36 protein-coding genes, 5 tRNA genes and 5 pseudogenes (1 of these 46 running past the window's edge) are annotated in these 45394 nt (G+C 70.9%); 19 read left to right on the top strand and 27 right to left on the bottom strand.

Going from position 1 to position 45394, the window contains the following annotated elements:
- The 5 genes and pseudogenes from BM536_RS10115 to BM536_RS10135 form a co-directional block, all read right to left on the bottom strand.
- Window positions 1–203, bottom strand: the beginning of a protein-coding gene (locus tag BM536_RS10115; protein ID WP_073491178.1) for a YceD family protein. Its footprint begins 451 nt before the window's first position; only the first 203 of its 654 coding nucleotides appear in the window; its start codon is at window positions 201–203; its stop codon lies off the left edge, out of view.
- 214 nt (window positions 204–417) lie between these two features.
- A pseudogene (locus tag BM536_RS10120) lies at window positions 418–1517 on the bottom strand (ATP synthase F0 subunit B).
- A 99-nt stretch (window positions 1518–1616) separates the two neighbouring features.
- A complete protein-coding gene (gene coaD / locus BM536_RS10125) occupies window positions 1617–2096 on the bottom strand; it encodes a pantetheine-phosphate adenylyltransferase (RefSeq protein ID WP_211362855.1) in 480 nt (159 codons plus the stop codon).
- 26 nt (window positions 2097–2122) lie between these two features.
- On the bottom strand, window positions 2123–2710 hold the full coding sequence (rsmD, locus tag BM536_RS10130; RefSeq protein WP_073491180.1) for a 16S rRNA (guanine(966)-N(2))-methyltransferase RsmD: 588 nt from the start codon (window positions 2708–2710) through the stop codon (window positions 2123–2125).
- A gap of 106 nt (window positions 2711–2816) precedes the next feature.
- Window positions 2817–5929 (bottom strand): annotated as a pseudogene (locus BM536_RS10135) (helicase-related protein).
- A gap of 167 nt (window positions 5930–6096) precedes the next feature.
- Between BM536_RS10135 and BM536_RS10140 the strand changes: the two are divergent.
- Window positions 6097–7941, top strand: a complete 1845-nt coding sequence (locus tag BM536_RS10140; RefSeq protein WP_073491181.1) for an HSP90 family protein — start codon at window positions 6097–6099, stop codon at window positions 7939–7941.
- Window positions 7938–10897 (top strand): annotated as a pseudogene (locus BM536_RS10145) (tetratricopeptide repeat protein). The gene BM536_RS10140 and the pseudogene BM536_RS10145 overlap by 4 nt, the downstream one beginning before the upstream one ends.
- 51 nt (window positions 10898–10948) lie before the next feature.
- Here BM536_RS10145 and BM536_RS10150 read toward each other — a convergent pair.
- Window positions 10949–12656, bottom strand: a pseudogene (locus BM536_RS10150) (DAK2 domain-containing protein).
- 257 nt (window positions 12657–12913) lie between these two features.
- On the opposite strand from BM536_RS10150, the gene rpmB reads away from it, so the two are divergent.
- The gene (gene rpmB / locus BM536_RS10155) at window positions 12914–13099 is read left to right on the top strand and encodes a 50S ribosomal protein L28 (RefSeq protein WP_073491182.1); all 186 of its coding nucleotides are present in this window, start codon (window positions 12914–12916) and stop codon (window positions 13097–13099) included.
- Between the two features lie 233 nt (window positions 13100–13332).
- On the opposite strand, the gene thiD is transcribed toward rpmB, so the two are convergent.
- On the bottom strand, window positions 13333–14139 hold the full coding sequence (gene thiD / locus BM536_RS10160) for a bifunctional hydroxymethylpyrimidine kinase/phosphomethylpyrimidine kinase (RefSeq protein ID WP_107439574.1): 807 nt from the start codon (window positions 14137–14139) through the stop codon (window positions 13333–13335).
- Complete coding sequence (locus BM536_RS10165; protein WP_073491183.1) at window positions 14136–15101, bottom strand: thiamine-phosphate kinase; 966 nt, start codon at window positions 15099–15101, stop codon at window positions 14136–14138. Before BM536_RS10165 ends, thiD begins: the two co-directional genes overlap by 4 nt.
- A 206-nt stretch (window positions 15102–15307) precedes the next feature.
- Between BM536_RS10165 and BM536_RS10170 the strand changes: the two genes are divergently transcribed.
- Window positions 15308–15541 (top strand): Lrp/AsnC family transcriptional regulator, encoded by a 234-nt coding sequence (locus tag BM536_RS10170; protein ID WP_073491184.1) that lies wholly within the window; start codon window positions 15308–15310, stop codon window positions 15539–15541.
- A gap of 20 nt (window positions 15542–15561) precedes the next feature.
- Window positions 15562–16062: a DUF3515 domain-containing protein gene (locus tag BM536_RS10175; protein ID WP_073491185.1), complete on the top strand. Its 501-nt coding sequence runs from the start codon at window positions 15562–15564 to the stop codon at window positions 16060–16062.
- Between the two features lie 4 nt (window positions 16063–16066).
- Here BM536_RS10175 and BM536_RS10180 read toward each other — a convergent pair whose 3' ends face one another.
- The 3 genes from BM536_RS10180 to BM536_RS10190 are packed head-to-tail and all read right to left on the bottom strand — an operon-like array spanning window position 16067 to window position 19099.
- Window positions 16067–17242, bottom strand: a complete 1176-nt coding sequence (locus BM536_RS10180; protein WP_094102827.1) for a D-alanine--D-alanine ligase family protein — start codon at window positions 17240–17242, stop codon at window positions 16067–16069.
- Window positions 17243–17300: 58 nt separating this feature from the next.
- Window positions 17301–18311, bottom strand: coding sequence for an NAD(P)H-dependent glycerol-3-phosphate dehydrogenase (locus BM536_RS10185; RefSeq protein ID WP_073491187.1), 1011 nt, complete (start codon window positions 18309–18311; stop codon window positions 17301–17303).
- Complete coding sequence (locus BM536_RS10190) at window positions 18308–19099, bottom strand: lysophospholipid acyltransferase family protein (RefSeq protein ID WP_073491188.1); 792 nt, start codon at window positions 19097–19099, stop codon at window positions 18308–18310. The genes BM536_RS10185 and BM536_RS10190 overlap by 4 nt, the downstream gene beginning before the upstream one ends.
- Window positions 19100–19261: 162 nt before the next feature.
- On the opposite strand from BM536_RS10190, the gene cofC reads away from it, so the two are divergent.
- Entirely contained in the window at window positions 19262–19900 is a 639-nt protein-coding gene (gene cofC / locus BM536_RS10195) for a 2-phospho-L-lactate guanylyltransferase (RefSeq protein WP_211362856.1), read from the top strand.
- A gap of 10 nt (window positions 19901–19910) precedes the next feature.
- Window positions 19911–20114 carry a hypothetical protein gene (locus tag BM536_RS41725; protein ID WP_211362857.1) on the top strand — a complete coding sequence of 68 codons (204 nt, stop codon included), beginning with the start codon at window positions 19911–19913 and terminating at the stop codon, window positions 20112–20114.
- 107 nt (window positions 20115–20221) lie between these two features.
- On the opposite strand, the gene BM536_RS10200 is transcribed toward BM536_RS41725, so the two are convergent.
- The 4 genes from BM536_RS10200 to leuC all read right to left on the bottom strand — a co-directional run bounded on the left by BM536_RS10200 (window position 20222) and on the right by leuC (window position 23643).
- Window positions 20222–20884 carry an HU family DNA-binding protein gene (locus BM536_RS10200; protein WP_094102828.1) on the bottom strand — a complete coding sequence of 221 codons (663 nt, stop codon included), beginning with the start codon at window positions 20882–20884 and terminating at the stop codon, window positions 20222–20224.
- 137 nt (window positions 20885–21021) lie between these two features.
- Window positions 21022–21252 (bottom strand): SCO5555 family protein, encoded by a 231-nt coding sequence (locus BM536_RS10205; RefSeq protein WP_073491189.1) that lies wholly within the window; start codon window positions 21250–21252, stop codon window positions 21022–21024.
- A 360-nt stretch (window positions 21253–21612) separates the two neighbouring features.
- Window positions 21613–22206 (bottom strand): 3-isopropylmalate dehydratase small subunit, encoded by a 594-nt coding sequence (gene leuD / locus BM536_RS10210; RefSeq protein ID WP_073491190.1) that lies wholly within the window; start codon window positions 22204–22206, stop codon window positions 21613–21615.
- Between the two features lie 6 nt (window positions 22207–22212).
- Window positions 22213–23643 carry a 3-isopropylmalate dehydratase large subunit gene (leuC, locus tag BM536_RS10215; RefSeq protein ID WP_073491191.1) on the bottom strand — a complete coding sequence of 477 codons (1431 nt, stop codon included), beginning with the start codon at window positions 23641–23643 and terminating at the stop codon, window positions 22213–22215.
- 207 nt (window positions 23644–23850) lie between these two features.
- On the opposite strand from leuC, the gene ndgR reads away from it, so the two are divergent.
- On the top strand, window positions 23851–24567 hold the full coding sequence (gene ndgR / locus BM536_RS10220; protein ID WP_081219617.1) for an IclR family transcriptional regulator NdgR: 717 nt from the start codon (window positions 23851–23853) through the stop codon (window positions 24565–24567).
- Between the two features lie 107 nt (window positions 24568–24674).
- Here ndgR and BM536_RS10225 read toward each other — a convergent pair whose 3' ends face one another.
- Window positions 24675–25178, bottom strand: coding sequence for a DUF4188 domain-containing protein (locus tag BM536_RS10225; RefSeq protein WP_073491192.1), 504 nt, complete (start codon window positions 25176–25178; stop codon window positions 24675–24677).
- 84 nt (window positions 25179–25262) lie between these two features.
- On the opposite strand from BM536_RS10225, the gene BM536_RS10230 reads away from it, so the two are divergent.
- Window positions 25263–25907 carry a MerR family transcriptional regulator gene (locus BM536_RS10230; RefSeq protein WP_073491193.1) on the top strand — a complete coding sequence of 215 codons (645 nt, stop codon included), beginning with the start codon at window positions 25263–25265 and terminating at the stop codon, window positions 25905–25907.
- 69 nt (window positions 25908–25976) lie between these two features.
- On the opposite strand, the gene BM536_RS10235 is transcribed toward BM536_RS10230, so the two are convergent.
- The 9 genes from BM536_RS10235 to BM536_RS10275 form a co-directional block, all read right to left on the bottom strand.
- Window positions 25977–26049: transfer RNA gene (locus BM536_RS10235), tRNA-Glu, on the bottom strand.
- A gap of 28 nt (window positions 26050–26077) precedes the next feature.
- Window positions 26078–26149: transfer RNA gene (locus BM536_RS10240), tRNA-Gln, on the bottom strand.
- A gap of 20 nt (window positions 26150–26169) precedes the next feature.
- Window positions 26170–26241: transfer RNA gene (locus tag BM536_RS10245), tRNA-Glu, on the bottom strand.
- 62 nt (window positions 26242–26303) lie between these two features.
- Window positions 26304–26376 (bottom strand) — tRNA-Glu (locus BM536_RS10250).
- Window positions 26377–26415: 39 nt separating this feature from the next.
- Window positions 26416–26487: transfer RNA gene (locus BM536_RS10255), tRNA-Gln, on the bottom strand.
- Window positions 26488–26578: 91 nt separating this feature from the next.
- Window positions 26579–27310 (bottom strand): HAD family hydrolase, encoded by a 732-nt coding sequence (locus BM536_RS10260; protein WP_073491204.1) that lies wholly within the window; start codon window positions 27308–27310, stop codon window positions 26579–26581.
- Window positions 27311–27477: 167 nt separating this feature from the next.
- The gene (gene gltX / locus BM536_RS10265; protein ID WP_073491194.1) at window positions 27478–28962 is read right to left on the bottom strand and encodes a glutamate--tRNA ligase; all 1485 of its coding nucleotides are present in this window, start codon (window positions 28960–28962) and stop codon (window positions 27478–27480) included.
- Window positions 28955–29731, bottom strand: a complete 777-nt coding sequence (locus BM536_RS10270) for a fumarylacetoacetate hydrolase family protein (RefSeq protein WP_073491195.1) — start codon at window positions 29729–29731, stop codon at window positions 28955–28957. Before BM536_RS10270 ends, gltX begins: the two co-directional genes overlap by 8 nt.
- 144 nt (window positions 29732–29875) lie before the next feature.
- Window positions 29876–30061 (bottom strand): hypothetical protein, encoded by a 186-nt coding sequence (locus BM536_RS10275; RefSeq protein WP_073491196.1) that lies wholly within the window; start codon window positions 30059–30061, stop codon window positions 29876–29878.
- A gap of 599 nt (window positions 30062–30660) precedes the next feature.
- Here BM536_RS10275 and BM536_RS10280 point away from each other — a divergent pair.
- The 8 genes and pseudogenes from BM536_RS10280 (at window position 30661) to BM536_RS10315 (ending at window position 41243) form a co-directional block, all read left to right on the top strand.
- Window positions 30661–34403: pseudogene (locus BM536_RS10280) on the top strand (sensor histidine kinase).
- Window positions 34404–34412: 9 nt separating this feature from the next.
- A complete protein-coding gene (locus BM536_RS10285) occupies window positions 34413–34826 on the top strand; it encodes a roadblock/LC7 domain-containing protein (RefSeq protein WP_003993189.1) in 414 nt (137 codons plus the stop codon).
- Between the two features lie 112 nt (window positions 34827–34938).
- Entirely contained in the window at window positions 34939–35337 is a 399-nt protein-coding gene (locus tag BM536_RS10290; protein WP_003973454.1) for a DUF742 domain-containing protein, read from the top strand.
- On the top strand, window positions 35318–35893 hold the full coding sequence (locus BM536_RS10295; RefSeq protein ID WP_030793795.1) for a GTP-binding protein: 576 nt from the start codon (window positions 35318–35320) through the stop codon (window positions 35891–35893). The genes BM536_RS10290 and BM536_RS10295 overlap by 20 nt, the downstream gene beginning before the upstream one ends.
- Window positions 35894–36273: 380 nt before the next feature.
- Window positions 36274–39573 (top strand): sensor histidine kinase, encoded by a 3300-nt coding sequence (locus BM536_RS10300; protein ID WP_211362858.1) that lies wholly within the window; start codon window positions 36274–36276, stop codon window positions 39571–39573.
- A 10-nt stretch (window positions 39574–39583) separates the two neighbouring features.
- On the top strand, window positions 39584–39997 hold the full coding sequence (locus BM536_RS10305; protein WP_005479603.1) for a roadblock/LC7 domain-containing protein: 414 nt from the start codon (window positions 39584–39586) through the stop codon (window positions 39995–39997).
- 96 nt (window positions 39998–40093) lie between these two features.
- Window positions 40094–40681, top strand: a complete 588-nt coding sequence (locus BM536_RS10310; protein ID WP_073491197.1) for a DUF742 domain-containing protein — start codon at window positions 40094–40096, stop codon at window positions 40679–40681.
- On the top strand, window positions 40662–41243 hold the full coding sequence (locus BM536_RS10315) for a GTP-binding protein (RefSeq protein ID WP_073491198.1): 582 nt from the start codon (window positions 40662–40664) through the stop codon (window positions 41241–41243). The genes BM536_RS10310 and BM536_RS10315 overlap by 20 nt, the downstream gene beginning before the upstream one ends.
- Before the next feature lie 176 nt (window positions 41244–41419).
- On the opposite strand, the gene BM536_RS10320 is transcribed toward BM536_RS10315, so the two are convergent.
- Window positions 41420–41614: an acyl-CoA carboxylase subunit epsilon gene (locus BM536_RS10320; RefSeq protein WP_094102829.1), complete on the bottom strand. Its 195-nt coding sequence runs from the start codon at window positions 41612–41614 to the stop codon at window positions 41420–41422.
- A 57-nt stretch (window positions 41615–41671) separates the two neighbouring features.
- Window positions 41672–43267, bottom strand: a complete 1596-nt coding sequence (locus BM536_RS10325; protein WP_073491200.1) for an acyl-CoA carboxylase subunit beta — start codon at window positions 43265–43267, stop codon at window positions 41672–41674.
- Between the two features lie 410 nt (window positions 43268–43677).
- On the opposite strand from BM536_RS10325, the gene BM536_RS10330 reads away from it, so the two are divergent.
- Window positions 43678–44295 carry a YceI family protein gene (locus tag BM536_RS10330; RefSeq protein WP_073491201.1) on the top strand — a complete coding sequence of 206 codons (618 nt, stop codon included), beginning with the start codon at window positions 43678–43680 and terminating at the stop codon, window positions 44293–44295.
- A 436-nt stretch (window positions 44296–44731) separates the two neighbouring features.
- Entirely contained in the window at window positions 44732–45367 is a 636-nt protein-coding gene (locus BM536_RS10335; RefSeq protein WP_073500256.1) for a hypothetical protein, read from the top strand.
- The last annotated feature ends 27 nt before the right edge of the window (window positions 45368–45394 follow it).

The raw sequence follows: 45394 nt of genomic DNA on the forward strand, positions 1-45394 counted from the left end.
AGCACGCCGTCCATGACCGACTCGAGTCGGAGTTCCAGCTTCACCGGGGCGCCTTCCGGCACTCCGATGACCCCTTGGATCCCGAGATCCGCGGGGGCTTCGATCTCACGGGACAGGCGCTGGAGCGCGCCAGGACGCCGCCCCAGCTCGTGTGTGTCGAACACGAGAGGATTGCGGTGGTCGAGGCGGGCGTTCAGGGCCATTCCTGCTTTCGATCTTCCGTGCTGTGGGGGCCGCCGCCCTCAGGTGTTGCGGGCAGCAGCGATCGCGGACCTACACGCGAACGAAGAGCCAGGATACTGGAGCATTCGCCCACAGCCCAATCCGGGTCCGGGGACCCCACCAAGGGCCCCGTCACGGACCCCGCCTCGACCCCTGTTCCGGACCTCGTCCAGGACAACGGCTCGGGGCCGGCTCCTACAGTCCGCGGCCCTGTTCGTAGGCGCGCAGCTGCTCGGCGCTGATCATGCCGGTGTCGAACAGGCTGGTCTCGTCGAGGGAGTACCCCGGCTGCTCCTGCTGGGGCGTCTGAGGCGCCTGGGGCTGCTGCTGCCCGGCCTGCTGCGGGTCGTACGGCGCCTGCTGGGTGTCGTAGCCCTGGTACGCGTACGGGTCGGCCTGCTGGTAGCCGTAGGCATCCTGCTGCTGGCCGTAGCCCTGCTGGTAGCCGCCGCCGTACGGGTCCGGCTGCTGCTGGAAGGGGGTCCCTTCCGGTCGGGCGAAGTCGAGACCGGCGGCGTACGCCTCCTGCGGCTGCTCGTACGACCGCTGGGCCGGCTGCTCGGCCGGGGTCTCCTGCTCGGTGAGGGTGACCAGGTCGGCGAGGTAGTCGGCGTCGGAGGAGTGCTGGAAGGTCGTGTGGTCGTCGGCGAGGCCGCTGAGGTCGTCGCTGGCGATCCGGCCGTGCAGCTTCTGCCGGCCGCGGCCGACGGCGTCCAGGGTCTTGGCGAGGACGCCTCGAAGGCGCCGAGCTTGACGTCGACGTAGGCGTCGGCGTCGCGGCGCAGGGTCTCGGGGTCGTGACTGCGCTCGGGGGCGTCCTCGTCCGCGTAGCCCTGCTCGTCGACGCCGGGGCCGGTACCGAGGAGCTTCTCGCGGCCGCGGCCGACGGAGCCCAGGGTCTTGGTGAGGACGACCTCGAAGTTGGCGAGCTTGGAGTCGACGTAGTCGTCGGCCTCGGCGCGGATGTCCTCGGCCTCCTTGCGGGCCTCGGCCAGGATGCGGTCGGCCTCTGCCTGGGCGCGACGGGCGATCTCGGTGTCGGAGATCAGGGAGCCGCGCTCGGCGTGCGCGGTGGAGATGATCCGGTCGGCCTCCTGGCGGGCCTGCTCGACCATCTGCTCGCGGCCGCCGATCAGCTCCCGGGCCTGGGCGAGGGAGTCGGGCAGGGCCGCGCGCACCTCTTCGAGCAGGGCGAGCAGTTCGGCGCGGTTGACCACGCACGAAGCCGACATCGGCATCGACCGGGCACTGGAGACCGCCGTGACGATCTCGTCGAGCTTCTTCTGCACGTCCACCGGTTGCTCGCCACTCTCTACAGCTGTGTTGGAGACGGACGGAACGACTGTACGGCCATGAGGTGTCCGGCGGACACCGGGTGACGGGCCGTCAGGTCCTCAGTCCTTGCGCAGCCGTTCGGCGAGTGCCTCGAGGACCGGCGGCGGGACCAGGTGGGACACGTCGCCGCCCCAGGTCGCGACCTCTTTGACCAGGGAGGACGACAGGAAACTGTAGGTGGGGTTGGTGGGGACGAACAGCGTTTCGACACCGGAGAGGCCGTTGTTCATCTGGGCCATCTGCAGCTCGTAGTCGAAGTCGCTGACCGCTCGCAGGCCCTTGACGATGGCCGGGATGTCGCGCTGTTTGCAGAAGTCGACGAGGAGGCCGTGGAAGGCCTCGACGCGGACGTTCCCGTACTCGGCGGTCACCTCGCGGATCAGGTCGATCCGCTCCTCGATCTCGAACAGGCCCTTCTTGGACTTGTTGATCATCACCGCGACGTAGACCTCGTCGTACAGACGGGAGGCGCGGGAAATGATGTCGAGATGTCCGTTGGTGATCGGGTCGAACGACCCGGGACAGACGGCGCGGCGCACTTGAGATCCCTCGCTCTCCGGTCCGGTCATCGTGCGTCTTCGCACGTAGAGGCGGCGCGACCGTACCAAAACGTTCCCTCGCCGTAACGACGGGACCGGATCGCTTCGAAGCCGTCCGGCCAGTCGAAGATGCCGCCTCTGGTGCTGCGCTCCACGGTGACGAGGGCTTCCGCCGCGAGCCACCCCTGCGAGCGGAGTGTGAGCAGGATCTCCCGAAGATCGTCGTCGGTGACGGCGTACGGGGGGTCGAGGAAGACGAGGTGGTACGGCTCCGCCGGAGGGGTCTGGATGATCTGCCGGGCCTTGCCGGCCCGGACCTCGGCGCCGGGCAGGCCGAGGGTCTTCACGTTCTCCCGGATCGTGCGGGCCGCCCGCGCGTCGGCCTCGACGAGCAGGGTGTGGCTCGCGCCCCGGGAGAGGGCCTCCAGCCCCACGGCGCCGGAGCCGGCGTACAGATCCAGGACGCGTTCGCCGTCGAGGGGGGCGCCGCCCAGCAGGGACTGCCAGGTGGAGAAGAGGGCCTCGCGTGCGCGGTCCGAGGTGGGGCGGGTGCCGGTCCCTGGCGGGACGGCCAGGCGACGTCCGCCGGCTCTGCCGGCGATCACGCGGGTCATCTTCGGTCCTTGGTCGTGGGCGTCTTTGTGTTCATTGTGGCTGGTCGCGCACACCCGGCGATAGCCGCATAAGGATTACCGCCCCGCGCTCCCGAGGCCGTCCGGCTCACCCCTTTTCCAGATACTGCTCCCTCTCCTCGTCCAGCAGGGCGTCCAGCGCCGTCCGCAGGCCGGGGAGTCCGGTCAGTTCCGGGTCCGAGGCGACGATCGCCGCCGCCTCTTCCCGCGCCTCCGCGATGATCTCCTCGTCCTCGATGACGGCGAGTACCCGCAGGCTGGTGCGGGCGCCGGACTGGGCCTGGCCCAGGACATCGCCCTCGCGGCGCTGTTCGAGGTCGATGCGGGACAGTTCGAAGCCGTCGAGGGTGGCGGCGACCGCGTCGAGGCGCTGACGGGCCGGGCTGGCCTCGGGCATCTCGGTGACGAGGAGGCAGAGCCCGGGAGCCGAGCCGCGGCCGACCCGGCCGCGCAGCTGGTGCAGCTGGGAGACGCCGAAGCGGTCGGCGTCCATGATCACCATCGCGGTGGCGTTCGGCACGTTGACCCCGACCTCGATGACGGTCGTGGCGACCAGGACGTCGGTGTCCCCCGCGGCGAAGCGCCGCATCACGGCGTCCTTGTCGTCGGGAGGCATACGGCCGTGCAGCACCTCGACCCTGAGTCCCTGGAGCGGGCCCCGGGCGAGCTGGTCGGCCACCTCCAGGACGGCGAGCGGCGGGCGCTTCTCGGCCTCGCCCTCCGGGGCCTTCTTCCCGGCCTTCCCGGGGGCGTCCTCCTCGTCACCGATGCGGGGGCAGACCACGTACGCCTGGTGGCCGCCCTCGACCTCCTCGCGGACCCGGTCCCAGGCGCGGGCCAGGAAGTGCGGTTTGTCGGCGGCGGGGACGACGTGGCTGGCGATGGGGGAACGGCCGGCCGGGAGCTGGTCCAGGACGGAGGTCTCCAGGTCGCCGAAGACCGTCATGGCGACCGTGCGCGGAATGGGCGTGGCGGTCATGACCAGGAGGTGCGGAGGCTGTTTGCCCTTGCCGCGCAGGGCGTCCCGCTGCTCCACGCCGAACCGGTGCTGCTCGTCGACCACGACCAGCCCCAGATCGTGGAACTGCACCTTGTCCTCGATCAGCGCGTGCGTGCCGATGACGATGCCGGCCTCGCCGGTGACGAGGTCGAGCAGCGCCTGCCGCCGCCCGGCGGCCCCCATCGACCCGGTGAGCAGGACGACCTTGGTGGCGTCCTCGACCCCGCCCAGCATCCCGCCCTCGGCCAGGTTCCCCATCATCTCCACGACGGACCGGTGGTGCTGCTGGGCGAGCACCTCGGTGGGCGCGAGCATGGCGGCCTGCCCGCCCGCGTCGACGACGGCGAGCATGGCGCGCAGGGCCACCATGGTGTTGTGCGTCACCGTGAAGTTGTCGGTGACGTAGGCCCGGCTCGGGTGGGCGACGCTGATGCACTGGACCGGCTTGCGTCCGACGTACTCGACGGCGCGGATTCCACGTCGGAAGGTGTCGCCCTCCGGGCGGGGGCGTACCAGGTTCGCCTTGCGGGTCAGCCGGAACGGTGGGTACCGCGCGGGCAGGGACACATGGACGTCGAAGGCGGCCGGCTTCGGCGACACCCTCGCAAGGCCGCCCAGGGAACGCACGATCCACGCGACGTCGTGCGCGAGCCTGGGCGACGCCGAACGGAACGAGACGCTCGTGCCGTCCGCGTGGACGGTGCCGTCCGTGTCCAGGAGGCCTTGCAGCAGGGCGAGACGGTTCTTGACGGAGGTGTTCTTGAACTCGTCCGGGACGAACCTCCCGCGCGCGGGGAGGCCCCACAGGTTCAGCTCCCGCAGGGCCGGGATCACGGCATCGCGGGTCCCGGGGCCGATCGTGGTCAGCCGGATGTCGTCGGGGGACGGGCCGTCCCCGAGGAACAGGCCGAACAGGTAGGGGTCCAGTGGCGGTCCCGAGTCGTCGCCGATGTCGACCGGTGTCGCCGCCGGGATGTACCACTTGGCGGATCCGTCCGCCTCGGACGTGTCCAGCCGGATGTCGCGGGTCGTCATGACCCGGGGAGCCTGTCCGCCGTGCCGACCGCGGCCCGCGCCGACGATCCAGAGGTGTTCGTCGTCGCACTCGACGGAACTGCCGTCGGACAGGACCAGGCGCCAGACGTCGCGCTCCCCTTGGGGGAAGACACCGTCGATGAGCGCGATCTCGCCGTCCGGCACGACGATCTCGTCGCCCACCGCCACATCCCCCATACGCCGGAAACCGGCCGGGGTGAGCACGAGTGAGTCGAGTGGCTGGGCCTTGCCCGAACCGACCTCACCCTGGAGCAGCCGGTGCATCGGGTGGCTCGTGGCCAGGTCGTCGAAGATCTCCTTCGAGACCTTCTGCTGGCCCTCGGTGAGGGTGAAGGGGAGCCGGTCGTCGAAGGCGGAGAGCAGGCCGTCGGGGGCGGGCTTGCGGGGGACGGCCGGGAGCTGGGCGTCGGCGTGGCGTCGGCGGGCCAGGGCGACCTGGAGGACGAAGGCCTCGTCCCACTTCAGGCGGGCGCGGGCGTCCTCGATGTCGGCCTTGGTGTGCGGGCGGTGGATCTTGAGGAGTGCCTCGGGCAGCGAGACCAGGCCGCGGCCTCGCGCAGGGAGTCCGGGAGCGGGTCGACGGCTTCCCGGGCGCTCGGCAGGACCGTCTGGATCGCCTTGCCGATCTTCCAGGACTCGAGTTTGGCGGTCGCCGGGTAGATCGGGATGAGCGCGCCCGCCCAGGTCTCGACGGTCTCGTCGGTGTCGCTGCGCAGCAGCTCGTAGGCCGGATGGGCCAGCTGGAGGCGGCGGTTGAAGAGGGACACCTTGCCGGAGAACATCGCGCGGGTGCCGGGCAGGAGTTCCTTGTGGGGTTTGTGCACGCCGTTGCCGAAGAAGACCAGCTGGAGACGGCCGCTGCCGTCCGTGATGGTGACCTCCAGGCGCTGGCCCTTGCCGCGGGGGGCCTTGGACGAGGCGAAGGTGTGCAGGCGGGCGTCGGCGACCTGGGCGACCACGGTGACGTGCTCGTCCATCGGCAGGTCGGCGAGGTGCGTGAGCTGGCCGCGCTCCTCGTATCTGCGCGGGTAGTGGTGCAGAAGGTCGCCGACGGTGTGCAGGCCGAGGTGCTCGGCCATCACCTTCGCGGTCGGTGGGCCAAGCACCTTTTTGAGCGGTTCTTCGAGCGCGGGCACGAGATCCATTGCACACCACCCCACTGACATTGCCGTATACGTATCCCGAAACCCCTGGTCAGGCGGCTCGTTCCGGCTCTAGGATGGCGCGCTCCGGCCATCCCCCGCGGTCACCGCCCCACCGGGACCGCCCGACCCCGCGCCGTCGACCCTCCCCAAGCCGCGGCGCTGCAGCGATGGACTCCCAGACCTCACCGTCATCCCAGGCATCACCGTCACCTCACACGTTCCAGGTCGACCTGCGTGGCCTGGTGGACCTCCTGTCCCATCACCTCTACTCCAGCCCCAGGGTCTATCTGCGCGAACTGCTCCAGAACGCCGTGGACGCCATCACCGCCCGTCGGGCGGAGGAGCCCGGTGCCCCGGCGCGGGTGCGGCTGTTCGCCTCGGACGGGGAGCTGCGGGTGGAGGACTCCGGTGTCGGGCTCACCGAGTCCGACCTGCACAGCCTGCTGGCCACCATCGGACGCAGTTCCAAGCGGGCGGACGGGCTGCAGGAGGCCCGCTCCGACTTCCTCGGGCAGTTCGGCATCGGGCTGCTGGCCTGCTTCGTGGTCGCCGAGCGGATACGCGTGGTCAGCCGCAGTGCCCGTACGCCCGGCGCGCCGCCGGTGGAGTGGACGGCCCGCGACGACGGTTCGTACACCGTGCGGACGCTGCCCCACGACGCGCGCCCCGAGCCGGGCACTACCGTGCACCTGGTGGCGCGGGCCGGTGCCGCGGAGTGGCTCACCGAGCGGCGGGTCCTGCAACTGGCGCGCGACTTCGGCTCGCTGCTGCCCTACGACGTCAGGGTCGGCGAGGAGGCGGTCACCGATCTGCCGGCGCCCTGGGACCGGCCGTACGCCTCTCCCGCGAACCGGCGCGTCGCGCTGGCCCGGCACTGTCACGAGCTGTTCGGGTTCACGCCCTTGGACTCGGTCGACCTGAACGTTCCGCTGGCGGGGATCCGCGGGGTGGCGTACGTGCTGCCGGCCGCGGTCAGTCCGGCCCAGCGGGCGGGTCACCGCGTGCACCTGAAGGGGATGCTGCTCACCGACCGGGCCGAACAGCTGCTGCCCGACTGGGCGTTCTTCGTGCGCTGTGTCCTGGACACCGACAGCCTGCGGCCCACGGCCTCGCGCGAGTCGCTGTACGAGGACGAGACGCTGGCGGCGGTACGGGAGGCGCTGGGCGAGCGGATCCGGGCGTGGCTGACGGGGCTGGCCGCCGGGGATCCGGAGCGGCTGGCGGCGTTCCTGGCGGTGCACCACCTGGGGGTGAAGTCCCTGGCGCGGCACGACGAGGAGATGCTGCGGACGATGCTGCCGTGGCTGCCGTTCGAGACGACCGACGGGCGGCTGTCGCTGGAGGAGTTCGCGCAGCGGCATCCGGTGGTGCACTTCACGCGGACCGTGGAGGAGTACCGGCAGGTCGCGCCGATCGCGTCCGCGCAGGGCGTCGGCGTCGTCAACGGCGGTTACACGTACGACAGCGAGCTGGTCGAGGCGCTGCCGTCGGTGCGGCCGGGGACGGTGGTCGCCGAGCTGGACGCGGACACCGTGACCGCGCACCTGGACGCCGTGGACGCGGCGGAGGAGCTGGCGCTGTCGGGTTTCCTGGCGGCCGCGCGGGCGAAGCTCGACCCGCTGGGCTGTGACGTCGTCCTGCGCGCCTTCCACCCGCTGTCGGTGCCCGCCCTGCACCTGGACGACCGGGCGGCCCGGCACGAACAGGCGCGGGCCGACGCCGAGTCGCGGGCCGACGACCTGTGGGCGGGCATCCTGGGCTCGCTGCGCGGCAGCGCCCCGCGCGCGCGTCTGGTGCTCAACCATCTCAACCCGCTGATCCGGCGGATCAGTTCCTTGCGGGACGCCGAGCTGATAGGCACCGCCACGGAGTCGCTGTACGGGCAGGCGCTGCTGATGGCGCAGCGGCCGCTGCGGCCGGCGGACTCCGCGCTTTTGAACCGGGCGTTCATCGGCCTGCTGGAGTGGGCCACGCACGGGGAAGCCACACCTGAGGAGGACGGCCGGCGATGACCGCGATCACGGACTTCGACTCCCTGCGCCGGGCGATGGCGGAGAACGGCGAGCAGCCGGAGGGCCCGGCCCGCAACGCGCGCGCGGAACTGCTGCTGGCGGAGGCCGAGAAGCTGAACATCCCGCTCGCCGTGATCGAGGCGCTCGGACACCAGCTGAAGGTCTACAACTACAGCTCCGAGAAGGACAGGATGTTCGTCCCGTTCGCGCGTCTGCTGCGCATGTGGGACGAGCGGCCCGAGGACTTCGACGCGCACGAGACGCACTCGCTGCACTGGGTCTTCAAGTGGATGTCGGCCGGCATGCTCGACCAGCCGCACATTCCGCTGGCGTCGGTGGAGAAGTGGCTCGGCGAGATGGAGCACCGCTACCGGCTCGCCGGGCACTCCGAGCGGGCCGTGCGCAGCGCGGAGTTCAGTGTGGCCGCTCATGTCGGGGACGAGGAGCGGGCGGAGCGGGCGTTCGCCGCCTGGCTGGCCGCGGACCGCGACAGCATGGCCGACTGCCACGCGTGCGAGTTGCAGGGGCAGGGCTGGTGGCGGGCCGAGCGGGGTCGGGACGCCGAGGCCCTGGAGCTGTGGGCGCCCGTGCTGGAGGGCGCGTACACGTGCGCGCACGAGCCGCACAACGCGCTCGCGTCGTCCCTGCTGCCGCTGCTGCGGCTGGGCCGCGTGGAGGAGGCGCGCGCGCATCACCTGCGTGGTTTCCGGCTGGTGCGGGCGATGGAGAGCATGCGGGGCGCGTACGCCGACCATGTGGAGTTCTGCGCGCTGACCGGGAACGAGGCGCGGGGTCTGGAGCTGCTCGCGGAGCGCCCGGCGTACTTCACGGACGAGGGGCAGCCGCGCAGCAGGCTGGACTTCCTGAGTGTGGTCGTGCTGCTCATGGAGCGGCTGTCCGTGCTGGGCCTGGGCGGGCAGCAGGTGCCCGGGCCGGCCGGGCGGGTGTGGACGGCGGCGGATCTGGCCGTCCACGCGCGCGGGGAGGCGCTCGCGCTGGCCGAGCGGTTCGACGCGCGCAACGGCACGTCGCACATCAGTGAGCGGGCACGCGCGCGGATGGCGCAGGAGCCGCTGGTGGAGCGGCTTCCGCTGGGCGTGCGGGCGGTACGGCCGCCGGCCCACGCGCTCGCTCCGCCGGCCCCGCCCGCTGCCGCCGAGGACGCGGGGGCGCCGGATCTGGCCGCGTTGCTCGCCGAGGCGCGGCGGCTGTCGGACACGTTGCGCCCGCACGCCGTGGAGGCGTGGGCGGCGGTGGCGGTGGCCGCCGAGGGGCCGAGCTGGACCCGCGCGACCGCGCGGAGATCGCCGACCACCAGGCGATGGCGCTGGGCCCGGAGGGTGCCGAAACGTTCGAGCAGGCGGCCGGGCTGTACGCGGAGGCGGGCGACCCCGGTGAGGCTCTGGCGGCACACGCGCGCGGGGCCTACGTCCGCGCGCTCGCCGGCGAGATCGACGAGGCGCTGGCCGCGGTCGCCGAGCCGTACGACCGGGTTCTGGCCCTGTACGCCGAGGGCGGCACGGAGGTGCGGCAGGCGGCGGGGGTCCTCATGGGCCGGGCGCGGATCCTGATGCGGCGCGTCCACGAGGCGGACGGGCCCGTCGCCGAGCGGGTGCTGACGGAGGCCGAGGCGGCCGTACGGGAGCTGCTCGCGCTCGTCGGGGGGCGGGCCGGGGACGACGTACGGCTCGTCGCGCGGGTCGCCGAGGGGCACGCGATGCTGGCGGAACTGGCCACGCGCGCGGGTGACGCGGAGGCGGGCGCGGAACTGTTCGCGCGGGCCGCCTCGGAGTTCGTCGGGGCGGGGCTGCCCTGGTTCGCCGTGGAGTACGAGGCCAGGCTGGCGGGGCTCGCGCACCACCTGGGCGACATGGTGGAGGCGGAGCGGGCGCTGCGGGCGGCCCTGGAGCACGGTGGCCGGTTCCTGGAGCCGGTCGGGCGGGCGCAGTTGCACCTCCAGCTCGCCGAGGTCGTCGGGGGCCGGGGGGAGGCGGACGAGGCCGCCGAGCACGCCCTGGAGGCGGCGCACTGGGCCGACGAGGCGGGCGAGGGCCCGACGCTCGGCGCGTGGGCGCGGCACCAGCTGGGCGGGTTCCTGGTGCGGCGGGGGCGGTGGGCCGAGGCCGCGGAGGTGCTGGAGTCGGCGCTGGCCGACCTGACCGCCGAGACGCACGGCGACGGGACGGTCGTGCAGACGCAGTGGTGGCTCGGCGACTGCCTGAGCGAGCTGGGCGAGCACCGGGCCGCCGCCGAACGCCGGTTGCAGGCCGCCGAGACCGCCCGGCACTGGCCCGAGCAGCACGACCACGCGACGCTGGCGCACCTGGCGGCCGAGTCACTCGGCCAGGCGGGGCTGCACGCCGAAGCGGATCAGGCGTACGCGCGCGCGGGCGACCTGTGGCGCTCCCTGGGCAACGTGCACGGGCTGGTGCGCTCCCTGAGGGCCCGCGCCTGGCTGGCGTTGCGCACCGAGGACGGCACGGACGCGGCGCGGGAGCTGATGGCGGGCGCCGTCGGGGAGTGCGCCGACGCGCTGGAGGTGGCGGACGACGAGGAGGCGCGCCTGCGGTTGGTCTTCGAGCTCGGGCACACGCACCGCCAGTTCGGTGACCTCCTGGCCCGCTCGGCCGCCGAGGACGCCGACGACGACTCGATCCGTGCCGCCATGGAAGGGGCGCTGTCCCAGATGTCGGAGGCGGTCGCGGTGTTCGCCTCCCTCGGGGACGCAGCCCTGCCGCCGCGCACCGGCGCGGAGCTGGCCGCGGGCTGGCTGGAGGCCGACCTGGGGCGTCCCGCGCGGGCAGCGGCACGCGCGCGTGCCGTGCTCAGGGCGTACGCGGACGCGGAGACCGGCCCCGACTCCGAGGGCGGGGACGAGGAGACCGTACGGGCGCGGCGGGCGGAGGCGGAGCAGCTGCTTCAGGCGGCGGAGGAAGCGACGGCGGAACGGGGATAGCCGTGCACGGGTGGCGGTGCCGGACGGCGATCACCGCGTCCGGGACCGGCCTCACTCCACCCCGATGAGCAGCAGCGCGCCTTGCCGTCCCCCGTGGTAGACCACCGTGTCGACGGCGAGGTACGCCTCCCGCACCCGCGCCTCGATGCGCTCGGCGACGCCTTCGGGAGCCTCGTCGCCGAGGACGAGGGTGACAAGTTCGCCGCCGGCCGCCAGCATGCGGTCCACGACGGTCTCCGCGGTGGCGGTGACGTCGGCGCCGATGACGGCCACGTCGCCGTCGATGAGGCCGAGGACGTCACCGGCCTGGCAGATGCCGGCCATGGTCCAGGACTGGCGTTCGGCGACGGCGACCTCGGCGTAGCGGGTGGCACCGGCCGCCGAGGTCATCGAGACGACGTCCTCGTCGAAGCGGCGGTCCGGTTCGTGCACGGCGAGCGCGGCGATCCCCTGGACCGCGGAACGGGTCGGGATCAGGGCCACCCGGATGCCCTCCGCGCGGGCCTGCTCGGCCGCCGCTGCCGCGGTGTGACGCAGGTCGGCGTCGTTGGGCAACAGCACGACCTCACGCGCGTGGGCCCGCCGTACGGCCTGGACCAGTTCCCCGCTGGCGGGCGGTTCACCGGGGCGCGCGAGCACGGTGGTCGCGCCGGCCTCGGCGTACAGACCGGCCAGCCCCTCGCCGGGTACGACGCGACGACCGCCCGCTGCACACGCTCGCGCGGCGGACGCCCACCCCCGCGCGCGTGCACGTCGTCGGCGCCGAAGTGCGTGATGCGGATCCGGTACGGCCGGCCGGCCTCGACGCCCGCCTCCACGGCGCGCCGGGGTCGTCCACGTGCACATGCACGTTCCACAACCCGTCCCCGCCGACCACCACGAGGGAGTCCCCCAGTGCGTCGAGCCGCTGCCGCAGCCGGTCGACGGGCGCGTCCTCGGCCTCCAGCAGGTAGATCACCTCGAAGGCGGGCCCGCCGCTCCCGGTGACCTCCTCCGCACAGGAGTCCCCCCGCGCGTGGAGCCCGGACGCGTCGGGATCCGCCGAGCCGCCCACCGAGCCGCCCGCCGCAGCGCGGCCGCCCCTCTCGGCGGCCGGCGTCTCCCCCGTGAACGTCTCCACCAGCGCCGCGAGCACCGCCACCAGCCCTCGTCCGCCCGCGTCCACCACCCCGGCACGCGCCAGGACGGCCAGCTGGCCCGGCGTCGCGGCGAGTGCCGTGCACGCGCCCTGGTAGGCCGCCTTCGCGACCGCCCCGCAGTCCCCCTCGGCCTCCCCCGCCGCGTCGGCGGCGGCCAAGGCGACCGACAGGACCGTGCCCTCGACCGGGTGGGCCACGGCCTGGCGGGCGGAGTCGGCGGCGTGCCGCAGCGCCAGGCGCAGCCCCTCCGCGTCGGTGCGAGGGCTCTCCCCCTCGGCCGCCAGCACCTGCGCCATACCGCGCAGCAGCTGCGCCAGGATCGTCCCGGAGTTCCCGCGCGCGCCGATCAGCGCTCCGTGCGCCATCGCGCGCGCGGCGTCGGCCAGGGAGGGGGTGCCGTCCGGCCCGGAGCCGGCCGCGTGGCCGGTGAACACCGCCTCGACCGCGGTCGTGGCGGACTCCACGGTCAGGTAGAGGTTGGTTCCGGTGTCCCCGTCGGCGACCGGGTACACGTTGATCGCGTCGATCTCCTCACGCGCGCGTCCCAGCGCCCGGAGCGCGAGACCACACCAGGTGCGCACCGCGAGAGCATCGAAGAATGTCTGCGGCACCTGCGGCACCTGCGCCTCCCTGAGCTGCTGGACTGGGACGCAGCGTAGACCGTTGGAGGGGTTTGGCCCACGGTCCGGGGCCGGGGCCGGGCGCTGACCAGCCATGGTAGTTTCGTTGTACTGGCGCAGCCGTTGTATGCTGCTCCGGTTGCCCGATCCCATCGGGCCATCCCCCTGGCAGCGCCACTCAGATCTTCGATCCCACGATCTTGATCCCGGCATGCCGGGATCATCCGTAAGTGCATCTGAAGTCTTTGGAGTGACCGGTGGCTGCCAACTGCGACGTCTGCGGCAAGGGGCCGGGCTTCGGCAATAGCATCTCGCACTCCCACCGCCGTACGCCCCGTCGCTGGAACCCGAACATCCAGCGCGTGCGTACCGTGGTCGGTGGGACGCCGAAGCGCGTGAACGCTTGCACCTCGTGCATCAAGGCCGGCAAGGTCTCGCGCTGACGCATTTCCCCCACCTCTCGGCTTCGCTCGGGACGGGGGGACCTCCATCGCGCGCGGCCACTGCTGGTTGCTGCACAAAGCCGGTCCACCCAGGGTGGGCCGGCTTTCTGCCATGCCCGCCGGCCGGGCGTACCGGCTGCTCCGCTCCCGCCTGACGGACGTACCGGCCGCTCGGCTCCCGCCCGACCGCCGGGCCACTTCGGGACCCTCACCGAAGAGGGCCACGGCGTGCGTCAGCCTCCCGGAGTGTCCCGCCGGGTGAGCCGCCAGCCGTGATCCACCGGCCCGATCCCGCCGCCGAGTGCGAACCCGGAGACGATCGCCCCGGTGACGTACTCCTTGGCCGCCGCCACCGCCTCCGGCACCGTCTCCCCCTTCGCGAGCTGTGCCGCGATCGCCGACGCGAGGGTGCAGCCCGTGCCGTGCGTGTGCCGGTTGTCGTGCCGGGGCGCCCGCAGCCAGTGCTCCTCCGAGCCGTCGGTGAGCAGGTCGACGGCGTCGCCGGGCAGATGACCGCCCTTGATCAGCACCCAGCGCGGCCCGTACGCCAGGACGGCCGCCGCGGCCCGCCCGAGTTCGCGCTCCGACCCGACCCGTACGCCGGTCAGCTGGGCCACCTCGTCGAGGTTGGGCGTGGCCACGGTGGCGGCCGGCAGCAGTGCGGTGCGGACGGAGTCGAGGGCCGAGGCGGCCAGCAGCGGGTCGCCGTGCTTGGAGACGCCGACCGGGTCGACGACGACCGGCGCGTCCGTGCCGGCGATCAACTCGGCGACCGCTTCGACGAGTGCGGCGGAGGACAGCATCCCGGTCTTCACGGCCTGGACGCCGATGTCGTCGACGACACTGCGGTACTGGGCACGCACCGCCTCGACCGGCAGCTCCCAAGCGCCTTGCACGCCCAGGGAGTTCTGCGCGGTGACGGCGGTGATCACGCTCATGCCGTGCGTGCCCAGCGCGAGCATCGTCTTGAGGTCGGCCTGGACGCCCGCGCCGCCGCCGGAGTCGGAGCCTGCCACCGTCAGCACCCTCGGGGGTGTCACGACTCCATGTCCCCGAAGTGGTCCCAGCCGCCCTTACTGGTCCAGGGCGCCCCGTCGACCGTCACCTGGGGCAGGGCGGAGGGGTTGAGGACCTCGCCGATCACCTTCCAGCGGGCGGGGAGCTTCACGTCCGGCGGGAAGGTCGCCACGATCGCGTGGTCCTCTCCCCCGGTCAGCACCCACTGGATGGGGTCGACGCCGACGGCCTGCCCGATGTCGTTCATCTGGGTGGGCACGTCGATCGCGCCGGACCGGATGTCGATACGGACCTTGCTGGCCTCCGCGATGTGCCCCAGGTCGGCGATCAGCCCGTCACTCACGTCGCACATCGACGTCGCGCCCAGCGCGGCGGCCGCGGGACCGGCGTGGTACGGCGGCTCGGGGCGACGGTGGGCCTCGACGAAGGCGCGGGGCGAGCGGAAGCCGCGGGAGAGGACCGCGTATCCGGCGGCGGACCAGCCCAGCCAGCCGGTGACCGCGACGATGTCGCCCGGCTGGGCGCCGGAGCGGGTGATCGGCTCCTGGTTGCGCAGATCACCAAGCGCGGTGATCGACACCATGATCGTGTCGCCGCGTACGACATCGCCGCCGACCACCGAGGCGCCGGCGACCTGGCATTCGTCGCGCAGGCCGTCCATCAGCTCGGTGGGCCAGGTGACCGGCAGCTCGCCGGGCACGACGAGGCCGAGGAGCAGTGCGGTCGGCACGGCGCCCATCGCGGCGATGTCGGCGAGGTTCTGGGCGGCGGCCTTGCGGCCGACGTCGTAGGCGGTCGACCAGTCCCGACGGAAGTGCCGGCCCTCCAGCAGGATGTCGGTGCTCGCCACGACCCGGCGGTCGGGCGCGGCCACCACCGCGGCGTCGTCACCGGGTCCGACCCGGACCGCCGATGTGGTGGTGAGACGGGAGGTGAGCTCCCTGATGAGCCCGAACTCCCCGAGCTCACCAACAGTGCCCTTCATCGCCCCAGCTCCCCTTCTGTCCCTGTCCGTGCCCGGTCGCGCGTCACCAGTGTCCTCGATACGGTCGAGGCAGCCGTCAACTTCCGTCGTGCCCGCACCCCGGCGCGCGAGCCCCGGTCCCCGCGGGTCTCCCCGCGGCGAGCGGCGACGCGATACCGTGGCGTTCCTTTTCCCCACATGATCCTCGTGGCCGCCCTGGAGGTTCCGTGGTACAGGCGTACATCCTGATCCAGACGGAGGTCGGCAAAGCGTCGACCGTCGCCGAGACGATCAGCAAGATCCCTGGGATCGTCCAGGCCGAGGACGTCACAGGCCCCTACGACGTGATCGTGCGGGCCCAGGCCGACACGGTCGACGACCTCGGTCGCATGGTGGTCGCCAAGGTCCAGCAGGTGGACGGGATCACCCGCACCCTGACCTGCCCGGTGGTGCATCTGTAGCCCCCGTCTACCCTTGGCCGGTGAACCTTTTCCGTCCCCGGCCGGTCGTCCTGCCCCCGCTCGCCCTCCTGCTGGCTGCGGTGGGCTGTTCCTCAGCAGACGGTGACGTGTCGGCGGCGGTTCCCCACCCCTCGGCGACCGTCACCGAGCTGTGCCGGAACCTGGACAGAACGCTGCCGTCCGCGGTGGACGGCCAGCACCGCCGGGATCCCTCGCCCCCATCAGCGCTGACCGCGGGCTGGGGGAACCCGGCGATCATACTGCGCTGCGGGGTCGAGCGACCGCCGAAGATGGTCGATCCCGAGGTGGCGGTGGGCGGGGACCCGGATGCCGTGGCCGGTGGGGTGAACGGGGTCAACTGGCTGATGGAGAAGGAGGACGGCGGGGCGTACCGGTTCACGACCGCGAGTCGCCTCGCCTATGTCGAGGTCACGGTGCCCGAGGGACGGGACACCTCGGGTGCACTGATCGACCTGGCCTCCGCCGTCAAGAAGGCGATCCCCGAGGGGATCGCCGACTGAGGACCTAGCGCAGCCCCGTGGACCTGCTCAGAGCCGCCTGGATCAGCCTGTCCACCAGCTCCGCGTAGCCGATTCCGCTCGCCTGCCACATCTGCGGGTACATCGAGATCGGCGTGAAGCCCGGCATCGTGTTGATCTCGTTGATGACGAACTCGCCGTCCTCGGTGAGGAAGAAGTCCGCCCGGACCAGCCCCTCGCAGGAGGCGGCCTCGAAGGCGTCCACCGCGAGCCGCTGGACCTCCGCGGTCTCCTCCGGCGTCAGCGGGGCCGGCACCAGACCGGGGGTCGAGTCGATGTACTTGGCCTCGAAGTCGTAGTACGCGTGCGCGTCCGGCGGCGGGATCTCGGCCGGCACGGAGGCGCGCGGACCGTCCTCGAACTCCAGGACGCCGCACTCGATCTCACGGCCGCGCAGCGCCGCCTCGACGAGGATCTTCGGGTCGTGGCGCTGGGCCTCGGCGATGGCCTCGTCCAGCCCCGACAGGTCGTCGACCTTGGTGATGCCGATCGAGGAACCCGCGCGCGCGGGCTTCACGAACAGCGGCCAGCCGTGCTCACCGGCGAAGTCGACGATCTTCTTGCGGGCGGCGGCACCTCCGTCCCCGTCCGGGGCGGACCCCTGCCACTCGCGCGGCCGGATCACCACGTAGGGGCCGACCTTGAGCCCGAAGGAGGTGAACACCCGCTTCATGTACTCCTTGTCCTGGCCGACGGCCGAGGCGAGCACACCGGAGCCCACGTACGGCACACCGGACAGCTCCAGCAGTCCCTGGAGGGTGCCGTCCTCGCCGTAGGGGCCGTGCAGGACCGGGAAGACGACGTCGACGTCACCGAGGGCCTTGGGCACCGATCCGGGCTCGCTGTAGACGACTTCGCGGTTCGCGGGGTCGACGGAGAGCACGACGGCGCCCTCCTGCGCGTCGGCGAGTTCCTCGACGCCGGGCGTACGGCGCTCGGTGATCGCCATCCGCTCCGGCTCGTCGGCGGTGAGCACCCAGCGGCCTTCCCGGGTGATGCCGATCGGCAGGACCTCGTACTTCGTCCGGTCGAGCGCCTTGAGGACGGCGCCGGCGGTGACCGTGGAGATCCCGTGCTCGGAGCTGCGTCCGCCGAACACGACGGCCACACGCGGCTTACGAGACGGCTGCTCAGGGCTCTGGGGAAGGTTCTCGGTGCTCATATCGGCATGAGAGTACCCGGTGGTAGGGCACGGACACAGCGTCGACTCAGGGGGTCGCTCAGCGTCGTTCGGGCTTCGCGCTGCGCGACATCAGCTCCTTGAGGGCGACCATGGGCGGCTTGCCCTCGTGGACGATCCCGACGACGGTCTCCGTGATGGGCATGTCGACGCCGTGCCGGCGGGCCAGATCCAGCACGGACTCACAGGACTTGACGCCCTCGGCGGTCTGCCTGGTGACCGCGATGGTCTCCTGGAGGGTCATGCCCCTGCCGAGGTTGGTGCCGAAGGTGTGGTTCCGGGAGAGCGGCGAGGAGCAGGTCGCCACCAGGTCGCCGAGGCCGGCGAGTCCGGAGAAGGTCAGCGGGTCGGCGCCCATCGCGAGGCCCAGCCGGGTGGTCTCGGCGAGTCCGCGCGTGATGAGCGAGCCCTTGGCGTTGTCGCCGAGGCCCATGCCGTCCGCGATGCCGACGGCGAGCCCGATGACGTTCTTCACCGCGCCGCCGAGTTCGCAGCCGACGACGTCGGTGTTGGTGTACGGGCGGAAGTACGGCGTGTGGCAGGCCGCCTGGAGCCGCTGGGCGACGCTCTCGTCGGTGCAGGCGACCACGGCCGCGGCCGGCCTGCGGGAGGCGATCTCCTTGGCGAGGTTGGGCCCGGTGACCACGGCGATCCGGTCCCGGCCCACCTGGGCGACGTCCTCGATCACCTCGCTCATCCGCATGGTGGTACCGAGTTCGACGCCCTTCATCAATGAGACGAGGACGGTGCCCGGGGCGAGCAGCGGGCGCCAGGCGGCGAGGTTGTCGCGCAGAGTCTGCGAGGGGATGGCGAGGACGGTGAAGTCGGCGTCGCGGGCGGCCTCGGCGGGGTCCGCGGTGGCACGGAGGTTCTCCGGGAGTTCCACGCCGGGCAGGTAGTCCGGGTTGCTCCGGGTGGAGTTGACCGTGTCGGCGAGCCGGGCACGGCGCGCCCACAGCGTCACCTCGCAGCCCGCGTCGGCGAGGACCGTACCGAAGGCCGTACCCCAGGAACCGGTGCCGAAGACGGCAGCCTTGACGGGCTTGCTCACTTGCTGTTCTCCCCCTTGTGGCCGGTCCGCGCCTGGGACCTGCCGTGGCTGGTCTGCGCCTGGGTGCGGCGCCGCTGCTCGATCCGCTCATCGCGCGGGTCGTAGGGCCTGTCGGGCGCCTTCTCGCCGCGGATCTCCTCCAGCTGGCGGGTGACGGCGGCCATGATGACCTCCGTCGCCTCCTTCAGCAGCTCGGGAGTCATCTCCCGGTCGTAGAACGGGGAGAGGTCCACGGGCGGGCCCGCCAGGACGTGGTGGGTCTTGCGCGGAAACAGGCGGGGCCTCTTGGCGTAGGGGGGCAGCAGTTCGTTGACGCCCCACTGCGCGACCGGGATCACCGGGCACCTGGTCCGGAGGGCGACGCGCGCGGCCCCGGTCTTGGCGGTCATCGGCCAGCCGTCGGGGTCGCGGGTCAGGGTGCCCTCGGGGTAGAAGGCGACGCATTCGCCGCGCTCCACCGCCTCGATCGCGGCCCTGAAGGCGCTGAGCGCGTCCGTGGACTCGCGGTAGACGGGGATCTGTCCGGTGCCGCGCATCGCGGCACCGACGAAGCCCTTCCCGAAAAGCCCGCTCTTCGCCAGGAATCGCGGAACGCGTCCGCTGTTGTACTGGTAGTGCGCGTATGCGAACGGGTCGAGGTGCGAATTGTGGTTCACCGCGGTGATAAACCCGCCCTCGGCCGGAATGTGCTCCGTCCCGCGCCAGTCCCGCTTGATCAGAATCACCAGCGGCGGTTTGCAGAGCACCGCTGCGAAGCGGTACCAGAAGCCGATTCTGCGGCGGGGCACGCGAGCACCTTCCTCTAGGACTTCCCTGACTTCCTCCGGGCCGGGAGCCGGACAAGTGTCGCCCCAAGCCGCCGGTCTGTCGAGGACACCGTACGCCCCGACCGAAGTGGCGCCGGAGGGACCGGGGGACAATGTCCGCGACGAGAGAGAGACGGTACGCCGGTGCAGTGGAGCTTGGTCATCCCCCTGAAGCCCTTGGCGCTGGCCAAGAGCAGGCTCGCGGACACCGCCGCCGACGCGCTGCGTCCGGGCCTCGCCCTGGCCTTCGCCGTGGACACCGTGACGGCGGCGCTGGCCTGCGCCGCGGTGCGCGATGTGGCAGTGGTCACGAACGACGAGCTGGCCGGGCGCGAACTCGCGGCGCTCGGCGCGCGCATCGTCCCCGACGAGCCGCGCGCGGGTCTGAACGCCGCCCTGGCACATGCGGCGGCCGCGGTACGCGCCACACTTCCCGACAGTGCGCTGGCCGCGCTCAACGCAGATCTGCCCGCACTGCGTCCACCGGAATTGGCCCGCGTCCTGGATGCCGCCGCGGAATTCCCCCGCGCATTTCTCGCCGATGCGGCCGCAATCGGTACAACTCTTCTCGCCGTGGCCCCCGGCCGTGAATTGCTTCCCGCTTTCGGCACCGATTCCCGCGCCCGGCACCGCGCCTCCGGTGCCAGGGAACTCCGGCCGACGGCCGTGGATTCCGTACGCCAGGACGTGGACACCGGCGAGGACCTGCGGGCGGCCCTGGCGCTCGGGGTGGGTCCACGAACGGCCGCCGCGGCCGCGCGCCTGCTGATTCCGGGGCAGTAGGCTGCCGGTCATGCAGGCCACCGCATACACGTACGACGCCGGCACCCGCAGCGGAGAGGTGCTGTTGGACGACGGCACCCCGGTGCCCTTCGACGCCCCGGCGTTCGACGCCGGCGGGCTGAGGCTGCTGCGCCCCGGACAGCGGGTGCGGATCGAGACCGAGGGCGAGGGCGACTCCCGGCGCGTCACCCTCGTCACCCTCCAGACGTTCTGAGCCTTCCGACCTGGCAGGTGTCCGGAGGAACCGGCGGACAGAACGCCGCGGGCCGGACTCCGAGAGGGAGTCGGCCCGGCGCGTGAGTGCCGTTGAACGCTTGCGCCTCAGCGAGCGGTGGTCTTCTTCGCGGTGGTCTTGCGGGCGCTCGACTTCTTGGCGGGGGCCTTCGTGGCCGTCGCCTTCTTCGCCGGGGCCTTCTTGGCAGCCGTCTTCTGAGCCGTGGCCGTCTTCGCGGTGGTCTTCTTGGCGGCCGGCGTCGCCGTCTTGGCGGTCGTCTTCTTCGCGGTCGTCGTCTTCTTCGTGGTGCCCGTGGTCTTCTTCGCCGCGGTCGTCGTCTTCTTCGCCGGCGCGGCCTTCTTCGCGGCGGCCGTCGCCCGCTTCGCCGGGGCGGCCTTCTTCGCGGCGGCCTTCTTGACCGTGGCGGTGGCACCGCCGGTCAGGCTGCCCTTGGGGGCCTTCTTGACGGCGACCTCGCCGCCGCGCGGGAGCTTCTTCGAGCCGCTCACCAGGTCCTTGAAGCCCTGGCCCGCACGGAAGCGCGGCACGGACGTCTTCTTGACCCGAACCCGCTCGCCCGTCTGGGGGTTGCGGGCGTAGCGGGCCGGGCGGTCGACCTTCTCGAACGATCCGAAGCCGGTGACCGAGACCCTGTCCCCCGCGACGGTCGCGCGGACGATGGCGTCCAGGACCGCGTCGACGGCGTCGGCGGCCTGCTGCCGACCGCCCACCTTGTCGGCAATCGCTTCTACGAGCTGCGCCTTGTTCACGTCTTCCCCTTCGGAGACATTGCCAGAACGAAAGTGTTCAAGCGTTTTCGCACGTTAGGCAGATATATACCGCAAATCAAACACGAAACGGGCTAATCACCCTTGTGCCGCAACGAACTCGGCAGTTCCGGAGGCGATCAACGCTCCTCTTCGGGGATGCGTCCCGCGTCGAGGTCCGCGATGAACCGCTCCAGCCGCCTTGTCGCGTCGGCGAGATCGTGTTTGGCCGCGGCCGTAATGACCAGCAGCTTCCGGGTCAGCGCCATCCGTACGCCCTCCGGGACTTGCAGTGCGCGCACTCTTGCGTGCGCTTCCTTGAGTTGGTTCGCGACCGCCGTATAGAGCTCGAGTTGGCCGTCGTGTCCCATGCACAGATTGTGCCATCTGGGGCGAGTTGTCGCCCGCCCAGGGGGCAACTGGCGCCTCGGACGGCGCTCCCGGCACCTCGGCAGGTCGCGGCCTCGTTGGCCGCCTACCCCGGCAACCACCGTCGTAACGTGGGACGTTGGGAGATACGGCGAAGATCGGCGAGGCCGAACGGGTGCAGACACTGGCCGTCACCCCGATCGGCCGATCGGGGGTACGGAGGGGGTTCTCGGTGGCCGGAATTCGACCAGAGCCGGTCGCCTTCGGCCGGGGGTGAGGCCGAGATCAGGACCAGACCGGGTCCGACTCAGGCCCGGATCTGATCCGGTGCAGATCCGGCTCGGATCCGGATCAGATCTCGATCAGATCTGGAGCGTCCTCGGCTTGTACGACGGCCGCTTGGCCTCGTACGCGGCGATGTCGGGCTCGTTCTGGAGCGTGATGGAGATGTCGTCCAACCCGTTCAGCAGCCGCCAGCGGGCGTTCTCGTCGAGTTCGAAGGCCGCGGTGATGCCCTCGGCGCGCACCTCGCGCCGCTCGAGGTCGACCGTGATCTCGGCGGTGGGGTCCTGCTCGGTCAGCTCCCACAGCGCGTCCACGATCTGCTGCTCCAGAAGGACCGTGAGCAGGCCGTTCTTCAGCGAGTTGCCGCGGAAGATGTCGGCGAAACGGGAGGAGATCACGGTCTTGAAGCCGAAGTTCTGGAGCGCCCAGACGGCGTGCTCGCGGGACGAACCGGTGCCGAAGTCGGGGCCGGCGACCAGGACGGTCGCGCCCTCGCGCTCGGGCTGGTTGAGGATGAACGACGCGTCCTTGCGCCAGGCCTCGAACAGCCCGTCCTCGAACCCGTCCCGCGTGACCTTCTTGAGCCAGTGAGCAGGGATGATCTGGTCGGTGTCGACGTTGGAGCGGCGCAGCGGGACGGCCCGGCCGGTGTGCGTGGTGAATGCTTCCATGACTGATCAGACTCCAGCGGGCGTACGGGTCTCGGCGTCGGACAGGTCGGCCGGGGAGGCCAGGTGGCCCAGGACGGCCGTGGCGGCCGCGACCTGCGGCGACACCAGGTGCGTACGACCGCCCTTGCCCTGCCGGCCCTCGAAGTTGCGGTTGGAGGTGGACGCGGAGCGCTCACCCGGCGCCAGCTGGTCGGGGTTCATGCCCAGACACATCGAGCAGCCCGCGTGCCGCCATTCGGCTCCGGCCTCCTTGAAGACGACGTCCAGACCCTCGGAGACGGCCTGGAGACCCACCCGCGCCGAACCGGGGACGACCAGCATCCGTACGCCGTCGGCGACTTTGCGGTCCTTCACGATCTCGGCGGCGGCGCGCAGGTCCTCGATCCGCCCGTTGGTGCAGGAACCTACGAAGACGGTGTCCACCTTGATGGAGCGCAGCGGCTGTCCGGCCGCCAACCCCATGTACTCCAGGGCCTTTTCGGCGGCGTTGCGCTCCGAAGCGTCTTCGTACGAAGCGGGGTCGGGGACGGTCGCCGAAAGCGGCGCACCCTGGCCCGGGTTGGTGCCCCAGGTGACGAACGGCGACAGTTCACCGGCCTTGATGACGACCTCGGCGTCGAACTCGGCGTCCTCGTCCGTCTTCAGCGTCTTCCAGTACGCGACGGCGGCGTCCCAGTCCTCGCCCTTGGGTGCGTGCGGGCGGCCCTCGAGGTACGCGAAGGTGGTCTCGTCGGGGGCGATCATGCCCGCGCGGGCGCCGGCCTCGATCGACATGTTGCAGATGGTCATCCGGGCCTCCATCGAGAGCTTCTCGATGGCGGAGCCGCGGTACTCCAGGACGTAGCCCTGACCGCCGCCGGTGCCGATCCTCGCGATGATCGCCAGGATCAGGTCCTTGGCGGTGACACCGTCGGGCAGTTCGCCGTCGACGGTGATCGCCATGGTCTTCGGGCGGGCCATCGGCAGCGTCTGGGTGGCCAGCACATGCTCGACCTGCGAGGTGCCGATGCCGAAGGCCAGGCCGCCGAAGGCGCCGTGCGTGGAGGTGTGGGAGTCACCGCAGACGACGGTCATGCCGGGCTGGGTCAGTCCGAGCTGCGGGCCGACGACGTGCACGACGCCCTGCTCGACGTCGCCCAGCGGGTGCAGCCGGACGCCGAACTCGGCGCAGTTCCTGCGCAGCGTCTCCAGCTGGATGCGCGAGACCGGGTCGGCGATCGGCTTGTCGATGTCGATGGTCGGGGTGTTGTGGTCCTCGGTGGCGATGGTGAGGTCGCGGCGGCGCACCTGTCGGCCGCCCTTGCGGAGGCCGTCGAAGGCCTGCGGGCTGGTCACCTCGTGCAGCAGGTGCAGATCGATGAAGAGGAGGTCGGGCTCGCCCTCGGCGCGCCGGACGACGTGGTCGTCCCAGACCTTCTCCGCGAGTGTCCTACCCATCGCTTTCCCTCCGACCGGCAAGCTGCGCCGGCCCAACTAGAGATCTTGTGGAGGCGGCAACGCGCCCCCTCCGGCTCACCGGCCGCCCCTGCTTACGGGCACCCGCCGCCAGGCCCGTTGGTCCTCGGGCCGCTGTGCATCCAAGGGTTGCGCGTCTCACGGAAAATTGAACTTGCGTTTCACAGAGTGAGACGGGAATATCGTTTCATGGACAACAGTAGCGGCGTAGGCGTTCTGGACAAGGCAGCCCTTGTCCTGAGCGCCCTGGAGTCCGGTCCGGCCACCCTCGCAGGCTTGGTCGCTGCCACCGGACTCGCACGACCCACGGCTCACCGTCTGGCCGTGGCTCTGGAACACCACCGTATGGTGGCGCGGGACATGCAGGGCCGATTCATTCTCGGCCCGCGCCTGGCCGAACTGGCGGCGGCGGCGGGCGAGGACCGCCTCCTCGCGACCGCCGGCCCGGTGCTCACCCACCTCCGTGACATCACGGGCGAGAGCGCCCAGCTCTACCGCCGCCAGGGCGACATGCGCATCTGCGTCGCCGCGGCGGAGCGCCTGTCGGGCCTGCGGGACACGGTCCCGGTCGGCTCGACGCTCACGATGAAGGCGGGCTCCTCGGCGCAGATCCTGATGGCCTGGGAGGAGCCCGAGCGCCTTCACCGCGGCCTCCAGGGCGCCCGCTTCACGGCGACGGCCCTGTCGGGCGTACGGCGCCGGGGCTGGGCCCAGTCCATCGGCGAGCGTGAGCCGGGCGTCGCGTCCGTCTCCGCGCCGGTGCGCGGCCCGTCGAACCGCGTGGTGGCCGCCGTCTCGGTGTCCGGTCCCATCGAGCGCCTCAGCCGCCACCCCGGCCGCATGCACGCCCAGGCGGTCATCGACGCCGCGGGCCGGCTGTCGGAGGCCTTGCGCCGCACCGGCTGACGCCGGCAGGAGACGGGGGACAGGATCCAGGGAACAGGGAACAGGGAACAGGGACAGAGCGGGCCCCAACGCCGCGGCACGCTCCGCCCCCCTCCGATCCGGTCCCCCTACGAGGTCGGGGCGCGCCAGGCAAACCGGTCCTTCGCGGACCGCCCGCGCTCCCCCAACGGCACCTGACCGTGCGCCGCCGCGAGTCCGAAGGGCGGCATGTCGCCGTAGATCGCCTCGTACCGCCCCTCCGGCACGACGTACGCCTCGTGCCAGATGCCCACGTGCCCGCGCACCTTGCCGCCCCGTTCCATGCGGTTGACCCGGGCCCACACCTTGTGGTGGAAGGCGTCGGGCGCGCTCGCGTAGGCGTACAGCTTCTCCGCGGACTCCCAGTACTGGACGACGTAGTACGTCCTCGGTGATGCCGTCAGCAGCACGCGGGAGAGCAGCCCGCGGCTCGGGTCCCTCTTCAGCTCGGCCAGCATGCGGAACATCGCGAGCATGACCGGCATCCACTGGTGCACGGCCCAGAAGTGGTTGACGCGCATCCCGATCAGCAGGACGACCACGTCACCGTGGGCGTCGGCGGTGGTGCGGTTGGCGGCGGGCCTGCCGGACATGCGCTCCCCCTCATGGTTGGTCAGCGGCGCTCCCCAAGCCGCTCGTGCTTGGATAGTCCCGCTGACCAAGGAGGGGCGCAAGGGATGCGACTGGCCGAACTGAGCAAACGCAGCGGGGTGTCCACCGCGACGATCAAGTACTACCTGCGCGAGGGACTCCTGCGGCCCGGCCGCCAGGTCAACGCGACGACCGCCGAGTACGACGAGGAGCATCTGCGCCGACTACGGCTGGTGCGGGCCATGACCCAGGTGGGCCGGATGCCGGTGGCCACCGTCCGGGAGGTTCTCGGGCACGTCGACGACGACTCCCTGGGCCGCACGGTCCGCCTCGGCGCGGCCCTCTGGGCCCTGCCGCACGTCGCGGAACCGGACACGGACGACGAGCATCTCCAGGCCGCTCAGCGCGAGGCGGACGAACTGCTGCGCACCCTGGGCTGGCGGAACGCCGAACTGCTCACCAGCATCTCGCCCGCCTACCGCTCGCTGGTGGTGGCGGTGGCCGCGATGCGTCGGCTCGACTACGACTGGGACGCCGAACTCCTCGTGTCCTACGCCCGGTTGATGCACCGCGCGGCCGTCCTCGACCTGGACTTCGTGGAGACGCGGGAGACGGAGGCGGAGCGGGTCGAGACGGCGGTGCTGGGCACGATCCTGGTCGAGCCGATGCTCCAGGCACTGCACCGGCTGGCCCAGGAGGAGGAGTCGGCACGACGGTACGGCTTCGAGTGAGCCGTACGCTCGTCGGCCCCCGGAAACGGCGAAGGCCCTCCACCGAGGTGGAGGGCCTTCCCTGATGCGTACCCCCGACCGGATTCGAACCGGCGCTACCGCCTTGAGAGGGCGGCGTGCTAGGCCGCTACACAACGGGGGCGAGGATCTTGCGTTTCCGCAGATCAGAGCTGGTCTACCTGGACTCGAACCAAGAATGACGGTACCAGAAACCGTAGTGTTGCCAATTACACCATAGACCAATGTGGTTTAGACCTTTTCGTACCCCCGACCGGATTCGAACCGGCGCTACCGCCTTGAGAGGGCGCGTGCTAGGCCGCTACACAACGGGGGCCCTAGCGATCCTGCATCGACAACAACGGGTGCGACCCGGACTGTTCCCGCGGGAAGGATCTGTACCCCCGACCGGATTCGAACCGGCGCTACTGCCTTGAGAGGGCAGCGTGCTAGGCCGCTACACAACGGGGGCTTTGCGGACGACATCCGCGGCGCAGATAAGCTCTGCGAGCTGGCCTACCTGGACTCGAACCAAGACTAACTGAACCAGAATCAGTCGTGCTGCCAATTACACCATAGGCCACTGGAACTCAAGCCCCTGAGGGGATCTTGTTCTAGTTCGCTCCCCCGGGGCCCGGCCTTTCGGCCCGCTCCCCGGCGGCGCAGGAAGAACATTACCCGAAGGTGGACTGCGCTCCAAAACGGGTATCGGCGCGGAGGAGCGCGGGCAGTTCGGCGAGGGTGACGATCCGGTGCCGTCCGGACGGGAGGTCGACGGTGGCCGTGCCGCCGTGGCGGTCGATCCACACCGAGAGCAGTCCGGCGTCCGCCGCGCCCCGGCCGTCGATCTCCGGATGGTCGCCGACGTACGCCACCTCGTGCGGGGGCAGGCCGAGGGCCTCGCAGGCCGCGAGGAAGGCCGCGGCCTCGGGCTTGGAGACGCCCAGCTCGGCCGCGCACAGGATGGACTCGAAGCGGTCGTGGACGCCGAGGACGCGGAGCTTGTGGTCCTGGACGTGGATGCTGGAGTTGGAGAGCACCGCGTGCCGGTGACTGGCGGCGAGGGCGTCCAGGACGGGCAGGACGTCGGGGAAGAGGGCCCAGGCGGTCTCGTAGTGCACGAGGTAGCGCCGGAACCAGACGTCGGCCTCGGCGTCGGTCATCTCCCGCTCCAGGAAGGCCCGGACCCGGTCGCGGCGCTGTCCCTCGAAGGTCAGGCCCCCGGCGGAGAAGCGCGCCCACTGCTGTTCGGTGACCTCCCGCCACCGCTCCAGCGCCAGCTCGGCGCTGCCGTACCGGTCCAGGAGGCCCTCCGCCGCGAGGTGACTGCGCATGCCCTCGCGGTCGGCGGTGGTGTAGTCGAAGAGGGTGTCGTCGACGTCCCAGACGACGGCTGTGATCGGCATGGCACCGACGGTACCCGGACCGGCTGGGGGTTCGGGGGTCATCCCCCGATGTCGGCAGCGTCGAAGAGGGTGTCGACCACGTCACGGACGACGGCGGGCGGGCGCGTCCGGAACGACGAAGGTGCGGCACCCGGACGGGGTGCCGCACCTCACAGCCGTAGGACGACTCACGCGGTGAGTTTCTCCAGGGCCGCGTCGATGCGCGACAGGGCCTTCTCCTTGCCCAGGATCTCCAGGGACTCGAAGAGGGGCAGGCCGACCGTGCGGCCGGTGACGGCGACGCGGACCGGGGCCTGGGCCTTGCCGAGCTTGAGGCCGTGGGCCTCGCCGGCGGCCAGGACGGCCTCCTTGAGGGACTCCGGGCTGCTCCAGTCGGCCGCGTCCAGCTTCTCGCGGGCGGTGACGAGCAGGGCGTCCGAGCCCTCCTTCATCGCCTTCGTCCAGCTCGCCTCGTCGACGGCCGGCTCGGCGAGGAAGAGGAAGTCGACGTTGTCGGTGATCTCGGAGAGGACCTTGAGGCGGGTCTGGGCGTGCGGGGCGATCGCCTGCCACTTCGTCTCGTCGAAGTCCTCCGGCGCCCAGGGGGCGAACGGGGCCCGCAGCCACGGGCGGCAGCGCTCGGTGAACTCCTTCACGTCGAGCAGGCGGATGTGGTCGGCGTTGATCGCCTCGCACTTCTTCAGGTCGAAGCGCGCCGGGTTGGGGTTCACGTCCGCGATGTCGAAGGCAGCGACCATCTCGGACATCGTGAAGATGTCCTGGTCGGCCGAGAGGGACCAGCCGAGCAGCGAGAGGTAGTTGAGCAGGCCCTCGGGCAGGAAACCGCGCTCGCGGTAGAGGTTGAGCGACGACTCCGGGTCGCGCTTGGAGAGCTTCTTGTTGCCCTCGCCCATCACGTACGGCAGGTGGCCGAAGGAGGGGATCTCCTTGGCGATGCCCAGCTCGATCAGCGCCTTGTACAGGGCGATCTGGCGGGGGGTGGAGGAGAGCAGGTCCTCGCCGCGCAGGACGTGGGTGATCTCCATCAGGGCGTCGTCGACCGGGTTGACCAGCGTGTACAGCGGGGCGCCGTTGGCGCGGACGATGCCGTAGTCCGGGACGTTCTCCGGGGTGAAGGTCAGCTCGCCGCGGACCAGGTCGGTGAAGGTGATCGTCTCGTCGGGCATCCGGAAGCGGACGATCGGGGCGCGGCCCTGGGCCTGGTACTCCTCGACCCGCGCGGCGCTCAGGTCGCGGCAGTGGCCGTCGTAGCCGGACGGCCGGCCGGCGGCGCGGGCGGCGTCGCGGCGGGTGTCCAGCTCCTCCTGGGAGCAGTAGCAGCGGTAGGCGTGGCCGGCGGCGAGAAGCTTCTCGGCTACGTCCTTGTAGAGGTCCATCCGCTGCGACTGGCGGTACGGCGCGTGCGGGCCGCCGATCTCGGGGCCCTCGTCCCAGTCGAAGCCGAGCCAGCGCATGGCGTCGAGGAGCTGCCCGTAGGACTCCTCGGAGTCGCGGGCCGCGTCGGTGTCCTCGATGCGGAAGACCAGGGTGCCCTGGTGGTGACGCGCGAACGCCCAGTTGAACAGGGCGGTGCGGACCAGGCCCACGTGGGGGTTACCGGTGGGCGACGGACAGAAACGGACGCGTACGGGGGAGCCGGGTGCGCTAGCCACGCTTGACAACCTTGTTGGTGAGAGTGCCGATGCCTTCGATGCTGACGGAGACCTCGTCGCCGACAGCGAGCGGGCCGACCCCTGCCGGGGTGCCCGTGAGGATCACGTCGCCCGGGAGCAGCGTCATGGCCTCGGTGATGTTGACGATCAGATCCTCGATGGAGTGGATCATCTCGCTGGTGCGGCCGAGCTGCCGCTGCTGCCCGTTGACCGTGAGCTGGACGGTGAGGTCGCCGGGGTCGAGGTCGGTCTCCACCCAGGGGCCGAGCGGGCAGGCGGAGTCGAAGCCCTTGGCCCTGGCCCACTGCTTCTCGCGCTTCTGGACGTCCCGCGCGGTGATGTCGTTGGCGCAGGTGTAGCCGAAGATCACGTCCTTGACGCGTTCGCGCGGGACCTCGCGGCACATCCGGCCGATGACGACGGCCAGTTCGGCCTCGTGGTGGAGGTCCTCGGAGAAGGGCGGGTACTGGATGTCGTCCCCGGGTCCGACCACGGAGGTGGACGGCTTGAAGAAGGCGAACGGGGCGTCGGGCACCTCGTTGCCGAGTTCGCGTGCGTGCTCGGCGTAGTTGCGGCCGAAGGCCACGACCTTGCTGGGGAGCACGGGCGGCAGGAGCCGGACCTTGCTCAGCGGCACCTTCGTGCCGGAGAGCTCGTGTTCCGTGAACGGGATGCCCTTGATGATGTCGAGGACGAGCTCGTCCGGCTTGTCGCCCTCGACCGCGCCGAAGGCGACGTTCCCGTCGATGGAGAACCTGGCGATGCGCACGGGTTGGTTGGCCCCTTGACTGAGCTGGCTGGAGTCTGACGCTCCAGGCTAACGCGGAAGGGCGTCCCCGGCCGGGGACGCCCTTGACATCCGTGGTGACATCCGTGGCCGGCCGCTCCGAGCATCCGGCGGCCGGCGCGCGTACTACTGGGCGGAGGAGGTCACCGGGATCTCCATGAGGATGGTGCGCCTGGGGTTGGCGGTCTGGGCCGGGAGGTCGACGGAGTGCTCCTGCTGCTCCGGGAGCCCCAGTGCGTCGGCGTCCTTGAGGTGCGCCAGCGTCGTGCGCCGCGGGTTCGCGATCTTGTGGAACATCGTCGTCGTCTTCACTGTTGTGGTGAACCCTGTCCTGTCCGGGCGCCGTCGGGCGGGCCGTGGGAGGCCATCCGTAAGCGCGTCTTGTCGGTTTTGCCATCTCTGTAAAGCGTCAGGCTAAACACGCGATTCCCTGAGAACGCGTGCGGGTCTCACGATCAACGTGTGAGTTTGCTCACGAATCGGCGCTCAAACCGGTCAATCCAGGCTCTCGATCGACCGCTACGAAACGGACATTGCACACCTGAAGCATTCATTCCGCTCCTGATCATGGCGACTGGGACACCCCTCACCGCTTGATCATTCGCCCCTTTTCACCCGTATTGCCCCGGATCACTTTCCACGTCCGGTAATCCACTACTCACCCGCTGTCACGGATGTCACAGCCCGGCCAACAAGCCTTGTTGGAGATCCGGCACTGTGCTGGAATTCCACGGACCGCCGCGGGATCGAGCCGGCGCGCAGGGCGCACAGCAGCGCCGAGCGGCGGCGAGAAGGGGGAAGCGCCGGTACTCACGACCATCGGGGGGCGTAATTCAGGACGCCCCTCAAGACGCCGACACCCGTCCTTCCGTTCACGCGGAGGGGCGCCTGGTCCAGAGGTTGCGACGCTAGTGCAGGGACGTTTCAAGAGGGATGGCAGCGCTTCGGCCGAGCCGGAGCCGCACGGCGGGACTGGCCCTACGGCCGGCAGCTCCTCGCCCCAGCACGCCCAGAACCCGGGCCCGGCCGGCGACGGCGGTGAGCGCCCTGGGCGCCCCGGCGCGTCCGCGTCGTCGAGCCCTCTCCAACCGACTCCGACGGTCAAGCCGCCGACCACCACCCCCGGCACGGGATCGCGTGTGGCCCTGCGCAACTGGCGCATCTCCACGCGCCTGGTCGCGCTGCTGACGCTGCCCGTGGTCGCGGCCACGACGCTGGGCACCCTGCGCATCAACCAGTCCATGGACGACATCCAGCAGCTCGACAACATGAAGCTGCTGACGGACATGACCAAGCAGGCGACCGAGCTGGCCATCCGGCTCCAGGACGAGCGCGACAAGTCCGCCGGTCCGCTGGCCCACGGCAAGTCCGCGGCCGACTACACGGTCAAGGGCGCCCGCGCCAAGACCGACGCGTCGCTGGAGTCCTTCAAGGACGCCTCCGAGGAGATCGACGCCTCCAGCACGGACGGCAACCTCCAGGGTGTCCGCGACAGCCTCGTGGGTCTCCTCAGCGACCTCGGCAACCTCGCGAAGGTCCGCAAGACGGCCTACGCCGAGCAGAAGAACTCCACCCAGACGGTGGAGGCCTATCACCGCCTCATCACCCACCTGCTCGACCTCTCGCAGGACATGGCGCAGGCCACCAGCAACCCGGAGATGATCCAGCGCACCCGCGCGCTGGCCGCCTTCTCCGCCGCCAAGGAGTACGCCTCCGTCCAGCGCGCCGTCCTCGCGGCCGCGCTGCCGGTCAACGACGCCGTCTACGGCGAGATATCGGAGAACGACCGGCAGTACGCCGAGGCGGCCCTGGAGAACCAGGACTCCGAACTCGCGAGCTTCCGCAGCATCTTCGGCGACGAGGGTGCGGAGGAGCTGCTCACGCCCATCGAGCAGGGCAGCCCCACCATCGAGGACGCCGACACGTACGCCACGCGTGCGCTCAGCTCCCCCAACGGTCTGAAGTCGCTGGACAAGCGGTCGTACCAGGACTGGTTCGACGCCAGCACGACCAAGATCCGCCAGATGAACAACATCGAGACCACGCTGCTCGAGGACATGGAGCAGAAGGCCCGTGAGCTGCGCGCCGAGTCCGAGCGCGAGGCGATCATCTCCGGTGCGCTGATCCTGCTCGTGCTCGGTGTGTCGCTGGTCGGCGCGTTCGTCGTCGCCCGGTCCATGATCCGCTCGCTGCGCCGGCTCCAGGAGACGGCCACCAAGGTCGCCCAGGACCGGCTGCCCGAGCTGGTCAAGCAGCTCTCCGAGTCCGACCCGCAGGACGTCGACACGTCCGTGGAGTCGGTCGGTGTGCACTCCCGCGACGAGATCGGCCAGGTGGCCGCGGCCTTCGACGACGTGCACCGCGAGGCCGTCCGCCTCGCCGCCGAGCAGGCCCTCCTGCGGGGCAACGTCAACGCGATGTTCACCAACCTCTCGCGCCGCTCCCAGGGCCTCATCCAGCGTCAGCTGTCGCTCATCTCCGAACTGGAGTCCCGCGAGGCCGACCCGGACCAGCTGTCCTCGCTGTTCAAGCTCGACCACCTCGCGACCCGCATGCGCCGTAACGGCGAGAACCTCCTCGTCCTCGCCGGTGAGGAGCCCGGCCGCCGCTGGACCCGTCCGGTCCCGCTGGTCGACGTGCTCCGCGCCGCCGCCTCCGAGGTGGAGCAGTACGAGCGCATCGAGCTGTCCTCCGTGCCGACCACCGAAGTGGCCGGCCGGGTCGTCAACGACCTCGTGCACCTCCTCGCCGAGCTGCTCGAGAACGCGACCTCCTTCTCCTCCCCGCAGACCAAGGTCAAGGTCACCGGTCACGCACTGCCCGACGGCCGCGTCCTGATCGAGATCCACGACACCGGCATCGGCCTCTCCCCCGAGGACCTCGCCGCGATCAACGAGCGGCTGGCGTCGCCGCCCACCGTGGACGTGTCGGTCTCCCGCCGCATGGGCCTCTTCGTGGTCGGCCGGCTGTCGCAGCGGCACGGCATCCGCATCCAGCTGCGCCCGTCCGACTCCGGTGGTACGACCGCGCTGGTCATGCTGCCCGTGGACGTCGCCCAGGGCGGCAAGAAGCCCCAGCCCAAGCCCGGTCAGGGCAGCGTGTCCGGCGGTCCCGCCGCCGCGCAGGCCGCCGCCGGTGTCGCCGCAGCCCGCCGTCAGGGCGGGCCGGGCGGCCAGGGTGGTGCTCTCGGCGCCGGTGCCCTCGGTGCCGGCTCCGGCCAGGGTGGCCTGCTCGGCGCCGGCCAGGGCCCCCGGGCCGCGCTGCCCGGCCGTGACGGCGGTGGCCGTCCCGGTACACCGCGCGGGCCGCAGGGTCCGGCCTCGCCCCCGCAGGCCGCCCGGCTCCGGCCGGCGCCGGCTTCGGCGGCCAGGCCCCGGGTGCCTCGCAGGGTCTCCAGTCGACCGGCGCCGGCACGCAGGGCCAGGGCCAGGACATGTTCGGCGCCGGGCGTCCGCCCGCGCCGCGCCAGAACGACAACCGTGGCGAGCAGGGCAGTCGCGGCCGTGGCCGTCAGCCGCAGCTGCCGCCGCGCGGCGGCAGCCCGCGTGCCGAGCTGCCGGGCGGCAACCCGCAGTCCCGCGGCACCAGCTGGGGCGACGAGAACGCCCAGCCGCCGGTTCCGCGCACTCCGCTGGACGCCCCGCGCGGCCATGACGAGCCGGACGCCTCGCAGACCTCGCGGATGCCGCGCGTCGACGACCGTCAGGGTCCCGGCGCCACGACCGAGATGCCGAGGATCGACGAGCGCCAGGGCCCGGCCGGCCCCGCGGACTTCGCGCGCCCCGGCGCGGGCGGCCCGCAGCACACCGGCCAGTTCCAGGACATGGGTCAGTTCTCCGGTCCGAACGGCGCCCAGGACACGGGCCAGTTCCCGGCCCCGGGTCCCGACGGACGGCAGGACGGCTTCGTCCGCAACGACGTCTTCGGCACCCCGGGCGGCCAGAACCCCCCGGCGGCCCCCAACCGGTTCGCCGCTCCGCAGGGCTACGACAACGGCTCCACCGGTCAGTTCCCCGGCCCCGGCCACGACGGTTCCCACACCGGTCAGCACGCGCTGCCCGGTCGCCAGGACCCCTCGTCCACGGGCCAGTTCGACCGCCCCCAGAACGCCAACGGCGGCAACGGTTACGGCTACGGCTCACCGCAGCAGCAGCCCGTACCGCCGCGCCCCGCCGCCCGCCCCGAGCCGGAGGCCCTGCCGCCGGCCGGTCCGGGAGACGGCCGTACCCCGCTGTTCGACACCCTGGAGACCAACTGGTTCCACGGGCAGCAGGCCGACGGGAACGGCAACGGCTCGGCTCCCACGCCGCAGCAACAGCAGCCGCAGGCTCCGGCTGCTCCCCAACGTCCCGCGGCGAGTGCCTCATGGCGTACCTCGCCGAACGACGAACTCGTCCGTCAGGCCGAGCGCGTCCGGCAGCCCGCCGCGGGCGGCGTCACCACTTCCGGCCTGCCGCGCCGGGTGCCCAGGGCGAACCTCGTCCCGGGTACGGCTCAGCAGCAACAGCACCAAACCGGTCCGCAGGTCTCGCGTGCGCCTGACGACGTACGCGGACGGCTGACCAATCTCCGTCGGGGCATCGCGCAGGGTCGTCAGGCCGGCAACGGCTCGACCGGCAGTTTCCCGAGCCCCACTCACCAGCAGGAGCGTTAGTTGAGCCAGATGAGCCAGGCGGCACAGAATCTGAACTGGTTGATCACCAACTTCGTGGACAACACCCCCGGGGTGTCCCACACCGTTGTCGTGTCCGCCGACGGGCTCCTGCTCGCCATGTCCGAGGGCTTCCCGCGCGACCGTGCCGACCAGCTCGCGGCCGTCGCGTCGGGTCTCACCTCGCTGACGGCCGGGGCCTCCCGGATCTTCGAGGGCGGCAGCGTGGCACAGACGGTCGTCGAGATGGAGCGAGGATTCCTCTTCCTCATGTCCGTCTCGGACGGCTCGTCCCTCGCAGTTCTCGCCCACCCCGAATGTGACATCGGCCTCGTCGGCTACGAGATGGCACTCCTGGTCGACCGCGCGGGCGCGGTGCTCACGCCCGACCTGCGCGCCGAACTACAGGGCAGTCTGCTCCACTGACCCGCCCAGGTACCACCCGCCTCACGAAATCACCGTCCGGCCGACACAATCCCCCCACCGGCTCGACGGACGGCACGACTGACCGAGACTTGCTGTCCCGCCCGGAGGATTCATGACCCCGCCCACCGCCTCTCATGATCCGTACGCGGAGCCGTACGAGGACGAGGGCGACCAGCCGCTGGTGCGTCCGTACGCGATGACCGGCGGCCGGACCCGGCCGCGCTACCAGCTCGCCATCGAGGCGCTGATCAGCACCACGGCCGACCCGGCAGCGCTCATGGGGCTGCTCCCGGAGCACCAGCGCATCTGCCACCTCTGCCGTGAGGTGAAGTCGGTCGCGGAGGTCTCGGCGCTCCTCGCCATGCCCCTGGGTGTGGCGAGGATCCTCGTGGCGGACCTCGCCGAAGCCGGACTGGTGGCCATTCACCAGCCGGGCGGCGACGAGAACAACGGTGGCGCACCTGACGTGACGCTGCTCGAAAGGGTGCTCAGTGGACTTCGCAAGCTCTGACGGAGGGCGGGCCACCACCTCCGCGAAGATCGTGGTGGCGGGGGGCTTCGGCGTGGGCAAGACCACGTTCGTGGGCGCCGTCTCCGAGATCAACCCGCTGCGCACGGAGGCCGTCATGACGTCCGCGAGCGCGGGCATCGACGACCTCACCCACACCGGGGACAAGACCACCACCACGGTGGCCATGGACTTCGGCCGTATCACGCTCGACCAGGACCTGATCCTCTATCTGTTCGGTACGCCGGGTCAGGACCGCTTCTGGTTCATGTGGGACGACCTGGTGCGCGGTGCCATCGGCGCCGTGGTGCTGGTGGACACCCGCCGGCTGGCGGACTGCTTCCCGGCGGTGGACTACTTCGAGAACTCGGGTCTGCCGTTCGTCGTCGCCCTCAACGGCTTCGACGGCCAGCAGCCGTACCAGCCGGAGGAGGTCCGCGAGGCCCTCCAGATCGGGCCCGACACCCCGATCATCACGACGGACGCCCGGCACCGTTCGGACGCCAAGAGTGCGCTGATCACGCTGGTGGAGCACGCGCTCATGGCTCGTCTGCGGTAGGTAGGACCCAAATCTGTAGGGTTGTACGTCAGTTGTCGTACACGTTCCGGAGCCGGCTGTGCCCTTTGACACGGCCGGCTCCGGTGTTCATAACGTTTCGGCAGAGGAATCGGGTGGTATCGCCACGCGTCGCGGTCGCTTGGTGTCGCTGCGCGCACGAAGGCCCCGTCATTTGGCGGGGCTCGTTCTGTTTGACCGTTTTATCTGGGGCTTACATCACTTCGAACCGGCACTTCTCCATGTTTGGAACTGCGCTGGTCGTCGTGCTGGAATGCCTGAACTGCCCAATAGTCAATGACGTACTGATGGTCGATGGCTGACCGGGCTCTGAGACACTGCGGCACGACGAAGGTGCCGACCGCCGAGAGGTTGTTGGTCGAGTGAGGCGAAGCAAGAAAAGTCCCGAGCCGGCGGCCCGGGGCAACTTCACCCCGCCGCCGCGCGGAGCGGCGCCCGCCCCTGTGCCCGGTTCGGAGCCGACGGCCACTCCCGCGAAGAGCGGCGGTCGTCTCTCCCCGCGCAACTGGCGGGTGCCGACCAGGCTGAACGCGATCCTGCTCATACCCGTGCTGGTCGGCCTCGTCATGGGCGGCTTCCAGGTGAAGGGCTCGATCGACACCTGGCAGGAGGCCCGCGACGCCGAGAAGGTCGCGAAGGTCGTGGCCGCCGCCGGCGAGTACGCCGAGGCCCTGCTGAACGAGCGTGACGTCTCCGCCGAACCCCTGCTGCAGAACAAGAAGGACAGCGAGGTCGTCAAGGACGCCCGCGCCGTGACCGACCAGAAGGCCGCCGCCTTCCACAGCGAGACGGTCGGCATGCCGGACAAGGAAGGCCTCAAGCGCCGCCTCGGCCTGGTGACCGAGAAAGAGCCGAATCTCCCGAAGCTCCGCGCGGCCGCCTACACCAAGGCGCTGGACCCGGTGAAGACCGAAGAGGGCTACGTCGAGATCGAGCACCTGCTGATGGAGTTCTCCAACGAACTCGGTCTCGGCACCGGCAACATCACGGCCTACGGCCGCACGGTCTACGCGATCGCGCTCGCCAAGGGCGCCGAGTCCCTCCAGCGCGCGATCGGCATGCACCTCCTCGTCCGGCCCAGCCCCGACGAGACGGTCTACCGCCAGCAGCTCACCGCCTTCACCTCGTACGCCTACCTGGAGAGGGTGGCCCTCCAGGAGTACGTCTCCGGTGGCACCACGCAGGACGCGGCGCGCCTCACCGAGGTCATGAACGAGAAGACCGAGGAAGGCAAGAAGCGGGCCGCCGAGGCCCAGGAGAAGGCCGAGGCCGCGGACCAGGACTTCGTCGCCCCGCCCACCATGGACAAGATGATCCAGGCGATCGCCAGCGGACGGGACCCCGCCCAGCTCGCCGAGCAGGGCGTCACTGCCCAGGCCTGGATGACCGCCTCGACCCTGAAGTTCGAGGGCTACAGCCAGGTCGAGAGCGAACTCATCGGCAAGGCGGTGGCCGAGGCCGGGCAGATCGCCTCCGACGCCCAGCAGGACGCCATCATCAACGGCGCGATCGTCATCATCGCCCTGCTGACCGCGTTCATCATCGCCAGCCTCATGGCCCGCCAGATGAGCCAGTCCATGCGCCAGCTGCGCAACGCCGCCTTCGGCATCGCCGAGCAGCGGCTGCCGATGCTGGTCGACCAGCTCTCGCGGACCGACCCCGGCCGGGTCGACACCCGGGTCTCACCGATCCCGATCAACACCACGGACGAGATCGGCGAGGTCGCCCGCGCCTTCGACCAGGTCCACCGCGAGGCCGTCCGGCTCGCCGCCGAGCAGGCCCTGCTGCGGGGCAACATCAACGCGATCTTCACGAACCTGTCGCGCCGCAACCAGTCCCTGATCGAGGGTCAGCTGACCCTCATCACCGAGCTGGAGAACAACGAGGCCGACCCGGACCAGCTGGAGAGCCTCTTCCGCCTGGACCACCTCGCGACCCGTATGCGCCGCAACGGCGAGAACCTCCTGGTCCTCGCCGGCGAGGAGCCGGGCCGCCGCTGGGACCAGCCGGTCCCGCTGGTCGACGTGCTGCGCGCCGCCTCCTCCGAGGTGGAGCAGTACGAGCGCATCGAGCTGTCGGGCGTACCGGAGGCCGAGATCCACGGCCGTGCCGTGACCGACCTCGTGCACCTGCTGGCCGAGCTGCTGGAGAACGCCACCACGTTCTCCTCCCCGCAGACCAAGGTCCGGGTCACCGCGACCCGTCTCCCCGACGGCCGCGTGATGATCGAGATCCACGACAAGGGCATCGGCCTCACCGCCGAGGACTTCGCGGACATCAACCACAAGCTGGCCAACCCGCCGACCGTGGACGCCGCGATCTCGCAGCGCATGGGCCTGTTCGTGGTCGGCCGGCTGTCCGACCGGCACGGCATCCGGGTCCAGCTGCGCCCCTCGGGCGAGCAGGCCGGCACGACCTCGCTGGTCATGCTGCCCGACGCGATCACCCACGGTGGCGGTGGCGAGCACCAGCCCGACCGCGACGACTTCACCGTCTCGCAGATCATCCCGGAGCAGCGTTTCCAGGGTGAGGACTTCAACCACCAGCCGCTGCGCACGGCGGCCGAGCTGGGCTTCGACGACAGCCAGTACACGGAGGTCCCCGACGACCTGCGTGACCTGGACCCGGTCGGCCGCTCGCTGACGCGCGACGAGCGCCGGTCGGCCCTGGAGTCCCCCGCACCCGGTCAGCCGGACCAGCCCGGCCAGCAGCAGTCCGGCGCGACGCCCGCGTACGGCGACGGCTTCGACCGGACGCAGCAGCAGAACGCGTTCGACGCCTCCCCCAACGGCTTCGCGGCGCCGCAGAACGGCTACGACGCCGGTACGACCGGATACGCCGAGCAGCCCGCGACGTACGACCAGCAGACGTCGTACGAGGAGCAGCAGCGCACGGCGTACGAGGACCCGTACGGCGCGTCCAACGGGGGCGGGTCGCGCGGCGAGGCCTTCCCGGCGGACGGCTCGGGGCCGCGGAACGGTGCCTTCGGGCAGAACGGCGGCTACCCCGACCCCGCGTATGCGGAAGCTCCCCAGGAGGAGCGGGCGCCGGAGCGGCAGGCCGCGCCGGAGGGCTTCCCGCCGTACGAGGAGCAGCCCTACCAGGACGACTGGCCGCAGCAGAACAGCTACCAGAACGGCTACCCGGACCAGTACGCTCCGCAAGCGGAACCCGCGCAGGCCGCTGACGCCGGTGAGCAGGACAGCGTAGGCTTCGACCGTCCGGGACCGGCCCCCTCGGCCGCCCACGCGCTCACCGAAGCCGGACTGCCCCGCCGCGGATCCCACGCGGCGAGCGGTTCGAACGGCGCGCGACCGGCGGACCAGGAAGCGTCGGCTCCCGCCGCGGACCGCCCGACCGACTGGCGTTCGGCGAACGACGACCGCTGGCAGCAGGCCTCCCAGCTGAAGAAGCCGAAGGCCGGCGGGGTCACCTCGTCCGGTCTGCCGCGCCGGGTGCCCAAGGCCAATCTGGTCGAGGGCGCCGCCGAGAGCACCCCCCAGGGAGGCCCCCAGGTCTCCCGCGCCCCGGAGGACGTCCGCGGCAGGTTGAGCAACCTGCGTCGAGGCGTTCAGCGCGGACGCAACGCAGGAAGTGAACCGAACGGTCAGGACAGGAACCAGCACAGTGGTCCTGACAGCACCTACAACCAGGAGCGTTAGTGTGAGCCCGATGAGCCAGGCGGCACAGAACCTGAACTGGTTGATCACCAACTTCGTGGACAACACCCCGGGGGTGTCCCACACCGTGGTGGTCTCCGCCGACGGACTCCTTCTGGCGATGTCCGAAGGCTTCCCCCGCGACCGTGCCGACCAGCTCGCGGCCGTCGCCTCCGGTCTGACGTCGCTGACGGCAGGCGCCTCCCGGATCTTCGAGGGAGGCAGCGTGAACCAGACGGTTGTGGAGATGGAGCGGGGATTCCTCTTCATCATGTCCGTTTCCGACGGTTCTTCGCTCGCGGTCCTCGCCCACCCCGAGGCGGACATCGGTCTCATTGGGTACGAGATGGCCCTTTTGGTGGACCGTGCGGGTACGGTCCTGACGCCCGACCTTCGTGCGGAGCTCCAAGGGAGCCTTCTCAACTAACAGACGGACGGTGCGTTTTGGCCTCCCGAGGCCGTAGGGTTTCGGGACGCGGCTTCCACGTGGTGGATGCCAGGCACAGTCGGAGGAGGAGAGAAAGTGGCAACACCCCCAGGCGGTTCGAATACGGGTAACTGGTCGTACGGCCCTGCCCAGGGCCAGGGCGACGGTTCTCAGAACCCGAACCGTTACAACTTCCCCTCCGCCCCGAGCCAGCGTCAGCCGTACGCACCCCAGGGGCCGCAGGGCCCCGGGCCGTCGCCGTACGACCAGCCGCACGCGCCTCGCATCCAGCCCGTGCAGCCGCATCGCCGCACCCCCGAGCCGGCGCCCGCCGGGGCGTCGAACAACCCCTTGGTGCGTCCGTACGCCATGACCGGCGGCCGGACCCGCCCGCGGTACCAGCTCGCCATCGAGGCGCTGGTGCACACCACCGCGGCTCCGCACCAGATGCAGGGGCAGTTGCCCGAGCATCAGCGGATCTGCAACCTCTGCCGGGAGATCAAGTCGGTGGCCGAAATCTCGGCCCTTCTGACGATCCCTCTCGGCGTGGCCAGGATCCTCGTCGCCGACTTGGCGGAGGCGGGACTGGTCGCGATCCATCAGCCCGGCGGCGACGAGAACGCCGGCGGCCAGCCAGCCGTGACACTGCTCGAAAGGGTGCTCAGTGGACTTCGCAAGCTCTAGCGGCGGTCCTTCCCGCTCCACCACCTCAGCGAAGATCGTGGTGGCGGGTGGCTTCGGCGTGGGCAAGACCACGTTCGTCGGGGCCGTCTCGGAGATCAACCCGCTGCGTACCGAGGCCGTCATGACGTCTGCTTCGGCGGGCATCGACGACCTCACCCACACCGGAGACAAGACGACCACGACGGTCGCCATGGACTTCGGCCGTATCACGCTGGACCAGGACCTGATCCTGTACCTCTTCGGTACGCCCGGCCAGGACCGCTTCTGGTTCATGTGGGACGACCTGGTGCGCGGCGCCATCGGCGCGATCGTCCTGGTGGACACCCGCCGACTCGCCGACTGCTTCCCCGCGGTCGACTACTTCGAGAACTCGGGTCTCCCCTTCGTGATCGCCCTCAACGGCTTCGACGGCAGCCAGCCGTACCAGCCCGACGAGGTGCGCGAGGCCCTCCAGATCGGCCCCGACACCCCGATCATCACGACGGACGCCCGCCACCGCGCGGACGCCAAGTCGGCGCTGATCACGCTCGTGGAGCACGCGCTCATGGCGCGCCTGCGGTAGAACCTCCGGACTTCCGACCGCCGTGAAACGGCCCCTGTGCCCCTCCTCGGGGAGGCACAGGGGCCGTTTCACGTCACCGACGCCTCGCACAGGTGGTCCGCCCGTACGCCACGAAGGCCCCGGCCGCCCAGGGGGGCGTCGGGGCTTCGTGCGTACGGGCGTGGTGTGTCGTGCGGTCAGCGCCAGCTGTGCGGGGCGCGGAAGCCGCCCTCGCGCTCCAGGCGGCGCCAGCCGGCCTTGAGGCGGCCGCGGTGGGCCGGGGTGGGCTCGGAGGTACGGGCGGCGGCACGGGCCAGCAGGATCGCCGTGATGGCGGCGACCTCCTCGGGCCCGGCATGGCCCTTCTCGACGCGGATGTCAGGCGTGGTCATGGATGTCAGTCTCCGTTGATGAGGTTTCCGCAGGGGTGGCGCGGAGAGTCCGCTGGGTTACTGCGGGGGGTTGCCGTGCTTGCGCGAGGGCAGGTCTGCGTGCTTGGTGTGCAGCATCGCCAGGGACCTGATGAGGATCTCGCGGGTCTCGGCCGGGTCGATGACGTCGTCGACGAGGCCGCGCTCGGCGGCGTAGTACGGGTGCATCAGCTCGGACTTGTACTCCTTGACCATGCGGGCCCGCATGGCCTCGGAGTCCTCGGCCTCGGCGATCTGGCGGCGGAAGATGACGTTGGCGGCACCTTCGGCACCCATCACGGCGATCTCGTTGGTCGGCCAGGCGAACGTGAGGTCCGCACCGATGGACTGGCTGTCCATGACGATGTAGGCACCTCCGTACGCCTTGCGCAGGATGAGGGAGATCCGGGGCACGGTCGCGTTGCAGTAGGCGTAGAGGAGCTTGGCGCCGTGGCGGATGATCCCACCGTGCTCCTGATCCACGCCGGGCAGGAAGCCGGGTACGTCCAGAAGGGTGACGATCGGGATGTTGAAGGCGTCGCACATCTGCACGAAGCGGGCGGCCTTCTCGCTGGCCTCGATGTCCAGGACGCCGGCGAGGCTCTGCGGCTGGTTGGCGACGATGCCGACGACCTGGCCGTCGAGCCGGGCCAGCGCGCAGATGATGTTGCGCGCCCAGCGCTCGTGGACCTCCAGGTACTCGCCGTCGTCGACCAGCTCCTCGATGACCTTGGTCATGTCGTACGGCCGGTTGCCGTCCGACGGGACCAGGTCGAGCAGGACGTCGCCGCGGCGGTCGGCCGGGTCGGTGCACTCGACGCGCGGCGGGTTCTCCCGGTTGTTCTGCGGGAGGAGGGAGACGAGGTAGCGGACCTCGGCGATGCAGGTCTCTTCGTCGTCGTAGGCGAAGTGGCAGACACCGGAGGTCTCGGCGTGCACGTCGGCGCCGCCCAGGCCGTTCTGGGTGATCTCCTCACCGGTGACGGCCTTGACCACGTCCGGCCCGGTGATGAACATCTGCGAGGTCTCGCGGACCATGAAGACGAAGTCGGTGAGGGCGGGGCTGTAGGCCGCGCCGCCCGCGCACGGGCCGAGCATCACGCTGATCTGCGGGATGACGCCGGAGGCCTTGGTGTTGCGCTGGAAGATGCCGCCGTAACCGGCGAGCGCGCTGACGCCCTCCTGGATACGGGCGCCGGCACCGTCGTTCAGCGACACCAGCGGGGCGCCGGCCGCGATGGCCATGTCCATGATCTTGTGGATCTTCGTGGCGTGGGCCTCGCCCAGCGCGCCGCCGAAGATGCGGAAGTCATGGGCGTAGACGAAGACCGTACGGCCCTCCACCGTGCCCCAGCCGGTGATGACGCCGTCGGTGTACGGCTTCTTGTTCTCCAGGCCGAACCCGGTGGCCCGGTGCCGGCGCAGTTGTTCGACCTCCTGGAAGGAACCCGGGTCGAGGAGCAGCTCGATGCGCTCGCGGGCGGTCAACTTGCCCTTGGCGTGCTGCGCCTCGGTCGCCTTCTCGCTCGGCCCGGCCAGCGCCTGCGCACGGATCTCGTGCAGCTCGGCGACGCGCCCGCGCGCGTCCGTGGGCTCGGCGGTCGACTCACCCGTCGTCTCTTCCAAAACGGTCATGTAGTGACCTTACGAAGCCGACCTAGGAAAGCGAGCCGTCGACTCCGTACAGTCTCCGGCACGTTTTCCTGGTACGACTGAACAGAACCATGCCGGGATGCAGGCGTTCCGACTGCTCAGGGCCCGTGCCGCTTGTCGGGGTCTTACAAAGCCGGGTGGTGAGATCAACTTCACACACCCCTCCGACGCACGCCGCCCAGTGGAGTGACGGGGCGGGCCCGGCTCGGCCGGAAGGCGGGTCGGTACGACGAGGGTAGCGCCCCGAACGCGGTCGCAGATGAAGTTGAAAGTTGAACGGAATAGGTCTACGGTCTGCCGTGTTGAAGCACTCGTTGAACATTCAACATCAGCGCTACCTCGCCTCCTCGTTTCCCCACAGCGTTCATCGATCCGACCTCAAGGAGCACGTCATGGGCATCTTCGGCCGCAAGAACACCACCGAGAGCACCGGGACCACCGCCACCGCGGTCGGCACCGTGAACCCGGACCTCGCCGCCCTGACCGGCGACTACACGATCGACCCGTCGCACTCGACCATCGCATTCGTCGCCCGGCACGCCATGGTCACCAACGTCAAGGGCCACTTCAACGACTTCACCGGCTCGCTGCACCTCGACGGCGCCGACCCGGCCGGCTCCACCGCCACCATCGACGTCACGATGGACAGCATCGACACCGGCTCCGCCGACCGTGACGGCCATCTCAAGGGCTCGGACTTCTTCAACACCGAAGAGTTCCCGACGATGACCTTCCGCTCGACCGGCGCGCAGGCCCTGGGCGGCGACGACTACCGCATCACCGGCGACCTCAGCATCCTCGGCGTCACCAAGCCGCTCACCATCGACCTGGAGTTCAACGGCGCCGCGAAGGACCCGTTCGGCAACGAGCGCGTCGGCTTCGAGGGCAAGGCGGAGATCCTGCGCTCCGAGTGGGGCCTCACCTGGAACGCGGCGCTCGAGACCGGCGGTGTCCTGGTCTCCGACAAGATCAAGCTGACCTTCGACATCTCGGCCATCAGGAACGCCTGACACGCCACCGCCGCCCCACCCCTGACGCGCCCGCTCTCCACTCCCCCGTAGGGAGGGCGGGCGCTCGGCGTTGTCCGAAGGACGGGCGAGGACGCGTCACCCTCACAGGAGGCGGGCCCGACTCACGGCAGGGGTCCTGCGCAGGCACGCAGAGAACCGGACGCGCGGCAGGCCGAGGCACGGGCAGGGCGCGTTCCGCCGACGCGGTGCCGGTCGCTCACGCGGAGGCGTGGGCCTCCGGGCCGAGGTGGAGGGCGTGGGCGGGTGGGCGTCGCACTCTGGCGTCGCACGCGTGGGCAGGGATCGGATCGTCGGGATCGGGTCCCGGGCCGGTCCGGACACAGGTGCGGGGGCGTCGGGTGCGCGACGGGGGTGGGGGGTCGGTCGTTGCTCAGGGCCCCGCCGATGTGGCCGGGGCCCCGATCGAGGAGGCGCCATGACCAGGACCGGACCGCAGCACTACCCCGGCGCGGACCGCGACCACTGGTACCAGGACGACTTCGGCGGCGACCGGATGGAGGTCAACGTCGTCGTCCTGCACACCACCGAGGGCCGCTCGCTGCCCGGCTACCAGGGCGGCGCCTCCGCGCCCAACCTCACGGCGGTGCCGGATCTCGCGGCCAGGAAACTGACCTGGTACCAGCACTTCGACATCGACATCTCCTCCCGCGCCCTGCGCAACAGGCCCGGCGGCGTGCAGACCAACACGCTGAACGTCTGCCAGGTCGAGCTGGTCGGCACCTGCGATCCCGAGCTGCACAGCAAGTGGCGGACGGGCGGCAAGGCCCACGTCTACTGGCCGAAGGCACCGGCGTGGGCGCTCCTCGGAGTCGCCCGCTTCCTGGCGTGGGCGCACGAGGAGCACGACGTACCGTTGCGCGGCCCGGCGCTGTGGCCGGCGTACCCGAAGTCGTACGGGAACGGGGCCGGACAGCGGATGAGCGGGGCGCGGTGGAACGACTTCAAGGGGGTGTGCGGGCACATGCACGTGCCGGAGAACGATCACGGCGACCCGGGAGCCATCGACTTCGACGAGCTGATCCGACTGGCGAAGGCAGCGGTGCAGGGCTGACCCCTGCGTCCCGGCCCCGTTGCTTCC

It is taken from the genome of Streptomyces phaeoluteigriseus (genome assembly GCF_001896135.2).
Lineage (GTDB): Bacteria > Actinomycetota > Actinomycetes > Streptomycetales > Streptomycetaceae > Streptomyces > Streptomyces phaeoluteigriseus.

Excerpts from the sequence above, each read along its gene's own strand:
- ndgR (WP_081219617.1), top strand. The coding sequence starts at position 23,851 with ATGGACAACAGTAGCGGCGTAGGCGTTCTGGACAAGGCAGCCCTTGTC.
- BM536_RS10260 (WP_073491204.1), bottom strand. The coding sequence starts at position 27,310 with ATGCCGATCACAGCCGTCGTCTGGGACGTCGACGACACCCTCTTCGAC.
- BM536_RS10285 (WP_003993189.1), top strand. The coding sequence starts at position 34,413 with ATGAGCCAGGCGGCACAGAATCTGAACTGGTTGATCACCAACTTCGTG.
- leuC (WP_073491191.1), bottom strand. The coding sequence starts at position 23,643 with ATGGGTAGGACACTCGCGGAGAAGGTCTGGGACGACCACGTCGTCCGG.
- BM536_RS10290 (WP_003973454.1), top strand. The coding sequence starts at position 34,939 with ATGACCCCGCCCACCGCCTCTCATGATCCGTACGCGGAGCCGTACGAG.
- BM536_RS10205 (WP_073491189.1), bottom strand. The coding sequence starts at position 21,252 with ATGGGACACGACGGCCAACTCGAGCTCTATACGGCGGTCGCGAACCAA.
- BM536_RS10225 (WP_073491192.1), bottom strand. The coding sequence starts at position 25,178 with ATGTCCGGCAGGCCCGCCGCCAACCGCACCACCGCCGACGCCCACGGT.
- BM536_RS10320 (WP_094102829.1), bottom strand. The coding sequence starts at position 41,614 with ATGACCACGCCTGACATCCGCGTCGAGAAGGGCCATGCCGGGCCCGAG.
- BM536_RS10335 (WP_073500256.1), top strand. The coding sequence starts at position 44,732 with ATGACCAGGACCGGACCGCAGCACTACCCCGGCGCGGACCGCGACCAC.
- BM536_RS10180 (WP_094102827.1), bottom strand. The coding sequence starts at position 17,242 with ATGAGCACCGAGAACCTTCCCCAGAGCCCTGAGCAGCCGTCTCGTAAG.
- BM536_RS41725 (WP_211362857.1), top strand. The coding sequence starts at position 19,911 with ATGCAGGCCACCGCATACACGTACGACGCCGGCACCCGCAGCGGAGAG.
- BM536_RS10165 (WP_073491183.1), bottom strand. The coding sequence starts at position 15,101 with ATGAAGGGCACTGTTGGTGAGCTCGGGGAGTTCGGGCTCATCAGGGAG.
- BM536_RS10305 (WP_005479603.1), top strand. The coding sequence starts at position 39,584 with ATGAGCCAGGCGGCACAGAACCTGAACTGGTTGATCACCAACTTCGTG.
- BM536_RS10330 (WP_073491201.1), top strand. The coding sequence starts at position 43,678 with ATGGGCATCTTCGGCCGCAAGAACACCACCGAGAGCACCGGGACCACC.
- BM536_RS10140 (WP_073491181.1), top strand. The coding sequence starts at position 6,097 with ATGGACTCCCAGACCTCACCGTCATCCCAGGCATCACCGTCACCTCAC.
- BM536_RS10230 (WP_073491193.1), top strand. The coding sequence starts at position 25,263 with ATGCGACTGGCCGAACTGAGCAAACGCAGCGGGGTGTCCACCGCGACG.
- rsmD (WP_073491180.1), bottom strand. The coding sequence starts at position 2,710 with ATGACCCGCGTGATCGCCGGCAGAGCCGGCGGACGTCGCCTGGCCGTC.
- leuD (WP_073491190.1), bottom strand. The coding sequence starts at position 22,206 with ATGGAAGCATTCACCACGCACACCGGCCGGGCCGTCCCGCTGCGCCGC.
- BM536_RS10325 (WP_073491200.1), bottom strand. The coding sequence starts at position 43,267 with ATGACCGTTTTGGAAGAGACGACGGGTGAGTCGACCGCCGAGCCCACG.